This window comes from Streptomyces sp. NPDC001668 (assembly GCF_042893155.1).
In the GTDB taxonomy this organism is placed as follows: domain Bacteria; phylum Actinomycetota; class Actinomycetes; order Streptomycetales; family Streptomycetaceae; genus Streptomyces.
The window spans coordinates 383998-440526 of sequence record NZ_JBIAUQ010000003.1; the positions used below are offsets into that span (position 1 = coordinate 383998).

The following is a 56529-nucleotide window of genomic DNA, read 5'->3' on the forward strand; positions in this document are numbered from 1 at the left end:
GGAGTGGGACTGCACGTTGGCGTGTTCGGCGCCGAACAGCGTCTTCGCCCGCTCCACCGCGAGCCGCTCGGCGACGTCGACGATCTCGCAGCCGCCGTGGTGCCGGGCGCCGGGATAGCCCTCGGCGTACTTGTTGGCCAGCGCCGAGCCGAGCGCGGCCAGCACGGCCGGCGAGCAGAAGTTCTCGGCGGCGATGAGCTGGAGCGTCGACGACTGCCGGTCGAGCTCCCCGAGCAGGATCCCGGCCAGCTCGGGGTCCTGCCGCGCGAGGACGTCGGCGGTCTCAGGGGCATGGGTGACCGACATGGTGGGCTCCGGGGCGTCGACGATGACGTACACCCAATGTAGGCCCGGGGCCGGTGGGGCGCCCGGTCGTTACGCCCTTGCGGGTACACCGGCGCCCGCGGGTGACCACGCTGTCCGGACCCCGTTCGGCCCCCGCCCCGCCCCGCCCTGCCCGCGTCACGTGCGCGCGGGAACCCCCGTAAGCGCCGTCACCACCGGATCCAGCGCCTCGTTTATCTCGTCCCCGATCGAGCGGAAGAAGGGCAGGGGGGCGCCGTACGGGTCGAAGACCTCGTCGGCCTCGGCGGTCGGGGCCAGGAGCCACCCGCGTAGAGCCGCCGCGGCGCGGACCAGGGCGCGTGCGCGGATCACCAGGCCCTCCTCCAGGGGAGGCAGGGTCGCCGTGTCGATCGCCTTCACCAGGCGGGTGAACTCCTTCAGCGTGAAGGTGCGCAGGCCCGCCGAGTGGCCCATCGAGATGACCTGCTGGCGGTGGTCGCGGGTGGCGGTCAGGACCAGGTCCGCCATGATCACGTGTTCGTCCAGCAGCTCGCGCCCCGTGAAGCCGGAGGGGTCCGCGCCGAACTCGGCAAGGACGGTCTCCGCGTTGGCCTCCATGGGCGCGCCCTCGTGGCCCCAGGTCCCCGCGCTCTCCACGACCAGGCCGCCCCACAGCGGGTCGCCGAGCCGGTCCGCCAGGGCATGCCGGGTCAGCCGCTCGGTGATCGGCGAGCGGCAGACGTTGCCGGTGCTGACGTGGAGGATGCGGAAGCTGTCACGCGGGAGCCCTGTGAAGGTCCGCGTCTCTTCCCCGTCCCATATGCCACGCCCCGCGTCAGGGGCCGTCAATTCGCCACCTCGAGGTCGGGTACGACCTTCCTGAGCTCGTCCGCGGAGATCGCGCCCGCGCGCAGCAGCAGGGGCACCTCGCGGGTGACGTCGACGATCGAGGAGGGGACGTTGCCGGGGGTCGGGCCGCCGTCGAGGTAGACGGAGACCGAGTCGCCGAGCATCTCCTGCGCGGCGTCGCAGTTCTCCGGCGACGGGTGGCCGGTCAGGTTGGCGGAGGAGACCGCCATGGGACCGACCTCGGTCAGCAGCTCGATGGCGACGGGGTGCAGCGGCATCCGGACGGCCACCGTGCCCCTCGTGTCACCCAGGTCCCACTGGAGGGACGGCTGGTGCTTGGCGACGAGCGTGAGCGCGCCCGGCCAGAACGCGTCGACGAGCTCCCAGGCCAGTTCGGAGAAGTCGGTGACGAGACCGTGGAGGGTGTTCGGGGAGCCGATCAGCACGGGGGTGGGCATGTTGCGCCCCCGGCCCTTGGCCTCCAGGAGGTCATGGACGGCCTCGGAGGAGAACGCGTCGGCGCCGATGCCGTACACCGTGTCGGTCGGGAGGACCACGAGCTCGCCACGGCGGACGGCGGACGCGGCTTCGCGCAGACCGGTCGTGCGGTCGGTCGCGTCGTTGGTGTCGTATCGCCGTGCCATATCTAGCGGGCCTCCTCGTACACGTACTGCGGGATTGAAGTGGGGGGCGTGCTCACGGCATCGCTCTGCGGGCCGTGGCGAACCGGGGGCGGTTGTTGAGGTCGGGGTGGTCGGCCGCGTCGGCCCAGCCCCGCTCCTCGGTGAAGATCCACGGCACCTGGCCGCCCTGGGTGTCGGCGTGCTCGATGACGACGACGCCGCCGGGGCGCAGGAGCCGGTGTGCGGTGCGTTCCAGACCGCGGATGAGGTCGAGGCCGTCCTCGCCGGAGAACAGGGCGAGTTCGGGGTCGTAGTCCCGCGCCTCGGGGGCGACGTACTCCCACTCGGTGAGCGGGATGTAGGGCGGGTTGGAGATGACCAGGTCGACATGGCCGTCGAGGTCGGGGAAGGCGTCCAGGGCGTTGCCCTGGCGCAGGTCGACCCTGGACCCCTCGACGTTCTTACGGGTCCACCGGAGGGCTTCCTCGGACAGCTCCACGGCGTGCACGCGGGAGCGCGGGACCTCCTGGGCGAGGGCGAGCGCGATGGCGCCGGAGCCGGTGCACAGGTCGACGATGCACGGCTCGACGACGTCCATCGCGCGGACGGCGTCTATGGCCCAGCCGACCACGGACTCGGTCTCGGGACGCGGCACGAACACCCCGGGCCCCACCTGGAGTTCGAGGTAGCGGAAGTAGGCGAGGCCGGTGATGTGCTGGAGCGGTTCGCGCTGTTCACGGCGCGCGATGGTCTCCCAGTAGCGGGCGTCGAAGTCCGCGTCCTTCACGGAGTGCAGCTCGCCCCGCTTCACGCCGTGCACGAACGCGGCGAGCTCCTCCGCGTCGTTGCGCGGCGAGGGCACGCCGGCGTCGGCCAGCCGCTGGGTGGCCTGGGCCACCTCTGCGAGCAGCAGGTTCACGCAAGTCCTCCGTGTCGTACTCGGTCGTGCGTACGTACCTTAAGGGGGTGCCCCCGGGTCGGGCCCGGGTCACGGGCCGGGTGCACGCGGCTGCCGCGTCGTCGGCGGTCACCGACGCACCGCCGTGCGGCCGCGCCCACCGGTCCCCGCTCGGCTCAGCTAACCAGGCACCGCGTCCTTCCTCCGGTCCGACTCCACCGACGCCCCCTTGCGCGGCCTGCGCAGTCTTACGCGGCCGCCAGCTTCGCCGCCGAGTCCGCGTCGACGCAGGCCTGGATCACCGCGTCGAGGTCGCCGTCCAGGACCTGGTCCAGGTTGTACGACTTGAAGCCGACGCGGTGGTCCGAGATGCGGTTCTCCGGGTAGTTGTACGTCCGGATCTTCTCGGAGCGGTCGACGGTGCGGACCTGGCTGCGCCGGGCGTCGGCGGCATTGCGCTCCGCCTCCTCCTGCGCCGCCGCGAGCAGCCTGGAGCGCAGGATACGCAAGGCCTGCTCCTTGTTCTGCAGCTGGCTCTTCTCGTTCTGGCAGGAGGCGACGACTCCGGTGGGAATGTGCGTGATGCGCACCGCGGAGTCGGTCGTGTTGACGGACTGCCCGCCGGGCCCGGAGGAGCGGTAGACGTCGATGCGGAGGTCGTTGGGGTTGATCTCCACGTCGACCTCCTCCGCCTCGGGGGTGACCAGCACACCGGCCGCGGAGGTGTGGATGCGCCCCTGGGACTCGGTCGCGGGGACACGCTGCACGCGGTGCACACCGCCCTCGTACTTCAGGCGGGCCCAGACACCCTGGCCGGGCTCGGTGGCGCCGTTGCCGCCCTTGGTCTTCACGGCGACCTGGACGTCCTTGTAGCCGCCCAGCTCGGACTCGGTGGCGTCGATGATCTCGGTCTTCCAGCCGACGCGCTCGGCGTAGCGCAGGTACATGCGCAGCAGGTCACCGGCGAACAGGGCGGACTCGTCACCGCCGGCGCCCGCCTTGATCTCGAGGATGACGTCCTTGTCGTCGCTGGGGTCGCGCGGCACGAGGAGGAGGCGCAGCTTCTCCGTCAGCTCCTCGCGGGCCTTCTCCAGCTCCTTGACCTCGGCGGCGAACTCCGGGTCGTCGGCGCCCAGTTCGCGCGCGGTCTCGATGTCGTCGCCGGTCTGCTTCCAGGAGCGGTACGTGGCGACGATCGGGGTGAGCTCGGCGTAGCGCTTGTTCAGCTTGCGCGCGTTGGCCTGGTCGGAGTGGACCGACGGATCGGCGAGCTTCTTCTCCAGGTCGGCGTGCTCACCGACGAGTTCCTCGACGGCCTCGAACATCTCAGGGCTCCTGTACTGCGAATGAAAGGAAAAGGCGGGCGACCAAAAACGCCGGTCCCGGCGCACTCCGAGGAGTGCGGCGTGGACCGGCGCTGGTGGCTCGCTACTTCTTGGCAGCAGCCTTGCCGAAGCGGGCCTCGAAGCGGGCCACACGGCCACCGGTGTCGAGGATCTTCTGCTTGCCCGTGTAGAACGGGTGGCACTCGGAGCAGACCTCGGCACGGATGGTGCCGCTCTGGATCGTGCTACGGGTGGTGAACGACGCGCCACAGGTGCAGCTGACCTGCGTCTCGACGTACTCGGGGTGGATGTCGCGCTTCAAGGTGTCTCCTAGTTTCGGGAGGGCACCGGGTCGCCACCGCGGGCTGCGGGAGCGTGAACCGGGGCCGACGTACCAGTCTGCCAGGACTGGCCGCATCCCCCAAAACGAGGGGGGACCGCGATCTATTCCTCAGGAGCCTCAGGAGGTCACGACGCCCTTGGCCTGGCCCGTGGCGGTGCCTTCCGTGGCCGCCCTCGGGACCGGCCGGTCGTTCTCCAGGGCCGTCCAGATCTGCTTGGCCTTGGCCTTCTGCACGAGCACGCGGTTCGGGTTCGCCGGGTCGTACCGGACCGGCAGGGTGACCATCGTCATGTCCGACGGGCTGATGCCCTTGAGGCCGCTCGCGAAGGAGACCAGGGAGTTGACCGAGCCGAGGTCGGAGTCGGTGGTGACGGCCTTGGTGGCGGTGTCGGCGAGGTCGTACAGCTTCTTCGGGCTGGTCAGCACGCCGACGCTCTTGACCTGCTTGACCAGTGCCTTGATGAAGGCCTGCTGGAGCTGGATACGGCCGAGGTCGGAGCCGTCGCCCACGCCGTGCCGGGTACGGACGAGACCGAGGGCCTGGGCGCCGGTGAGCTCGTGCGTGCCGGCCTTGAGGTCCAGGTGGCTGTCGGTGTCCTTGATGGCCTTGGTCGTGGTGACCGTGACCCCGCCGAGTTCGTCGACCAGCTTCTCGAAGCCGCTGAAGTCGACCTCCAGGTAGTGGTCCATGCGGATCCCGCTCATGGACTCGACGGTCTTGACGGCGCAGGCCGCGCCGCCGGTCGTGTACGCGGAGTTGAACATGACGTCGGAGGCGGCGTCGTGCTCCTTGCCGTCGGTGTCGGTGCACTCCGGGCGGTCGATCAGGGTGTCACGCGGGACGGAGACCACGGTGGCCTTCTTGTGGCCCTTGTACACATGGATGATCATCGCGGTGTCGGAGCGGGCGCTGCCGTCGTCGGTGCCGCCGCCGAGCTCCTTGTTGGAGCCGGAGCGGGTGTCCGAACCCAGGACGAGGATGTTCTCGGAGCCGTTGTCGACCTTCTCGGGGCGCTCGCTGCCGAGGACCTGGTCGATGTCGACGCTCTTGATGTTGCCGTTGAGCTTGAAGTACACGTAGCCGGCGCCGGTGCCGCCCACCACGACGATCCCCGCGGCGACCCAGGCCGTGATCAGCAGGCCCTTGCGTCCCTTGCCGCGGGGCTTTCGGCGGCGTCCCTTGCCACCCGGACTCCCGGGTATCGGCGTGCTCTCGGCTGACATGTGCTCCTCGAATCTCGTCCGGTCGGTTACCCCCTGTTTTCAGGGTCAGACGTGGTCACAAAAAGACCCGTACCGCACCATCGTCGCTCCGCCTGGTCAGACGGCGAAACTCGAGAAAGGGTTGCACAACGCGCTGTGACCACCACGTGAAGCGGTGGTCACAGGACGTCACGGAAACCTCAGAGCGAGCCTTGCTCACCAGCGGTTTCAGCCAAAAATGTCGTACTGCTGGAAACCGGTACCCACACCGACCCTTGTGTCAAAGATCTCGCTGGTCGCCTTGCTGGTGCCCTTGTACAGGTAGAGCGTGCCGCCCGCGGTGCGGGCCAGCAGGTCGGCCCTGCCGTCGCCGGTGATGTCGCCGACGGCGGCGAAGGCGTTGTAGCCGCTCCAGTTCGTGCGCACCTTGACCCGGGCCGCGAAGACGCCGGTGCCGGACTTGCCGGTGCCCTTGTACAGGTAGAGGTCGCCGGTGCTCTTGTTGCGGGCGAGCACGTCCGCCCTGCCGTCGCCGGTGAGGTCGCCGTGGCCGAGCAGCTGGTTGTACTGGCTCCAGCCGCCGCCGACCCTGACCCGGGCCGCGAAACTGCCGTCGCCCTTGCCCGGGTAGATCCACAGGACGCCCGCGGAGTCGACGGAGAGCAGGTCGGGCTTGTAGTCGCCGGTGACGTCGCCGGGGGTGAGGATCCGGGTACGGGTCCGCCAGTCGGTGAAGACCTTCTTCGGGGCGGCCCAGGTGCCTGGGGTGGACAGACCGCGCAGCCAATAGACGTCACCGGTGGCGGAGACGCGGTAGATGAGGTCCTGGTAGCCGTCCCGGTCGAGGTCGGTCTGCCGGACGAGGTTCAGCCCGTTCGCATCACCCCAGGACCGCCGGGTGCCGAAGGTCGTGCCCTTGGAGTCCAGCGCGTAGCCCACCTTGTCGGAGGACTTGCGGACCCACAGGTCGGCCTTGTGGTCGAGGTTCAGGTTGCTGTCGTCGACGCGCGGGTAGGCGGCGCCGACGTACCTGCTGACCTTGGTGAAGACGCTGTAGGCGCCCTTGGCGACGCAGTCCGTGACGTTCCAGGAGACGACGCCGACGATCCGGCCGTTCACGACGAGCGGGCCGCCGGAGTCACCGCTGCAGATCGCGGTCGTACCGGAGTCCCGGCCGCTGGCGGGCGGGCCGGCGCAGACCATGTGCCCCTTGATGAACCAGGAGCCGTAGGCCGCGGCGCAGGTCGCGTCCGACTTGACGGGCAGCGTGGCCGTCTTCAGCGTCTGGGAGATGGCGTCGCTGGTGGAGCTGGTACGGCCCCAGCCGTAGACCTTGGCACTCTTGGCGCCGGTCGTCGAGGGGTCGTACGAGGCGGTGTCGGTCGACGTCGTCATGCGGATCGGGGTGGCCTTGACGGGCTTCGCCAGGGTCAGCACCGCGATGTCGTTGTCGATGGTGTCCTCGTTGTACAAGGGGTGGTACCACTGCCGCAGCACGGTCGTGGCGGTGCCGCCGTGCAGGTCACCGTCCTCGGAGAGCAGCTGGGTCGCCCCGGTCACCACGAGGCCGCCCTTGGCCCAGTTGGCGCCCTTCACGCAGTGCGCCGCGGTGAGGATCTTCGTCGGGGCGATGACGGCTCCGCCGCAGAAGAACCCGGTGTCGTCCTGGGTGTCCGTGGTGCCCTTGGTGTCGACGTACCAGAGCTGGGCCATCCACGGGGCGGAGCTGATGGTGGTCGTCGTTCCGCCGATGACCATGGGCGAGATGGTGGAGTCGACCGTGCCACCGCCCGTCGGCGTCCGGGTCACCGTGCGGGAGGTGTCCTCGGCCGCGACCGCCTCGGCGATCCGCTGCTTCAGCTCGGCCTGCGACGGCGTGGACGCGGCGGTGGACGCGGCCGGTGCCTGCGGTCCCGGCACGACGGTGGCGGCGTTCGCCGACGTGGCCAGCAGTGCCGCGGCCACGGCGACGGGCAGAGCGATCCGGACACGGCGTCTGAGACGCCCGGCGCCTCCGGACATGGATATGCCCATGCAAGTCCCCCCTAGGGATTCCATAGCTCAGAGATCGAAAATTCGACCGAAAGCGTGATCGTAAACCAAAGAGGGCCGCCCCCTGGTCCTCAGGGGGCGGCCCTCTTCGTGAACGCTTGACGTCAGTCGCCGTTGCCCGGCGTCGGCGTCGTCTTCTGGATCTGCATGAGGAACTCGGCGTTCGACTTCGTCTGCTTCATCTTGTCGAGGAGCAGCTCCACCGCCTGCTGCTGGTCGAGGGCGTGCAGCACCCGGCGCAGCTTCCAGACGATGGCCAGCTCGTCGGGGGCGAGCAGGATCTCTTCCTTACGGGTGCCGGACGCGTCGACGTCCACCGCCGGGAAGATCCGCTTGTCGGCGAGCTTGCGGTCGAGCTTGAGCTCGGCGTTGCCGGTGCCCTTGAACTCCTCGAAGATCACCTCGTCCATGCGGGACCCGGTGTCCACCAGGGCGGTGGCGAGGATGGTCAGCGAGCCGCCGTCCTCGATGTTGCGGGCCGCACCGAAGAAGCGCTTCGGCGGGTACAGGGCGGTCGAGTCGACACCACCGGACAGGATGCGGCCGGAGGCGGGCGCGGCGAGGTTGTACGCACGGCCCAGACGCGTGATCGAGTCGAGGAGTACGACCACGTCGTGGCCCAGCTCCACCAGACGCTTGGCGCGCTCGATGGCGAGTTCGGCGACCGTGGTGTGGTCCTCGGCGGGGCGGTCGAAGGTCGAGGAGATGACCTCGCCCTTGACCGACCGCTGCATGTCGGTGACCTCTTCCGGACGCTCGTCGACCAGCACGACCATCAGGTGGCACTCGGGGTTGTTGTGCGTGATCGCGTTGGCGATCGCCTGCATGATCATGGTCTTGCCGGTCTTCGGCGGGGCCACGATCAGACCGCGCTGGCCCTTACCGATCGGCGCGACGAGGTCGATGATGCGGGTGGTGAGGATGCCGGGGTCCGTCTCCAGGCGGAGGCGGTCCTGCGGGTACAGCGGGGTGAGCTTGTTGAACTCCGGGCGGCCACGGCCGTGTTCGGGCGCCATGCCGTTGACGGAGTCCAGGCGCACCAGCGCGTTGAACTTCTCGCGGCGCTCGCCGTCCTTGGGCTGACGGACCGCACCGGTGACGTGGTCGCCCTTGCGCAGGCCGTTCTTGCGGACCTGGGCGAGGGAGACGTACACGTCGTTCGGTCCGGGCAGGTAGCCCGACGTCCGGATGAAGGCGTAGTTGTCGAGGATGTCCAGGATGCCCGCGACCGGGATCAGGACGTCGTCCTCGTTGATCTGCGGCTCGCCCGCGCCACCGATCTCGTCACGGCCACGACGGCCCCGGCGGTCCCGGTAACGGCCCCGGCGACCGCGGCGGCCGCCCTCGAAGTCGTCGTCGTCCTGCGGGCCGTTGTCGCGCTGCTGACGGTCCTGACGGCCGCCGCCCTGCTGGCTCTGCTGCTGGCGCTGGCCGCCCTGGCCCTGCTGGTCGTCGCTCTTGCGCCGCTCGCCGCGGTCCCCGCGGTCGCCCCGCTCACCACGGTCACGGCCGCGGTCACGGCGGTCGCGGCGGCCACGGCCCTCGCCGTCACCGGCGTCGCCCTGCGGCTGCTGCTGCGTCTGCGCGGGCGTCTCGGCCCTGGGCTCGCTCTTGGCCTCGGCCACGATCGTCTCGGTGCCGCCCGCCGGGGCGCCGGCCTCGGCGGTGGCGCGGCGGCGACGGCGCTCGGCGGGAGCCTCGTCGGCTCCGCGCTCGGCGGCCGGCTGGCCGGGGATCTCGATCTGCTGCTGGGCCACGGCCTTCTCGGCGGGGGCCTCGCTGTTGGCCTCCGCCTTCTTCTCGGCGGTGTCGCCCGTACGGGCCTTGGAGGTGGCGCGGCGCTTCGGCTTGGTCTCGGCGGCGTCGCCGGCGGCCGAGGACGCGGCCTTGGGAGCCGCGGCGCCTCCCCCGGCCTGCGCCTCCTTGATGACCTCGATCAGCTGGCTCTTGCGCATCCGCGCGGTGCCCTTGATACCGAGGCCTGATGCGACCTGCTGCAGCTCGGCCAGCACCATGCCGTCGAGGCCGGTACCGCGGCGCCGCCGGGAGCCGGCACCGGTGGCAGGCGCGGAGGCGTCCGTGGAGGGCGCGGCAGCGGTCTCCTCGACACGTGCGCCCATCAGATCGGTGGTGTCGCTCACGAAGGGTCCTTCCCTGGAGCGGACGTCGGCCTGTCTGGCTCGGCGACCGTTTGTGCTGTCCGACGGCGGTCCCATCCTTGTGGACCGTGCCGGGGCGGTGGTCCGCCTGAACGGCGGAGGAATGTGGTGACGGCGCTTCCGAGAGCCGTGGCCGTGGCACTGAGTGTCCGTGTCACGTGGCTTGGTCACACCGGTTCCGGAGCGTGCCCGGCAAGTCGCTCAGTGCTCGCGTACGAGGTACTGCCCATGTACGTCGTACGGAACGCAGTGCGGCTTGGGAGGCTCCCGGAAGAATGTCTGTCCCGGACGGGGACGTGAAGCACCTCGCCATGGTGGGGTCGGGTGCAGACTTGAGATTAACACTACCGGATCCAACAAACATTCCCCCTCTCGAAATCCGGCACACGCCGGATCTCACATGTCACTGGCGGCCGCGAGCGGGAGCACACAGGCCCCCTGGGCGTCGAGTTCCAGCCGGTTGGCGGCCCAGCCCTCGCCCGCCAGATGGGCCACCTTGTCGGCGCTGTCCGTGTCGGCCAGCGCGAGCACGGTGGGCCCCGCGCCTGAGATGACTGCCGGGACTCCGTCGGCCCGCAGCCGCTCCACCAGTGCGGCGCTCTCCGGCATGGCGGGAGCGCGGTACTCCTGGTGGAGACGGTCCTCGGTGGCCGGCAGCAGCAGCTCGGGGCGCCTGGTGAGGGCCTCGACGAGCAGCGCGGCACGGCCGGCGTTGGCGGCGGCGTCGACGTGCGGCACGGTGCGCGGGAGCAGTCCGCGCGCGGTCTCGGTCAGGACCGGCTTCCCGGGCACGAAGACCACCGGAACGATGGAACGGGCGGGCTCCATCCTGATCGCCCGGGCGGCGCCGGCCTCCATCCAGGAGAGCGTGAAACCGCCGAGCAGACAGGCCGCCACATTGTCGGGGTGGCCCTCGATCTCGGTGGCGAGCTCCAGGAGCGCGGTGTCGTCGAGGCGGGCCTCGCCGCCTATGGTCACGGCACGCGCGGCGACGATCCCGGCGCAGATGGCGGCCGAGGAGGAGCCGAGGCCCCGGCCGTGCGGGATGCGGTTGGCGCAGACGATCTCCAGGCCGCGCGGCTGGCCGCCCAGCAGGTCGAAGGCGGTGCGCAGGGAGCGTACGAGCAGGTGGTTTTCGTCACGCGGGAGCGTTTCGCTCCCCTCCCCCGCGATGTCGATGTGCAGCCCGGAGTCGGCCACGCGGACGACGACGTCGTCGTAGAGCCCCAGCGAGAGGCCCAGGGCGTCGAAGCCCGGGCCGAGGTTGGCGCTGGTGGCGGGGACGCGCACCCGGACGGCGGCGGCGCGGAAGGCGGGACCGGCCATCTCTCGATGACTCTCCTTGAGCTGCGTGATTGTCGAATGACATTCGATGACATCCGATGACGTACGAAGACCCTGCCGGCCGCGGAGACGACGCGGCACCCCGCTGTACGCGAGGGCATATGCAGCGGGCGGGTTCGGTACAGCCTATCGAAGGAAGGTTCTGTGGCGACATAGGGCGCACAGGAGGCGCACGATGCGTGTCGTAAGCCCCCTGTGCACCCCTCTCGGGGAATCCCTGTCTCAGGCGAGTCCGAGGCGCTCGGCCGCCGTCGCCGCGTCGACCGGAACGGTGACCGGCTGCGGGGCGCCCGCGACGGCCCAGTCGGGGTCCTTCAGACCGTTACCGGTCACGGTGCAGACGATGCGCTGGCCGGGGTCGACCTTGCCCTGCTCGGCGGCCTTCAGCAGACCGGCCACGGAGGCGGCGGAGGCGGGCTCCACGAAGACACCCTCCTGGGCGGCCAACAGCCGGTAGGCGCGCAGGATCTCACGGTCCGTCACCTCGTCGATGAACCCGCCGGACTCCTCCTTCGCCGCGAGGGCGTACTGCCAGGAGGCGGGGTTGCCGATACGGATGGCGGTGGCGATGGTCGAGGGGTCCTTGACGACCTCGCCGCGCACGATCGGGGCGCTGCCGGAGGCCTGGAAGCCCCACATCCGGGGCGTCTTGGCGGCGATGCCGTCGGCGGCGTACTCCTTGTAGCCCTTCCAGTACGCCGTGATGTTGCCGGCGTTGCCGACCGGGAGGACGTGGATGTCGGGCGCGTCGCCGAGCATGTCGACGATCTCGAAGGCGGCGGTCTTCTGGCCCTCGATGCGTACCGGGTTGACCGAATTGACCAGCGCCACCGGGTAGTTGTCGCTCAGCGCGCGGGCCAGCGTGAGGCAGTCGTCGAAGTTCCCGTCGACCTGGAGGATCTTCGCGCCGTGGATGAGCGCCTGGCCCATCTTGCCGAGCGCGATCTTGCCCTGCGGGACGAGCACGGCGGACACCATGCCCGCGCGTACGGCGTAGGCGGCCGCGCTCGCCGAGGTGTTGCCGGTGGAGGCGCAGATGACCGCCTTCGCGCCCTCCTCCTTGGCCCGCGTGATGGCCATGGTCATGCCCCGGTCCTTGAAGGACCCGGTGGGGTTGGCGCCCTCCACCTTGAGGTGGACCTCGCACCCGGTGCGCTCGGAGAGCACCTGCGCGGGCACGAGGGGCGTGCCGCCCTCGCGGAGCGTCACGACCGGCGTGGTGTCGGAGACGGGCAGCCGGTCCCGGTACTCCTCGATGATTCCGCGCCACTGGTGGGTCATTGCTCGTTACTCTCCTTCAACCCGCATGATGCTGGCGACACCCCGCACGGTGTCGAGCTTGCGCAGCGCCTCGACGGTCCCGCCCAGGGCGGCGTCGGACGCGCGGTGCGTGACGACGACGAGAGACGCCTCGCCGTCCTTCCCCTGCTGCCGAACGGTATCGATGGACACCCCGTGCTCGGCGAACACGGTGGCCACCTGGGCGAGAACACCCGGTTTGTCCGCCACGTCCAGGCTGATGTGATACCGCGTGACGACCTCGCCCATGCCCGAGACGGTGAGGGCGGCGTACGCGGACTCACCGGGCCCGGTCGTGCCGTTCAGCCGGTTGCGGCAGACGGCGACGAGGTCGCCGAGGACGGCGGAGGCGGTGGGGGCGCCGCCCGCGCCCGGGCCGTAGAACATCAGCTGGCCCGAGGCGTCGGACTCGACGAACACGGCGTTGTAGGCGCCGCGCACGGAGGCCAGCGGGTGGCTGAGCGGGATCATCGCGGGGTGCACGCGCGCGGTGACGGACCGGCCGTCCTCGGCGCGCTCGCAGATGGCGAGCAGCTTGATGGTGCAGCCCATGTTCTTCGCGGAGGCGAAGTCGGCGGCCGTCACCTCGGTCATGCCCTCGCGGTAGACGTCGTCGAGGCGCACCCGCGTGTGGAAGGCGATCCCGGCGAGGATGGCGGCCTTGGCGGCGGCGTCGAACCCCTCGACGTCGGCGGTCGGGTCGGCCTCCGCGTACCCCAGGGCGGTGGCCTCGTCGAGGGCCTCCTGATAGCCCGCCCCCGTGCTGTCCATCTTGTCGAGGATGAAGTTGGTCGTGCCGTTGACGATCCCCAGCACCCGGTTGACCTTGTCACCGGCGAGGGACTCGCGCAGCGGACGGATCAGCGGGATGGCACCGGCGACGGCGGCCTCGTAGTAGAGGTCCTTGTCGGCCTTCAGGGCCGCCGCGTGCAGTGCGGCCCCGTCCTGGGCGAGCAGCGCCTTGTTCGCGGAGACGACGGACGCCCCGTGCTCGAAGGCGGTGGTGATGAGGGAACGGGCGGGCTCGATCCCCCCGATGACCTCCACGACCACGTCGATGTCCCCGCGTTTGACGAGGGCGGTAGCGTCGGTGGTGACGAGCTCCTGCGGGATGCCCTCGCGGACCTTGGAGGGACGGCGTACCGCGACCCCCGCGAGCTCCACGGGGGCCCCGATGCGGGCGGCGAGGTCGTCAGCGTGCGTCGTCATGATGCGCGCCACCTCTGAGCCGACCACTCCACAGCCCAGCAGCGCCACCTTCAGCGGACGCGTACGCATCATCCGACCTCGTTTCCTCATACCGTCTACGGTGCAACCAGTCTCACTCACCGGACGGGAGTTTCTGCCCCTCGTCCGGATGATGAGACATCTATTTCATTTGTACGGGGGTGCAAGACCGAAGATCTTCCACCCCTGGTGTTTTCAGCCGACGTCGAGCCGCAGCAGGTCCTCCTCGGTCTCGCGGCGGACGATGACGCGGGACTCTCCGTCGCCGACGGCGACGACCGGCGGGCGCAGCACGTGGTTGTAGTTGCTCGCCATGGACCGGCAGTAGGCGCCCGTCGCCGGTACGGCGATGAGGTCACCCGGTGCCAGGTCGGCCGGCAGGAACGCGTCCTTGACCACGATGTCCCCGCTCTCGCAGTGCTTGCCGACGACCCGCGCGAGCATGGGCTCGGCGTCGCTGGTCCTGGACACGAGGGCGACGGTGTACTCGGCGTCGTACAGCGCGGTGCGGATGTTGTCCGACATCCCGCCGTCGACGGAGACATAGGTGCGCAGCCCGTCGAGGGGCTTGACGGTGCCGACCTCGTAGAGCGTGAACGCGGTCGGGCCGACGATGGCGCGCCCGGGCTCGACGGAGATACGGGGGGTCCGCAGCCTGGCGGCCTCGCACTCCCGCGTCACGATCTCGGTGAGCGCCTTGGCGATCTCGTGCGGCTCGCGCGGGTCGTCGTCGCTGGTGTACGCGATCCCGAGGCCGCCGCCGAGGTCGATCTCGGGAAGCTCGACACCGTGCTCGTCACGGACGTCCTTGAGCAGCCCGACCACCCGGTGTGCCGCGACCTCGAAGCCCGACATGTCGAAGATCTGCGACCCGATGTGGGAGTGGATCCCGATGAGTTCGAGCCCGTCGAGCTTCAGCGCCCGCCGCACGGCCTCGGCGGCCTGTCCGCCGGCCAGCGGAATGCCGAACTTCTGGTCCTCGTGGGCGGTGGCGATGAACTCGTGCGTGTGTGCCTCCACACCGACGGTGATACGGATCTGGACCCGCTGCCGCTTGCCCAGTTCCTGCGCGATGTGGGCGACGCGGACGATCTCCTGGAAGGAGTCGAGGACGATACGCCCGACGCCGTTCTCGACCGCCCTCCTGATCTCGTCCGTGGACTTGTTGTTGCCGTGGAAGGCGATGCGGTCGGCGGGCATGCCGGCGGAGAGCGCGGTGGCCAGCTCGCCGCCGGAGCAGACGTCGAGGTTGAGCCCCTCCTCGTGCAGCCACCGCACGACGGCCCGGGAGAGGAACGCCTTGCCGGCGTAGAACACGTCGGCGTCGGCCCCGAAGGCACTGCGCCACGCGCGCGCCCGTTCCCGGAAGTCGGCTTCGTCGAGGATGTAGGCGGGGGTGCCGTGCTGTTCGGCGAGTTGCGTGGCGGTGATACCGCCCACGGTGAGGACGCCGTCCTCGTTGCGGGTGACCGTCTGGGCCCAGACCTTGGGGTCGAGGGTGTTGAGGTCGGCGGGCGGGGCGGAGTAGTGCCCCTCGGGAAGGACGTCGGCGTGACGGGGCCCGGCGGGGTGTGCGGAACGGCTCATCTTCTTGACTGGCTCTCTGTTCGCTGTCTCAGAGGTGTTCGGGTGCGTCGATGCCGAGCAGGGACAGGCCACCGGCAAGCACCGCCCCGGCGGCTTCGGCGAGCGCGAGCCGGGCACGGTGGGCGGCCGAGGGTTTCTCCGCCCCACGCGGAAGCACGGCCGCGAGCAGGGGCAGAACGGCATCGGCGACGGTGACGAGATGCCGGGCCAGACGGTCGGGAGCGTGGTGCGCGGCGGCGGCCTGGAGGATGCGGGGGTGGTCGGCGAGGGCGGTGCGCAGGGGGGAGGTGCCGTGTCGGTTGATGTCCCCGTTGATGTCCCCCGGCTCGGCGTGGAAGCCCAGGTCGGCGGCGTTGCGGGTGAGGGCCCGGGTGCGGGCGTGGGCGTAACGGATCCGGAAGAGAGGGTTGCTCTCCCGCTGGACCAGGTGATCGGCGGTGATGCGGGGCCGGTCGTGGGGCGCGGGGTGCAGGAGCGCCCAGCGGGCGGCGTCCCGGCCGAGGAGGGTGGGGTCGGCGGGGGGCGCCGGTGCGGGTCGGACGTTGACCGCGAGAGCTGCGGGCGCGGGCGCCTCGGGGGTGCCGTACGCGTCGACTTCGGCGCCCAGGATGTCCGTCCAGGCCGGCTCCGGGCGGGCGACGCAGCTGGTGCGGACCAGGGCACCCTGGGAACGGAGGACGCGGGCGACGGCGTCCATCACGACGACGGCGCGGACCTCGTGGGGTGCGTGCAGCTGCACGAGCTGCCCGGTGGGCCGGTCGGCATGACCGTAGCTCTGACCGCGCCGCAGGATCTCCCGCACGAGGGCGTCTCCGCTCCCCCGCAGGCTGATGTTGAGGAACCCGGGTCCGGTGACCACGACCTCGCGGATGCCGTCGCTCTGCGCGAGGCGACGGCGGAGGATCTCGGCGACCCGCGACGGCGGCTGCCCGGCGGGCCGGGCGAGCTGGAGGGCGACGTTGCTGGCGTAGTCCCCGCAACCGCCGGGCCCCGGGGGCGCGACATCGGCCCGCCCCGGCACGACCACGTCCAGCTCCCCGTCCTCGACAGCACGACGCACCGCGCGCAGCACGGTACGGGAGAGCTCGACGGGGGTCACGGGACAAGCGTATGGGAGGAGGGGGGTGGGTAGGCGAGCGGGTTTGGGAGCGGTCCGGCATGTGGGACGACGAGCGGGTTTGGGAGCGGTCCGGCATGTGGGACGGCTGGTGAGCGGAGCGGCGGGGGACTGTGCGAGCCCCACCCGCTGTCGTCGGGGAGCGTCAGGCCGACCCGGTGTTCGCGGAGAGATGCGAGCCCAGCCCGGTGTTCGTGGGGAGCGGTGGCTCAGCCGCCGGCTCGACCGGCCCGCTCGGCTTCGCCGCCCCCGAGGACACCCCCGCCCCCAGAGGGCCGCCCCCCTCCCCCGGATGCCCGGCATGTCCCGCATGGCTCCGCTCCCCGCTCTGCCTCCCGCTCTGCTCCATCAACTGCCGTACGAGTCGCACGAGTTCGGCGGGTTCGAAGGGCTTGGCGAGGAAGGCGTCGACGCCGGCATCGAGACCGCTGTCGACCTCGTGCTGCGTACAGGCACTGACGATGGCGAGGGGGAGGTGGGCGGTCCGGGGGTCGGAACGCAGCTGTGCGGCGGTCCGCAGCCCGTCCAGCCGGGGCATGACCACGTCGAGGGTCACGACATCGGGCCGCACCTGATGAACGACATCCAGACACTCGACACCATCGGCCGCGGTCACGACCTCGAGACCCTCCAGCTCGAGATTGACCCTGATCAACTGCCGGATGACCTTGTTGTCGTCCACAACAAGCACCCGACCCGACGCGCCTGGCACAACTCGAGAGTAGGTGCGGACCGGCCACCGCGTCCGGGTTTTCCCCACTTCCACCCCACGGCCGCGAAACCCGTTCCTGATCACCCCGAGCGAGCTGGTAGTGTTCTACCCGTCGCCAGGAGCCACCAACTCCACCCCGACACGCCCCCGTAGCTCAGGGGATAGAGCAACGGCCTCCGGAGCCGTGTGCGCAGGTTCGAATCCTGCCGGGGGCACTTCGCCTCAACCAGCATCGTGATGCGGTTGACCAGCGCAGATGCCACGCACAAAGGGCGGGAACCAGTCTCACTGGGTCCCGCTCTTTGTCGTTGCTGCGCGCTGATCGCGATAGACCTGCGATAGAGCACAGGCCGAAGCGCCCAGCGCCGAGTAGGGATCAGCAGGCGGAGCGATTTAGCGTGCTGCGTGCCGCGTACGGCACGAACTCAAGGCGTACCGCGTCGGTGCGCGGAATGACCAGCGCCACGCCTGCGTCTCGCGTCCAGCTCTGCGGCAATAGCACGTACTGGTTGGAGGACTGAATGACCAGGTTCAGCCCTTCATATCGGTATGGGTAAGCGGACTTGGTGCTGTCGCAACGCAGTTCGCGCACGCCAGGTACGTCGACTCCGAGACTCCGCTCGCTGCGCAGCACGGCTGTGGTGGACGTGGACAGCTGGGATACCAGGTCTTGGGCTCGGCCCCGGCCCACGGCGGCGGCGTAATCGCTTGCGGCCCAGATAAGACTCAGGCCGACGAGTACGAAGCTGACAGCCCATTCAGCCACACCGGCCCACTCGGGACGAGCCGCAGCTTGACGAAGGTGCTGTGGGGGCGCGGATCGAACCGCTGCTGCCTGATCGAGCGCCGAAGCGGGGCGGGCGTTGGCGGGATCACCGGCAGGTGATCGATGCGATCGCGTGGAAGTACCGCACCGGCTCGCCGTGGATGGACCTGCCCGAGAAGTTCGGCTCGTGGAAGGGCATCCACAACCGCCTGAGGAAGTGGACGGCCGACGGCACCTGGGAGAAGGTCTTCACCGCCCTGCTGACCCAGGCCGACGCCGAAGGCGATCTCGACTGGGTCGTCGCGGTCGACTCCACCATCGTCCGCGCCCATCAGCACGCCGCCGGGGCCCGTCAAAAGGGGCCCCGGCCGGCGAGCCGAACGACCATGCCCTCGGACGCTCACGCGGCGGACTGACCACCAAGATCCACCTGGCCTCTGACGGCCGTTGCCGTCCCCCGGCCTTCCACATCACACCGGGCCAGGCGGGCGACGCGCCCGCGTTCACCCGCGTTCAGCCAGGTCATGGCACGCTTACGAGTGCCCCGACCGATTGGACGACCAAGGGTCACCCCGGAGGCGGTCCTGGCCGACAAGGGGTATTCCTCCCGCGCCATTCGCACCCACTTGCGCCGTCGGGGCATCAAGGCGGTCATCCCTCAGCCTGCCGACCAGATCGCCAAGCGCAAACACCGCGGCCGATTCGGCGGCAGGCCGCCAGCCTTCGACAGGACCGCCTACCGGCAGCGCAACACCGTCGAGCGGTGCAGCAACAAACTCAAGCAGTGGCGTGGCCTCGCCACTCGATACGACAAGACCGCCACCGTCTACCTGGCCGCACTGCACATCGCGGGCATCTTCATCTGGACCCGCTCGGTGATCCAGAAGAAACGCCCTAGCACGTCCGCCGGAGGGCTAGTGGCCGTGCGGCGATGTGCTTACATCTGCGAAGGTCTTCCAGAGGGTGGCGAGCGCGAGCAGCTGTGCCAGGAAGAACGCGATCGTGGCGAAGCGCATCTGGTAGACGTAAGCGACGAGACTCGCGTTGGTCGGCCAGTAGCGGCGCTCGTTCTGGAAGGTCTGCAGATCCATCATCAGGCCCGTGCACGTCGTCACCGAGCCGAATGCGGCGATCTCGCCGATCACCTGGGGCACGCTCCCGCCGATGGCTTGGAGGATGAGGAAATCGGCCGTTGCCGGGATGGCGAACGCGAGCGTGACGAAGAGTGCCTTCGTCGGCCCGTGACGGCCCGGCAGATCACGCCACAGCGCTCCGAGGAAGAATCCCCCGACGAGCCATGCGACCTGCCACCAAAGGATCTCGAGCACGATCCAGACGAACCCTGCTGGATCCTGCGCGTTCAGCATCCAGGAGTGGCCCTTTACGGCCTCGGCCCAGTACAGCAGGCCAGTCGCGGGCAGGCCGAGGAGACACGCGTTGACGGCCCCCCTGCGAGCATTGCCCCACCACGTGGGCATCGGCCCAAAGGCGAGGGGAAGATCGGCGGGTCTCACTCCTTCCGGCAACGCCTGGTCCATTCGGTCGATCTCGGCCTCGATCGACTGCCGCTCGGCGGAACGCTCCCCCAGGTTCGACGTACTGAGCTGACTCAGGCGGGTCTGGCGCTCCCTGAACCGGCGCGCCAGGCGCAGCACGTCGGCCCTGTCGGTCAGCGAGATCGTCCTTCCCAGCGGTGCGTTGTCGGCGAAGGGCTGCTCCAGTACGGAGAAGTGTGAGCCCAGGACGAGTACTCCCCAGGCCGTGCACAGGCACAGCATCAGGGTGAGCGCGTATGCGGAGAAGCCGAAGTAGTTCGCGTCGGGTGCGAAGGTGATGGCGAAGAGGGCCACGAGCAGGCACTTCTCCGCAGGCGTGGGTGTGAACGCCCCCTGCTCGTGCTGTTCGGCCCGGCAGACCCGCAGGACGCCCAGCACGGGCAGCGGCGCCAGGACGCTGACGATGAACAGCAGCGGATCCAGAACGTATGCCGGGAACTGCAACCACCATGAATCGAGCGCTTCCTCCCACACGTATTGAAAATCAGGCGAACTTGGGTCGCCGAGCCAGCTGATTCGCTCCCAGGAGCGGTCAAAGGCGAGGTAGGCCCACAGGACGGTCGCCGCCGCTGCTGCAAGGGCGGCGGCGACCATCATGCGAGTCGGGATCCGATTCTCTCTGATCAGCAGCATCCGCTGCCCTGCTGCGATCACGCCGATCCAGCACACTGCCGTCAGTGCGGTGCAGGCCACGGCTGCAACGGTCCAGCCCGGAGTGGACAACACCCGGTCGGCTGTGGGGAGCAGGGTGAAGTCAAAAATTTCCGACACCACGTACCAGCCGAGTACGCCCAGGACGACTGCGCCCACACTGAAGAGGAGGCGCTTCGACCGGCTGCCGAACAGACACAGCGCAGGCCCGAGGAACGCCAGGACGAACACCGCGACCGTCGGTTCGTAGTCCCAGTGCCAGCCCTCCAGATGCTGGAGCCACCGGTAGACGTTGTCGTTCATATAGCCGAGCACGCCCAGGAACATCAAAAGGAGCGCCCACCACCGCAGGTAGTGCAGTGCTCTCGACTCTTCCGGCGTCGTCGTATCGGCGAGACTGCGCCTCAGCCGGCGACCCGCGACGAGCAACAACGCACCTGAGGCGACGTACCAGAACGCTTCCGATGCGCTATAGGTGCCCCACGTCTCCCAGACCTGCCAGGGTTCTTCCGTCGAGGTCGTGATGAAGTCCCAATACTGCACCGTGGGTGGGCGGAAAGTGACCGTGGGATTCTGGTTGGGCGCTTTGTGCCGCCAGTTCAGTCTCGTTCCACCTTCGCCGAAGGTCGGCCGAGGCGTGGCCTTCAGGGCGCCCCGTCCGCCCAGGTCGACCTGCACCCTGTCCCAATCGGCGCCCTTCAGGGCCTGAGAAGGACGCAACGCGATGCGCCAGTTCTCCTTCGACACCGTCAGCACCCAGGGGCCGACAGCGTCGGAGCTGGACTGGACCCACGTGGCAGCCTCGTAGTGAACCTTGACCCGCTGGCCGTCGGCCTTCACCGTCACCGGCTTGAACCGCCACTCGTAATCACGGAAGTCGTACTGATATTGCCGGGGTGGGGGTTTGCCCACCAGGCACGCCAGCGCAGACCGATAGGCCGGCGAATGGGCGTCCAGGAGCAGGTCGGAGGCGTGAGTCCAACCGGCGGGCACGCTGATGTCCATGGTGCTCGTAACCATGCTGAAGTCGTTGCCGCGGTGTTTGAACTCAGCCAGTGCCGTGACCTCAGCCGTCTCGAGCTGGCCGGGTCGGCAGCCCGCCGGGGCGTCCTCGGCGGCCTCGGCTCTTCCCATCGCGGGCAGAGCGAGGCAGAGAAGCAGCACAAGCACACACAGACGGCAGGGTGCGGACAAGCCGGGACGGATCACCATCCGAGGATCCCCCGGCCGACCTCGCGCGATGCCGTGCGATGCGCCGACGCGCACGCAGTTCCACCCCAGCGGCCGAGGAGAGGAGGCGCGCCGCCCGGGTCCGGCAGACGCCCTCCCGGTCAACGTCGGTGGGAACGCCGCAGCGCGATTAGATCCCGGTCGTCATCGTCGAGGAAGAAGAACTGCTTCAACTCCGGGCGCGTGGGCACCTCGGTGAACGTCCCGTACTCCTCGGCCTGCTCATCAGTCAGAAACTCCACCGGCACGAAACGGACCGTAGCCAGCACCGACGACCGTCCAGCGATCTTTCCGTGAACCCCAGCGGGCCCTCCGGCGGACGTGCTAGGGCGTCTCTTCTGGATCACCGAGCGGACCAGATGAAGATGCCCGCGATGTGCAGTGCGGCCAGGTAGACGGTGGCGGTCGTGTCGTATCGAGTGGCGAGGCCACGCCACTGCTTGAGTTTGTTGCTGCACCGCTCGACGGTGTTGCGCTGCCGGTAGGCGGTCCTGTCGAAGGCTGGCGGCCTGCCGCCGAATCGGCCGCGGTGTTTGCGCTTGGCGATCTGGTCGGCAGGCTGAGGGATGACCGCCTTGATGCCCCGACGGCGCAAGTGGGTGCGAATGGCGCGGGAGGAATACGCCTTGTCGGCCAGGACCGCCTCCGGGGTGACCCTTGGTCGTCCAATCGGTCGGGGCACTCGTAAGCGTGCCATGACCTGGCTGAACGCGGGTGAACGCGGGCGCGTCGCCCGCCTGGCCCGGTGTGATGTGGAAGGCCGGGGGACGGCAACGGCCGTCAGAGGCCAGGTGGATCTTGGTGGTCAGTCCGCCGCGTGAGCGTCCGAGAGCATGGTCGTTCGGCTCGCCGGCCGGGGCCCCTTCACGCTGGAGAGACACGGTCGTGCCATACATGATGAGGACTGACTTGCGATCTGTCAGTCCATCAGCCCCATGGAGCCAGGGTTCGACAATTCAAACATCTACTTTTGCCAGCCATGCACCAAGCTGCTCACCCCCGACTGGGAACGAACAAGCCTCAATGTGCATGCGGGGGCGGTTCATGTCGATTCTTATGCTTCTTTTTGAGCCTCTGGTTAGTCCAGTGTTGATCGATCCTCCGACCTTCCTCGTCCAGATCCCAGGACACATGATGCTTATCGTCATAGTACTGAGTGGCTCCCCCTTTGCCGTCCTGAAAACTGTATTCCCCACGGGCCCCGGCAGGAGGTTTAGAGCTGACCGATTGATCGAAAAGAATCCCTCTTTCTTGCCCCTCTCCTTTCAGAGATTGCAGACGATTGTCAAAAGCTTTCTTCGCCTCCTGGAACTCTGCCCTCGCACGCTCGAACGGAGCGCGCAAGTGCTGATAGTTGGCGTCTGCGGACTGAAATGAATCTCGATCAGTCTTGTAAGTTTCGTTAGCCTCATCGAAAAATGATTTCGCTTCTTCGAATAGTTCTCTGGCGTCACGATTCTGTTGGACCAGACGTCTGCGTTCTTCGGTGGACTCGTGCGCCTCTTCTTTATATTCATGCCCTTTGACAGAGTACGCCTTCGCAGCTGCACCGTCACGAGCCTCGTAGGCCGCAGAGGCTTGCTGGAATGCAGCCTGCATATTCCGGAAAGCTGATTCCTGGCGCGCGTCGAGCTGTTCAATCAGCGGACTATTATACGATCTGGTGGCCTGATATTGATCCCATAGCCGCTGCTTCTCGTCGAAGGCGCGCTGCTTCTCGTCGTAGGAGCGGTTCATTACTTCTCGTGCGCCCCTACGTATTCCTTGAGCGTGTGTCATCGCCCGCCAAGCATCTTGCTGACGATGAAAAGCATCGTCCCTGGCGCGCCCAAGGCGATCAAGTTCAGAGTCTCGCATCCTGCTCACCAAGCTCTCAGCCACAGACGAGCCTGCTTTTCGAGCCTACGCTCGAAGAGCGCAAGCTGGCGCAGTGAGTGGACAGTGCCCTCCCTCCCAGGCGTCGGCGCTTCACCTTCCAGCCGCCACCGATGCTGGGGCACCAGGGGCGGCATCTGGCCGCACACAGCCTGAGGAGCGGTGCACGCCTCCTGCAGACCTATCGAGATGGCGCCGGCGCGAGCCTGGTGAGCAGCGTGCGCACGATATGCGATAGAAGTCATGACACCGCACCTCGCTCGTGCGGATACGCCCAGTTCAGAGCAGGTTATGAACCTGCTCAACACATGCTCTCCGGAGCCGTGTGCGCAGGTTCGAATCCTGCCGGGGGCACTCGCCGGTCAGAACCCCAGAAGCGTGTTCTGACCAGGGCGGATGCCGACAGAAGAGGGCGGGAGTCAGTCGCTGACTCCCGCCCTTTCTCGCTGTCTCTCACTGGTTGTGCGTGAGGATCGTTGATCGCGTGGTCTGCCCGTGCGTTCAGCGACGGACGCGGTAGCGGATGTGGGTGGCCTGCGGTGTGTCGAGCACCTGGGCGATCTCCAACTCGATCTCTGACGGCAGCACGTCGAACAGGCGACGGCCGCGCCCGAGAAGCACCGGGATCTGATGGATCTGCACCTCATCCAGCACCCCGGCCTCGAGCGCCCGCTGCCCGGTGTACGCGCCACGCACCTGCACGTCTTTGCCTCCGGCTGCGGCCTTGGCCTGTGCCATCGCGCTCTCGATCCCATCGGTCACGTACGTCACCAGTGGATAGCCCCAGCGGGCGGCCGGGCCGGGCGGGCGGTGGCTGGGCACAAAGATCGGGAGACCGCCGTGATCACCGCCCCAGTGATCCATGAGCTCGGCAGTCCGCCGTCCCGCGAGCACCGCCCCGGCCGCATTCCATTCGTCCTGGAATTGCGCGGCCGGCCCGGACGGCCGGCCGGATTCCCCGTCAGCGTCGGCCCACTTGTGCAGCCGCTCGCCGTCGTCGCCGCCGAGGAAATCGTCGGTGTCGGCGACGTACCCGTCGACTGACACCGACATGTCGAGCACTGATCTGGACACTTCGGCCTCCTGCGGTCTTCGACCGGACTGGTCTCACGCAGGTAGACCTGGCGTGGCGGCCTTACTCATCGGCCGGACAGACGGTCTTCACCACAGGCGCCCGCCCGCGCCGTTCGCTAGTCGGCCGTGACGCCCCAGTAGCCGATCTGCTCAGGGCGGCCGTCACGGTAGAGCACCGTGCAGTTTCCTTGGGCACGGCCCGGGAACTCCAGCCGCTCGGTATCGAGGGCGTCGCGCCACTCCTCGTAGGTGGGTCGGCCGTGGGGAGCCCACGCGCGCACTTCACCGTCAGTCAGCGGCCGCATGAACGGACCGTCGTCGGTGTCCGTGGCGTCGATCATGAGGGGGAAGTCCAGCACAGTGCACGTGCCGCCAGTGAAGATGTACTCCTGCCACGCCGGATCGCGCCACAGTTCTTCGACGGATCGGGCCAGGAAGCCGTGGTTGTCCTGTGCCAGGGTCTCTTCCTGGGCCTGCTGGAATGCGACCGTCAGGTCCTGCTGATACGGGCCCGCGTGACTCCATGCGTTGCCGCCCATCGCCGTCCCTCCCCGTCTGAACTGCTCGAACGCAACCGCAGGGTAGAAGACGGCGCCGACTGTCTCGAAGACCGGTATGACCTTGTGACAAGATCGCGGGATGCTGCGACTCACCGATTTCATTGTCGACTGCCCGGACACGATGAAGCTGGCGGCCTTCTACTCCGAGGTGACGGGCCGTCCGATCAAGGAAGGCAGCTCCGAGGACTGGGCCGGCATCCGGTTCGGCGAGATCGAGCTGGCGTTCATCCGGGTGGACGACTACCGCGCCCCGCAGTGGCCCGACACCGAGCATCCCAAGCAGTTCCACCTCGACTTCGAAGTGGACGAGATCGAGTCCGAGCAGCGCCGCGTCCTCGCCCTCGGCGCCACTCTGAGGCAGGACTTCATCGGCCCCGACGGCTACGGCTGGCAGGTCTACACCGACCCGGTCGGCCACCCCTTCTGCCTGTGCCGCAACAAGGGCGTCATCTGGACCGACCAGGGCCCGATCTGGCCCAAGCGTGACTAGTCGGGCGGGGGCATGACGTGTCGGATGCGTGCGCTTTGATGTGCAGGTGACTGTTCATGATGTCGCTCGACGTCTGCCTGAGCCAAGGGTTCTGCGTGAGCACTGCCGTTCCATGGCCGCGCTCGAGGCAGTCCTGAGTCCCGAGACCGCAGCTACTACCGTGCACCGGACTACGACTATCCCCTCGCCCTCGGGAAACTGGGCGACGGGCGCGACGTCGTCGTGCACTGCCCCGAGTCGTACAACGTGCTCCAGATCGAGGACGCGGCCGACGGCGAGCGGCTGACCGTCGGCGGACGCGAGCCGGAGGACGTCTTTCATTCCAGGCTCAGCCTGAGCCCCGACGGGCGCTTCCTGCTCTCGGTCGGCTGGATCTGGCAGCCTTTCGGGATCGCCCTGGTCTACGACACCGCGCTCGCGCCGGCCGACGCGAACAGCCTCGACGGCGAGGGCCTGCTGCCGGCCATGGCCGTCATGGGCGGTGAGGTCACGGCCGGCTGCTGGCTCGACGGTGACCGGCTGGTCCTGGCGACGGGTTCGGAGGAGTGGTACGACGACGAGGAGCTCGCACTCCCGCCGCGCCACCTCGGTGTGTGGTCCATGTCCGGGGGCCACTGGCTCCACCGCAGCCCCGTCCCCGATGCCGACCCGGGCGTGCTGCTCCTGGCCCGCGGCGATCAGGTCCTGTCCCTGCACGGCCACCCGCGGCTGCTGGACGCGGCCACCGGGCGCGTCGTCGCGGAGTGGCCCGAGGTCGGCGTACCCGTCAAGCCCACATGCTTCGGTCATCGCCGCGTGCCGACTCCCGTTGCCGCCCTCCATCCCGACGGCACCCGCCTGGCCGTCGCGCAGGCGGAGAGCATCGCTCTGATCGAGCTGCCGTGAACTCCGGTCGCCCGTTGGTTTCCCGCACAGATGTCCATGGTTTGGTCCGCCCGGAAGTGGTCAGGCGACCGGGATGCCTGAGCGGGACGCGTTCTTCGACAATGCAAAGTATCTGGCGATCGTGCTGGTCGCGGTCGGGCATGCGTGGGAGCCCCTGCGGGACGGGAGCCGGGGGGTGTCCGCGCTGTATCTGGTCGTGTACGCCTTCCACATGCCGGCGTTCATCGTCGTGTCGGGGTACTTCTCGCGGAACTTCGACGCCGGCCCTGAGCGGGTGCGGCGGCTGGTGACCGGGCTCGTCGTGCCGTATGTCGTGTTCGAGACGGCGTACACGTTCTTCACACGGTGGACCGATCAAGAACCGGACCGGGCCGTGAGTCTGCTGGATCCGCTCTATCTGACGTGGTTCCTGGTGGCGTTGTTCGTGTGGCGGTTGAGCACTCCGCTGTGGAGGCGGGTGAGGCAGCCGGTGCCGGTCGCGCTCGGTGTGGCGATGCTCGCCTCGCTCACCCCCTCCATCGGTGACGACCTCGACCTTCAGCGGGTTCTGCAGTTCCTGCCGTACTTCGTGCTGGGGCTCTGCCTTCGGCCGGAGCACTTCCGGCTGGTTCGCCGGCGGGCCGTGCGGGTGGCGGCCCTGCCGGTGTTCGCGTTCGCGCTCCTCCTCGCCTACTGGGCCGTGCCGCGGATGAGCGGGGCCTGGTTCTACCACCGGGACAGCGCGCAGGAGTTGGGGGCGCCCGCCTGGGCGGGGCCGGTGATGACGCTGGTCGCCTTCGGGTGTTCGCTGGTCCTGGTGGCGTGTTTCCTCGCCCTGGTGCCCGGACGGCGGACCTGGTTCACCGTGCTGGGCGCGGGGACGCTCTACGGCTATCTGCTGCACGGGTTCCTCGTCCAGGGCGCCCGGTTCTGGGGCTGGTACGGGCCCGCCTGGGTCCACGGGCCGCTCGGGGTGGGCGTGGTCGCCCTCGTCGCCGCCGCCGTCGTGTCGGCGCTGTGCGCCCCGCCCGTCCGGCGCGCCCTGCGGTGCGTCGTGGAGCCGGAGATGCGGTGGGCCTTCCGGCAGCGGGAGGCGGTGCCGGTTCAGGCGGGGCGCGTCTGACGGGCGCGTCGGGCGTACGCCGGGGTGGCGGGGCGGCGTCCCCCGCCACCCCGCGGCGGCTGCTGACCGTTCCGGCTCCGCCCTACTTCGACGCCCCCTTGGCCACCGACGGCACCGGGCTCGGCACCGTGGTCGGCTCCGCGGGGGCGGGGCTCGGCGCGTGTCCTGGAACGGAGGGCACCGGACTCGGCGCCGTCCCCGGGACCGAGGGCACCGGACTCGGCGCCGTCCCCGGCACGGAGGGCACCGGACTCGGCGCGGACGCCCCCTTTGACGGCACAGGTGACGGCACCGGTGACGGCACCGCCGAAGGCGCCCCGGACGGCACAAGCGACGGCACGGCCGACGGCACAGGCGACGGCGCCGTAGAAGGTACGGAAGTCGCCGCGGGCCTCGGCGTGGCCGAGCCCGTCGCCGCGCCCGCGACGGCCGCCCAGCCCGCCACGGCCACGGCGCTTCCCGCGAGGACGCCGATCAGCAGACGGCGGGTGGGTCGGATGCCATGACGGTTAGTCAAGACTGCTCCTTGGTAGTCGGGTTGGTTGCGTGAGAGGAGTACGGGGCACCGGCCGGGGCGGGTTGCACGCGGCGGGCGGAAACTTTTCTTCCGGGGGCGTGCAACCTCCCGGAGCGTCGCGCCGTACCTCTGAAGGACAGGTGTGATCGGTTCGGCGGAGGGTCGGGGCGGGTGCGGGAAGCAGTCCGGGAGCGGGAGTTCCGGGAGTTCGCCGAGGCCCGGCAGGGGCAGCTCAGACGCAGCGCGTATCTGCTGTGCGGGGACTGGCACCAGGCGCAGGACCTCACCCAGACGACGTTGATGAAGCTCTACGCCTCCTGGGGACGGGTCCGGCGCGACGGCAACGTCGAGGCCTACGCCCGTACGATCCTCACCCGCGTCTTCATCGACCAGTACCGCAAACGGGGTTGGCGGGAGGAGCCGACGGAGGAGGTGCCGGAGCCGATGTCCGCCGAGCCGCCGGTCACGCCCGAGCTGCGGCTGGTGATGCAGGCCGCGCTGATGGAACTGCCGCCCCGCTACCGGGCGGTGCTGGTACTGCGGTTCTGGGAGGACTGGAGCGTGGAGCAGACCGCCGAGGCGCTGCGCGTGACGCCGGGCACGGTCAAGAGCCAGAGCGCCCGCGGGCTGGTCCGGCTGCGGGGGCTCGTCGAGGGCCTGGCCGGCGAGACGAGCGGGAGGTGAGGTGGGAGGTGAGGAGGGAGATGTACGACAGCCACGACGAAGGTGACCGTCTGCGGGGTGCCTTCGAGGCCGTCCTCGACGGCTCGCGGGAGCCGGTCCTGCCCAGTGTCACCGATGCGGCGGTCGCGGGCGGGCGACGGATACGGCGGCGTCGTACGGCGGTCTCGGGTGCCGTGGGGGCGTTGGTCGCCGCTGTTCTCGCCGCCGGGGTCGTGGCCGCGCTGCCCGGTGCGGAACCCGGCCGCTCCTCGGTGCCGCTGGCCCCGGCGAGCAGTCCCCCGGCAGCCACCCCCGGCAGCCCGGACCCGGGGCGGCCGTCGGCGGTGCCTTCCCCACCGGAGGCCGTGCCGACGCCGGTGGGGACCGTTCCGTCGGGGACCGCGGCCGGTACCGCTCCCCGGCCGTCGCTGGCGCCTTGAGGGCCACAAGGGGCGTGCGGCCCGGAAGGGTGCGGGAGGCCGTGTGACAAGATGCTTCGGTCATGCCCCACCAGAAAGGGACGATTCCCATGTCCAGGGTCGAGCTGACCACTAATTTCGGCCGTATCGTCCTCGAGCTCGCCGACGCCGAGGCGCCCAAGACCGTCGAGAACTTCCTGAAGTACGTCGGCAACGGGCACTACGACGGCACGATCTTCCACCGGGTGATCGACGGCTTCATGGTCCAGGGCGGTGGCTTCACCCCGGACATGGTGCAGAAGCCCACGCTCGCGCCGGTCCCGAACGAGGCCGACAACGGTCTGAAGAACACCGCGTACACCGTGGCGATGGCGCGCACCAGCGACCCGCACTCGGCGACCGCGCAGTTCTTCATCAACGTCTCGGACAACGAGTTCCTCAACTTCACGGCCAAGAGCCCGAACGGGTGGGGCTACACCGTGTTCGGCAAGGTCGCCGAGGGCCAGGACGTCGTGGACCAGATCAAGGGCGTGCGGACCGGCAGCAGCCGCGGTCACGGTGACGTGCCGACGCAGCCGGTGATCATCGAGTCCGCGAAGGTCGTCGGCTGACCTCACCGGACGCCGGACGTGACCTGCGCGGTGCCCACGGCGGTGCGCGGGTCACGCGGACCGTTTGCGGGCGGTCGTCTTCTTGGCCGGGGTCTTCTTCGCGGCCGTCGTCTTCTTGGCGGACGCGGTCTTCTTCGTCCCCTGTGACGACCTCTGCGACGCCCCCTGGGCCGACTTCGCCGTGGTCTTCTTCGCGGCCGCCGTCTTCTTCGCGGTGGCGCTCTTGGCCGTCGACTTCTTCCCGCCGGTCTGCTTCGGCGCCGCTCGGGCCGACTTGCGCTGCGGCAGCTCTCTGACCTCCGCGGCCGGCTCCTCGCCCCGCGACTCCTTCGCCTCCCGCACGCTCTTCTCCAGCGCGGCCATCAGATCGAGGACCTTGCCGGCGCGGGCCTGCTCCGGGGCCTCCGGGGGTGCCTCGCCCGCGGCCTTCGCGGCGACGACCTCCTCCAGGGCCTCTCGGTACTCGTCGTGCAGTTCGTCGAGGTCGATCTCGCCGAGGGTGTCCATCAGGGCGTCGGCGAGGTCGAGTTCCTTGTCGCTGATGGTGACCTTGGTGTCGGGGGCGAGGCCCTCGGGCGCGCGGACCTCGTCCGGCCACAGCAGCCCGTGCAGGGCGATGGCGTCCTCGACCACGCGGAGCATGCCGAGGCGTTCGCGGCCGCGCAGCGCGTACTTGGCGATGGCCACCTTGTTGCTGCGCTTCAGCGCCTCCCTGAGCAGGGTGTACGGCTTGGCCGCGGGGGCGCCGCCCGCCTGGAGGTAGTACGACGCGTCCATCTGGAGGGGGTCGATCCGGTCGGCCGGCACGAAGGCGACGATCTCGATCGTCTTGGCCGTCGGGAGCGGCAGGTGGGACAGGTCCTCGTCCGTGATCGGGATGATGGTGCCGTCCGCGTCCTCGTACCCCTTGCCGATCTCCGACTGGCTGATCTCGCGGTCCTCCAGTTCGCAGACCTTGCGGTAGCGGACCCGGCCGCCGTCCTCGGTGTGGATCTGGCGGAAGGAGATCGAGTGGCTCTCGGTGGCGTTGACCAGCTTGATGGGGATGCTGACCAGACCGAAGGAGATGGCGCCGTTCCATATGGATCTCACCAGCAGCACCCTTTCTGGGGTATTACACCGTTTTGCCAGGTATGCGTGAGATTCTCATCGTATGACGCCGATCACTGAGGTGGAGGGGCGGCGGCTCGCGCTCAGCAATCTGGAGAAGGTGCTGTATCCGGCCACCGGCTTCACCAAGGGCGAGCTGCTGCACTACTACGCCACGACGGCCGAGGTGCTGCTCCCCCATCTGCGTGACCGTCCCGTCTCCTTCCTGCGCTATCCGGACGGTCCCGACGGTCAGGTGTTCTTCGCCAAGAACGTTCCGCCGGGTACGCCCGACTGGGTCACCACCGCCGAGGTGCCCCGCTCGGAGGGGCCGGCCCGGATGGTGCTCGTTCAGGACCTCGCGAGTCTGATGTGGGCCGCCAACCTGGTCACCGAGTTCCACACCCACCAGTGGCCCATCGGCACGCCCGACGAGGCCGACCGCCTGGTCCTCGACCTCGATCCGGGCCCGCCCGCGACGATCGTCGAGTGCTGCGAGGTCGCGCTCTGGCTCAGGGAACGGCTGGCGGCGGACGGCATCCCGGCGTACCCGAAGACCGCGGGGTCGAAGGGGCTGCATCTGCTGGCGGCCGTGCGGGGGGCGTCGCCGGATCAGGTGTCGGAGTACGCGAAGCAGCTGGCCGTGGAGGCGGAGCGGGCGATGCCGCGGCTGGCGCTGCACCGGATGACGCGGAACCTGCGGCCCGGGAAGGTCTTCGTCGACTGGAGCCAGAACGCTGCGCGCAAGACCACGGCGACGCCGTACACGTTGCGGGCGCGGGAGCGGCCGCTGGTGTCGGCGCCGGTGACGTGGAGCGAGGTCGAGGCGTGCGGGGCGCCTGGGCAGCTGGCCTTCGAGGCCGGGGACATGGGGGGTCGGCTCCAGGACTACGGTGATCTGCTCGCTCCGCTGTTGGATGGTGGGCGGGCGTCTCGGTTGCCGTAGGGGCGCGCGAGGGGGGTGCCGGGTCGGGTCGCGGGGCGGCTGCGGGGCGGTGGGGGCTGGTCGCGCAGTTCCCCGCGCCCCTGGGTGGGTGCGGTGGGCGGTGTTGAGACCTCGGGCAGGTCGTCGGGTGGCCGCGGGGCGGTGGGGGCCGGTCGCGCAGTTCCCCGCGCCCCTGGGTCGGTGCGGTGGGCGGTGTTGAGACCTCGGGCAGGTCGTCGGGTGGCCGCGGGGCGGTGGGGGCCGGTCGCGCCGTTCCCCGCGCCCCTGGGTCGGTGCGGTGGGCGCTGTTCAGACCTTGTCGTCGCCCCGGGCCCACACAGTCAGACCCTGCCCCAGGTATGGCGGTCCCGGGCCATCGCGTGCAGGGCCTCCACGTCTGCCGGTTTGAGGATGCCGCCCAGGCGGGCCAGGGCTTCGAGGTCCGTGTCGGTGAGGACGCGGACGCCACGGGGCGGGGCGGTGACCGTGACGGTTGCGGGGGCTACGAGGGCGAGGACCGGGTGGACCTCGGCCGTCAGGGCGTAGGAGGCGCGGTCGGCGTCGGCGCGCACGCGGCGCAGCAGCGGCTGGGCTTCGCGGCGGCCGAAGGCGACCGTCGGGTCGGTGACCGTGACCCGCTGTCTGCGGGCGTACAGCGCGTGCACGGCGAACAGTCCGCCGGGGCCGATCACCAGATGGTGGACGCGGTCGCCGCCGGGCAGCGGGACGGAGTGCAGGGTGTGCCAGCCCGCGCCGTCGAGACGGTCGAGGGCCTCGCCAACGGTCTGCTCGGCCTCCAGCGCGCGGCGACGGGGGTCACGGCGGAGCCGGTGGGCGGGCCCGGGGTCCCGGTCCAGGGCGACCTGGAGGGCCTCGCCCGGCCGGTTGGGCGCGAGGTCGTCGTCGGGGGCGAGGGAGAGCCGGGCCAGTTCGGCGGGCGTCGGCACCGGGGGCGGGCCCACGGCCACCGGGCCGGTCAGGAAGGGCCCGAGGGCGTCGAGCACGTCTTCTCTGCGGTCCTCGCTCAGCAGGTTGATCCGGGCCGCCTCACGGTCGTACCAGGCGATGTTCCTGCCGTCCGTGAGGCAGACGTACAGCCGTTCCTGACCATGGCGCCAGGTCGGTACGACGCGCAGTCCGCTCATGCACCATCACCCCATGGACCATGGGAACAGGCGGGGTGCTGCGCAGGCAAGAAGCCGGTTACCTTTGGGGTGAGTTGCAGTGACTTGCAGCGAGTTGCAGGGCTTGGGGAGGCGCTGTTGCGGACCCGCAGGAAGCAACCCGACGTACCGGCTCCGGACAGACCGTGGGACGAGATCGTGCCCGGGCTGTGGATGGGCGGCCATGAGTTCCAGGGCCTTTCCGGGCAACGGGAGTTCGCCGTCGTACGGGACGAGTTCGAGCTCGTGCAGACGCTGCTGCGGCTGCCGGGCCACGGCCCCGATCCCGGCGTCGAGCACCATGTGTGGCCGATTCCGGACGGCCCGCTGGACGGGACCCAGCTCGCGGGCGTGATCCGCCTGGCGCAGGCCGCGAGCGACGCACTGGACGAGGGCCGCAAGGTCCTCGTCCGCTGTTACCACGGCTACAACCGCTCGGGCCTGGTCGTGGCGCACGCCCTCGTCCGCCGGGGGCACACGGCCGACGCGGCGATCCGGCTGATCCGCGGCCGGCGCTCGCCGTGGGCGCTGCACAACGAGCTGTTCGTCGAGTATCTCCGGGCCGGACTGCCGACGGCCCGGCTGCTGGAGGAGCTGACCGAGTAGGCCCCCCGGGCCCACCGGACGGCAAAAAGGACGTCCGTACGAATAATGTGTACGGGGCCGACGCACCCCGACCGGCCCCGACCCCAGGAGCACAGAGCACAGTGCCACCCGCCCGCCGCGCCCCCCGTACGACCCGCGCCGTCGCCGCCGCCGCCGTCGCCCTGCTGTGCGGGGCCGCGGCGGGCTGCGGTGACGCGGGGGACCTGGTGGGCGCCGGCTCGACTCCGACCGCGATCAGCCCCGACCGGCTGTGGCCGCAGCTGACGCCCGCCTCCAGCCCGGCCTACGAGATCGGCGAGGTGGACTCGGAGGTGGTGGCAGGCGTGTCCGTACCCGGCGACGACATCCGCGGGGTGGATCCGGTCGCGCTCGTCCGCGCCGAGATCAAGGACGATCCCGGCAGCTACGCCGACGGCGGGTACGTCGGTACCGCCCGCCGGATGGCGGACTGCGGGAAGAAGGGCGCGGCCGGAAAGGGGTGTCCCGTCCTGCAGCCGTACTACCGCGACCTGACCGGTGACGGGCGCAAGGACCTGACGCTGGGGTTCCGGCAGCTGCCCGGCAGCGTCACCGCCGTGCGGGTGTACACCGTGGAGAAGCACCGGCTGGTGCGGGTGATGCACTGGGAGGACGCGCTCAGCGGGGTCGAGCTGGCCGGGCGGTCCGTGATCATCCGTTCGCCGTCGGAGGTGGCCGGATACGAGTACCGGCTCCAGTGGACCTGGGACCCGCGGCAGAAGTCGATGCTCCTGACCCATGACGAGATGCTGCCCACCGGCAGCCGTGCCCTCGGCAACGCGCGGAGCCCGGACCGGAACCCGGTGCAGAGCCCGGCACCCAGCCCCTCCGCGAGCGTGCGATGAGGCTCGCGCTGCCCCGCTGGTCCGGCACTCTGGCCGTCAAGGCGGCCGTGTTCATCACCGTGATGTGCTGCGCCCTGGCCGCGCTGCTCGGTGTCCTCGTGCATGTCTCGGTGACGAACCAGACCGTCGGCGAGGCCCGCCACCTGGCGCTGAGCCGGCTGAAGGAGGCGACCGAGGCGTACGAGGCCGGGGACACGCTGAGGTGGGACGCGGGCGTGGATCCGCCGGGCCTGCCGGTGCCGCTGCGGACGCTGGCGGTCGCCGGGGACCGCGGCACGATGGTCGGCATGCACCGCGGGCGCCCCACGATGTGGGCGGCCGGGCCGGTGGACGGGAACCGGGCGCTGGCCGTGGAGGTCGACTACGCGCAGGGCGCGCGGACGATCGCGGGCCTCGACCGGGCGATCCTGTGGTCGTCGTTGCCGGCGATCACGGCGACGCTGCTGGTGGGGGCGTTCGCGGTCACCCGGGTGACGAAGCGGCTGCACACGACCGCTCGGGTGGCCCGGCGGATCAGCGCGGGCGACCTGGACGCGCGCGTCGGCGATCCCCGTACGAAGGATCCGTCGCGGCCGCAGGACGAGGTGGCCGCGGTGGCGGCCGCGCTGGACACCATGGCGGGGTCGTTGCAGGGGAAGCTGCTGAGCGAGCAGCGGTTCACCGCCGATGTGGCCCATGAGCTGCGCACTCCGCTGACGGGGCTGCACGCGGCCGCCGAGCTGTTGCCGCCGGGCCGGCCGACGGAGCTGGTACGGGACCGGGTGGGGGCGTTGCGGACGCTGACGGAGGATCTGCTGGAGATCTCCCGGCTGGACACGGGGCGGGAGACGGTCGAGCTGGACACGGAGTGTCTGGCCGCGGTGGCCGAACGGGTGGTGCGGGCGTCCGGCACCGACACGGAGCTCGTCGTCGTGCGGGATCTCGCGGTGGAGACGGACCGGCGGCGGCTGGAGCGGGTGCTGGGGAACCTGGTGGCCAACGCGCACCGGCACGGGCGGGGTCCGGTGTCCGTGACGGTCGACGGGGCGGTGGTGACCGTCCGGGACCACGGGGACGGGTTTCCGGAGTATCTCGTCGCGCACGGGCCGCAGCGGTTCCGCACGGAGGGCGGGGCCCGGGGGCACGGTCTCGGGCTGACCATCGCCGTGGGGCAGGCGGAGGTGCTGGGGGCCCGGCTGGCGTTTTCGAACGCGGTGGACGGTGGGGCGGTCGCGACGCTGGTGTTGCGGTGACCGTCCGACCACCGGCCGGCGGGTTCACCTATGGCCCAGTGCGAAAGGCGACCCCCGTACAGGCGTCCTAACGTGGCGAATAGTCAGGTTTGCACCCCTCTCACGGAGGTCTCCCATGTCCCTGCGCTCCCGTTTCTGCATAGCCGTGACCGCCGGCGCCCTCACTGTCACCGCCTTCGCCGGGCCCGCAGTCGCCGGTGACGACCCGGGCGACTCCCGCAGCGACTTCGGGCAGAGCCAGAACCACAACGCGCGCCTGTACAAGGGCGTCGTGACGGCGAGTTCGCTGGCGCTGCGCAGTGCGCCCAACCGGGGCGGGCAGATCATCCGGTGGGCGGGCAGGGGCGAGATCGTCACGATCTTCTGCAAGACCAACGGCCAGAACATCCAGGGCAACCGCCAGTGGTACCTCCTCACGGACGGCACCTGGGCCTGGGGTGCGGCCAGGTACATCAGGACCATCGGGACCGCGCCACGCTGGTGCTGACATCCCGCGCGGGCTAGGCAGACATCACGCCCTATTTGGGTAAGTTCCGGACATGACCAAGGCCGGAACCGTCGTCGCCCCCGCGGACGCCCCCGCTCCCGCGGCACGCCTGCCCAGGCACCGTGGCATCGAACTGGCCCTCCTCGTCCTGGCCGTCCTGCTGTGTGTGTACGGCTACTGCGCTGTCGGCCTCGCCAAGCACGGCACCGTCCCGCCCGGCGCCGCCGGTTACGGCGCCGGGCTCGGCGTGCTCGCGCTGGTCGCCCATCTGGCGGTGCGTCTGAGGGCGCCGTACGCCGATCCGCTCCTGCTGCCGATCGGGGTGCTGCTCAACGGCCTGGGCCTGGTGCTGATCTACCGGCTCGACCTGGAGACCCCGGGCGACCGCGCGGCCCCCACCCAGCTCGTGTGGTCCACGGTCGGGGTGGCCCTGTTCATCGTGGTCGTGCTGATACTGCGCGACCACCGCGTGCTCCAGCGGTACGCCTACGTCTGTGTCGCCGCCGCGCTCGTCCTGCTGATCCTCCCGATCCTGTTCCCCTCGGTGAACGGCGCCCGCATCTGGATCCGGATCGCCGGGTTCTCCATCCAGCCGGGCGAGTTCGCCAAGGTGCTGCTCGCGGTGTTCTTCGCCGCGTACCTGGCCGCCAACCGCAACGCGCTCGCGTTCGCGGGCCGGCGGTTCTGGGGTCTGCAACTGCCCACCGGGCGGGTCCTCGGTCCGCTCCTGGCCATCTGGCTGATCAGCGTCGGGGTGCTGGTCCTGGAGCGGGACCTCGGCACCTCGCTGCTGTTCTTCGGCCTGTTCGTCGTCCTCCTCTACGTCGCCACCGGGCTCACCGGCTGGATCGCGCTGGGCCTGCTGCTGGCCGCCGTCGGCGCCTACGCCGTGGGCTGGCTGGAACCGCATGTGCACAGCAGGGTGGAGGACTGGCTGCACCCGTTCGCGTCGATCGAGGCGGGCCAGGGCCCCAACCAGCTCGCGCAGTCCCTGTTCGCCTTCGCGGCGGGCGGGGTCCTCGGCACCGGGCTCGGGCTCGGGCACTCCGTCCTGATCGGCTTCGCCGCCAAGTCGGACTTCATCCTGGCGACGGCCGGCGAGGAGCTGGGCCTCGCCGGCCTGTCCGCGATCTTCCTGCTGTACGGCCTTCTCGTGGAGCGCGGCTACCGGGCGGGCCTCGCCCTGCGCGACCCGTTCGGGCGGCTGCTGGCGACCGGCCTCGCCTCGATCGTGGCGCTCCAGGTGTTCGTGATCGCGGGCGGGGTCGGCGGACTGATCCCGCTCACCGGCATGGCGATGCCGTTCCTCGCGCAGGGCGGCTCGTCGGTCGTCACCAACTGGGCGATCGTCGCCCTGCTGATCCGGGTGAGCGACTCCGCCCGCGAACCGGAGGTCTCCTGATGGAGCAGGCCCCCCTCATGACCCGTTACATCCGGCACGCCGCCTGGTTCTGCGCCCTGCTGCTCATGGCGCTCCTCGTCAACGCCATCCGCGTCCAGGTCGTCCAGGCCCGCACCCACGAGGAGAACCCGGCCAACCGCCGCGAGACCATCGCCCGCTACGGCCGCGAGCGCGGCGACATCCTGGTCGGCGGGGAGCCGGTCACCGGATCCCGGGACACCGGGGAGCAGCTGCGCTACGAACGGACGTACACGGAGGGGCCGTTGTACGCGCCGGTGACCGGCTTCGCCTCCCAGGAGTACGGCACGGCCTTCCTCGAGCACACCGAGGACGCGGTCTTGTCGGGCTCGGACCCGCTGCTGACGCCGTTCCCGCTGTGGAACGACTTCACGAGGAGGCGCAGCCCGGGCGGAGACGTCGTCACGACGCTCGACAGGGCAGCGCAGAAGGCGGCCTTCCACGGGCTCGCCGGGCGCAAGGGCGCGGTGGCCGCGGTGGAACCGGCTACGGGACGGATCCTCGCCCTGGTGTCCTCGCCGTCGTACGACCCGGGAGCACTGTCCGGCAACGACGCCGGAGTGAACCGGTCCTGGGCGCGGCTCAACGGCGACCCGGACAAGCCGATGCTCAACCGGGCGGTACGGCAGACCTATCCGCCGGGTTCGACGTTCAAGGTGGTCACCGCGGCGGCCGCGCTGGACGCCGGTGTGATCACGGACGTGGACGCGCCGACCGACTCGCCGGCGCCGTACACCCTGCCGGGGACCCGGACCGCGCTGACCAACGAGTCGGACGGCTGCGAGGACCTGTCCCTGCGGGAGGCCTTCCGCTGGTCGTGCAACACGGTGTTCGCGAAGCTGGGGGTGGACGTGGGGGTGGGTGACATGACGGCGACCGCGCACGCCTTCGGCTTCAACGACTACGCGCTGCGGATCCCGTTCTCGGTGGCCCGGTCCACCTTCGACCCGACCGTCGACAAGGCGCAGCTGGCCCTGTCGTCGATCGGTCAGTACAACACCCGGGCGACCCCGCTCCAGATGGCCATGGTCTCGGCGGCCGTGGCCAACGGCGGGCAGGTCCGCACGCCCTATCTGGTGGAGCGGACGACCACGGACGGCGGTGCCACGGTGGCCACGGCGGCCACCGCGGGCTCGCGTCCGGTGCGGCAGGCGATGCATCCGGCGACGGCCGCGCAGTTGAAGGAGCTCATGACCCAGGTGGTCACCGAGGGCACCGGCACCAACGCCGCCATCCCCGGTGCCGTCGTGGGCGGCAAGACCGGCACCGCCCAGCACGGCGTCGGCAACGCCGGGACGCCCTACGCCTGGTTCGTGGCGTGGGCGCAGGGCGAACGGGACGTGGAGCCCAAGGTCGCGGTGGCCGTGGTGGTGGAGGACGCCTCGGCGGTCCGGGGAGAGATCACCGGGGGCGGGGTGGCGGCGCCGATCGCGCGGGCGGTGATGGAGGCGGTGCTCAACTCCAGGAAGTGAGACGGGGGTTGAGGGCGAACGAGGTGCCGACCTAACGTTCGGTCCATGACTGACGCCATCGCGTACCACCTCGCCCAGGTGAACATCGGCCGTCTCAAAGCCCCGCTGGACTCCGCGCAGTTGAAGGGCTTCGTCGACAACCTCGATCCCGTGAACGCCGACGCGGACGCCGCCGACGGATTCGTCTGGCGGCTGGAGGGCGATTCCGGCGACGCCACGGACATCGCCGTCTTCGGCGACGAGTGGCTGATCATCAACATGTCGGTGTGGCGGGACGCCGACGCGCTCACCGCGTACATGTACCAGGGCCGGCACCGCGAGATGCTCGCCCGCCGCAGGGAGTTCTTCGAGCGGGTCCAGGAGGCGATGGTGGCCCTGTGGTGGGTCCCGGCCGGCCACCGCCCCACGGTCGCCGAGGCGGAGTCCCGGCTGCTGCACCTGCGCACGAACGGGCCGACGCCGTACGCGTTCACGCTCCGGACCCCGCATCCGCCGCAGGGCGCGGCCCCGGCCACCGCCCTGGAACTCCCGGACGATCTGGGGTGCCCGGCCTAGGGTGCTTCTTCTGCCCCGTCATCCATCGAGCACGGGAAGCCGGTTCCGTGAAGGGTGCCCACTGGCTCCGCGTCCGCCGGCACCCCACGGCCTGATCCGAACGGCGGGGCCCAGGCCGTCAGCCGATCGGCTTGCGCATCTCCGAATGGACCTGGGCCGCCGTCGCCGCCGCCTTGTCCAGGTCGATCTCGGACGGGTCCGTGGTCGCCGTGGCCGTCACCAGTTCGGCCACGGCCGCGCCCGTGTTGCCGTCGCCCCAGGCGCAGACCGGGACCGTCAGCTCCGTACCGCCCTGATCCTTCGTGAGGACCTCGCAGGTGACGGTGGTCCCGTCGGCGCCGTCGGGGTGGAAGTCCTGCGCCGGTACGGCGATCTGGGAGCCCTCGCCCTCCGCCGCGCCGTTCAGCAGGCTCTCCCGCACCTTGTCGGGGTTCTTGAACCGCCCGTACATGCCCGAGACCACGAGCGTGCCCTTCGTCTCGTCACCGCCCAGGCTGTACTGCGCGACGGCGGCCTTCAGGTCCTTGTAACCCGAGGCTCCGACCGCCTGGTCCTCGATCGTCCGGGCGCCCTCGGAGTCGGAGAGGTCCTGGGCGAGTTCGTAGCGGCCGTCCAGCAGCGTCCTGGGCAGGTCGAGGGTGTACTCGGCATCGGGGTAGCCGGCACCGCTCGCCTCCTCCACCCCGCGCATGACCGAACCCGCCACCCCCAGGGCGACGAGTCCGCCCACGACGGCGAGGACCACCACGAGCGGACGCCTCTTCGAGGGCGGGGCGACAGGGGGAGGAGCACCCCAGCCGTACGGCTGCTGCTGCGGGGGGTACGGGTTGCCGTACGGCTGCTGCTGCGGCGGTACCGGCGGTGGGCCGTACGGCTGCTGCTGCGGGTAGGGCTGTGGCTGTGGCTGTGGCTGTGGCTGTGGCTGTGGCTGTGGCTGAGCGTACGGCCCGGAAGCGTAAGGCCCCTGCGGAGGCTGCTGGTTGTAGGGGTTCGGCTGGCCGTACGGGCTCTGAGGCGTGGACACGTCAGTACGTTACTCCACGTGAGCGGCCCCCTCCTCGATGGCCTCCGCGACCTCCGCCACCCGCTCCCGCTCCTCCGCCGCGAACCGCTCCGCGTCCAGCTTCTCGGCGATCTCCTCGTCCTGGGCCATGAGCAGGTCGAGGTTGGAGTCGCCCATCTCGAAGACGCCCATGTCGACGTAGGCCTGCTGGAGGCGTTTGCCCCACAGGCCGATGTCCTTGACGCAGGGGACGATCCGGGAGAACAGCAACTGGCGGAAGAGGGCGAGGAATTCGGACCGCTCGGCGTACTCCTCGGCCTCCGCCTTGGGGATGCCGAAGTTCTCCAGGACCTCGACCCCGCGCAGCCGGTCGCGCATCAGATGGCAGCCCTCGATGACGAACTCCTCGCGTTCGCGCAGTTCGGCGTCGGAGAGCTGCCGGTAGTAGTCGCGCAGTGCCATCCGCCCGAAGGCCACGTGCCGGGCCTCGTCCTGCATGACGTAGGCGAGGATCTGCTTGGGGAGCGGCTTGTCGGTGGTGTCGCGGATCATGCCGAACGCCGCCAGCGCGAGGCCCTCGATGAGGACCTGCATGCCGAGGTAGGGCATGTCCCAGCGCGAGTCGCTGAGCGTGTCGCCCAGCAGGGACTGGAGGTTGTCGTTGATCGGGTACAGCATCCCGATCTTCTCGTGCAGGAAACGGCCGTAGATCTCCGCGTGCCGGGCCTCGTCCATCACCTGGGTCGCCGAGTAGAGCTTGGCGTCGAGGTCGGGCACGGACTCCACGATCCGCGCGGCGCACACCATCGCGCCCTGCTCACCGTGCAGGAACTGGCTGAACTGCCAGGAGGCGAGGTGCTTGCGGAGCTCGCCCTTGTCCTTGTCGGAGAACTTCGCCCAGTACTTGGTGCCGTAGACGGAGATGGCCTCGTCGGGGGTGCCGAGGGGGTCGTACGGATCGACCTCCAGGCTCCAGTCGATGCGCTTCTGCCCGTCCCACTGCTTGTCCTTGCCCTTCTGGTACAGGGCGAGCAGGCAGTCGCGGCCGTCGTCGTATTCCCAGCTGAAACGGGCCTTGCCCGTCGCCGGTACCTGCCAGTGGGGGTCCCCGGGATCCGTGGTGTACAGGTCGAAAGTCGGCATGTCCCGCAGGCTGCCCCTTTGTAGACGCCGGGTCAACAAGTCGTGCGTGAGGGATTGACGGGCTTGCTGACAGGCAGTCTCATAAGAGCCATGACGAGTCTGACAGAAGTCGACGCGCTCGCGGGGCTGCGTGACGCGCTCGGTCTGCTCAAGGACCGGGAGCAGGTCGCCGAGCGGCTGCTCGACTCCTCCAGGAAGCACTCCTTCGACCCGGACGAGGAACTGGACTGGGACGCGCCCTTCGAGGAGGGCAAGTGGTTCTGGCCGCCGGAACTGGTCTCGCTCTACGACACCCCGATGTGGAAGCGGATGAGCGAGGAACAGCGGATCCTGCTCTCCCGGCACGAGGCCGCGGCGCTGGCCTCGCTGGGGATCTGGTTCGAGATCATCCTCATGCAGCTGCTGTGCCGTCACATCTACGACAAGGCGGCCACGAGCGCCCATGTGCGGTACGCGCTCACCGAGATCGAGGACGAGTGCCGGCACTCGAAGATGTTCGCGCGGCTGATCACCCGGGGCGACACGCCCTGGTATCCGGTCAGCCGGGCCCACCAGCAGCTCGGGCGGCTGTTCAAGACGATCTCCACGACTCCGGGATCCTTCACGGCGACGCTGCTGGGTGAGGAGATCCTCGACTGGATGCAGCGGCTGACGTTCCCGGACGAGCGGGTGCAGCCACTGATCCGGGGGGTGACGCGGATCCATGTCGTCGAGGAGGCGCGGCACGTCCGCTACGCCCGCGAGGAGCTGCGGCGGCAGATGGTCTCCGCTCCGCGGTGGTCGCAGGAGTTCACACGGGTCACCTCCGGTGAGTTCGCGCGGGTGTTCTCCGTGGCGTTCGTGAATCCCGAGGTGTACACGAACGTCGGCCTGGACCAGCGGGAGGCGTTGGCGCAGGTGAAGGCGAGTGGGCATCGGCGGGAGGTCATGCAGACCGGCGCGAAGAGGCTGACCGACTTCCTGGACGACATCGGGGTGCTGCGGGGTGTCGGGCGACGGCTGTGGAGGTCGTCGGGGCTGCTTGCTTGATGTCGGCTGCGGGCCGGTGGGGGCTGGTCGCGCAGTTCCCCGCGCCCCTGAGTGGGTGCAGTCGGAGCATGCCCAGCTGTACCCACCTAGGGGCGACTACGCTTCGAGGCATGACCCCATCCGCGCCCGCCTACCGCAGACTCGGCGTCGAGGAGCGACGCAGTCAGCTTCTCGAGGCCGCCCTCGGGCTCTTCGCGCACCGCGCACCCGAGGACGTCTCCCTCGACGACGTGGCGGAAGCGGCCGGAGTCTCCCGTCCCCTCGTCTACCGGTACTTCCCCGGCGGCAAGCAGCAGCTCTACGAGGCCGCGCTCCGGTCCGCCGCCGACGAGCTGGAGCAGTGCTTCGACGAGCCCCTGGACGGCCCCCTCCTGATCCGCCTCTCCCGCGCCCTGGACCGCTACCTCGCCTTCGTCGACGAGCACGACGCCGGTTTCAGCGCCCTGCTCCAGGGCGGCAGTGTCGTCGGGACGTCCCGGACCACCGCCATCGTCGACGGCGTACGGCGGGCCGCCGCCGAGCACATCCTGAACCACCTCGGCGTCAGCGAACCCGGCCTGCGGCTGCGCATGACCGTACGGATGTGGATCACCGCGGTGGAGGCGGCCTCCCTGATCTGGCTCGACGAGGGCAAGCAGCCCCCGGTCGAGGAGCTGCGGGACTGGCTGGTCGAGCAGTTCGCCGCCGTGCTCTCGGTGACCGCGAACCGCGACCCGCAGACCGCCGCGCTGGTCACGGCCCTCGCGGCGGATGTCTGACACTGGAGCCGTGAAGAGCGAAGACACCCCCTTCGAGGGCGGCTCCATGGACGGCCGGGTGCTGCCCGTGCTGCTGGGGCCGACCGGACATCCGCCGAAGACGTACCGCATCCCCGTCCCCGACGCGGCCGGCGGCCCGCCCACCGTGCTGGTGTACCGCCGTGTGCCGAGGGGCCACACCAAGCTGGGGATCCAGAAGGGGTGGAAGTACGAGTACGACCCCGAGGGGAAGGCGGGCGACCGGCTGAAGTGGCCGTGGTCCAGGCCCGACGGGCCGGCTGACACCGACGGGTGACGAGGTTGGGCCGATCCGCCCACCCGGCGCGCGAGGACGCCGGCGCCGCCTGATGCTCGCCGTGCGGAACAGAGGGGCTGCTCCGCACGGGAGGTGATGACGTGTCAGGAAGGCTTCTGCGTCTGGTGTGTACGGCGGCGGTGGCGGCCGGCACCGCCCTCGCACCGCTGCCGGCCGAGGCCGTACCGGAACCGCAGCCGCGGGAGCGCTCCGTCGCCGATCTGCTGACGGACCTTCAGAGGCTGTACCGGGAGGCCGAGGCGGCCACCGAGACCTACAACGCCACCGAGGAGAAGCTGAGGGAGAAGCGGGCCGAGGTGAACCGCCTCGACACCGCGCTGTCCCGGGCCCGGCTCTCCCTGCACGACAGCCGGGGTGCCGCGGGACGGCTGGCCCGGCAGCAGTACCAGAGCAGCAGCACCGACATCTCGCCGTACGTGCGCCTGCTGCTCGCCCGCGACCCCCAGCACGCTCTCGAACAGGGCCATGTCATCGGCCAGTTGGCGCGGGAGCGGGCCCAGCGGGTGGGCCGGCTGACCGGCGCCGAGCAGCGTGCCGACGAACTCGCCCGCACGGCGCGCAAGGCACTCGACGACCAGCTCACGCTCGCCGCCCGGCAGAAGAGGGACCGGGACGCCGTACGGAAGAAGCTCGCCGGCGTGGAGGAGCTCCTCGCCTCGCTCACCCCCGAACAGCTCACCAGGCTGGCCGAGTTCGAGGAGAAGGGTGTCGAGAAAGCGCAGCAGGAGCTGACCACCTCGGGAGCCCTCGGCGAGGCCGAGCGGAAACCGTCCGGGAAGGGCGAGACGGCCCTGCGGTACGCCCGGCGGCAGCTGGGGAAGCCGTACGAGTGGGGCGCGGAGGGGCCGAAGACATACGACTGCTCGGGTCTGGCGTCCAGGGCGTGGGCGTACGCCGGCACTCCGATCCCCAGGACCAGCCAGGAGCAGTGGGCGCGGCTCCCGAGGATCCCCCTCAAGCGGCTGCGCCCCGGTGACCTGGTGATCTACTTCCCCGAGGCCACGCATGTGGCGATCTACGTGGGCCGGGGCCAGGTGATCGAGGCCCCGAGAACGGGCGAGAGGATCAGGATCTCCCCGATCGCGGCCCACCCGGTCCTCGGAGCCGTGCGTCCGGATCAGCCGCCCGCCACCGACGCCACGTAAGCCGCCGCCTTGTCCGGCTCGTAGAAGTAGTCCTCGAAGTCGGCGGGGTTGTCGAAGCCGTTGGCGAAGCGGTCCGCGACCGGCTGCAACTGGCCTGCCGCGCCGATGAGGTCGAGGATGTGCTCCGGCGGGGGCGCCAGCATCGCGTTGGTCCACTTGGTGACGTGCTGGGCGGTGGCCCAGTACCGCTCGAACGTCGCCCGCATCCACTCCCCGTCGAACTCCTTCTCGCCGTGTTCGAGGATCGACGCGAGATAGGAGGCCGCGCACTTGGACGCCGAGTTGGAGCCCTGCCCGGTGATCGGGTCGTTGGCGACGACGACGTCGGCCACGCCCAGGACCAGTCCCCCACCGGGCAGGCGGCCTATCGGATTGCGCACGGTGGGCGCGTAGCGGCCGGCCAGCGTGCCGCCGGCGTCGGTGAGTTCGACGTTCGTGGCGCGCGCGTACTCCCAGGGCAGGAACGTCTCCATGAGTTCCAGGGTCAGGGAGAGGTGCTGCGCCGGGTCCTTCACGCCGTTGAAGACGTCGAGCGGGCCGCCGGGTATGCCCTCCCAGAAGAGGATGTCGGCGCGCCCTGAGGTGGTGAGCGTCGGCATGACGAACAGTTCGCCGACCCCGGGGACGAGGTTGCAGCGGACGGCCTCGGTGTCGGGGTGCTCGGGGCGGGGGCCCAGACCGTGGACGTAGGAGACGGCGAGCGCGCGCTGCGGCTCGCTGTAGGGGGAGCGCTGCGGGTCGCGGGCGAACATCGACACCAGCTCGCCCTTGCCCGCCGAGACCAGCACGAGGTCGTACGTACGGGAGAAGTAGTCGAGGTCGCCGACGGCCGCGCCGTGGATGACGAGCTGGCCGCCGCGCTGGGCGAAGGTCTCCATCCAGCCGGCCATCTTCACGCGCTGGTCGACCGACTGCGCGTACCCGTCGAGGGTGCCCAGCCAGTCGATCGCGCGCTGCGAGGGCCCGGGGTCGAACGAGCCGGGGGCCGCCACCGAGACGCCGAGCCCCTCGATCTTCGGGGCCTGGGACTCCCAGAAGTTCAGCTGGAGATCGCGCTCGTGCTGGAGTGCCGTGTGGAACATGCACTGCGTCGACATGACCCGGCCGCTGCGGATCTCGTCCGCCGTCCGGTTGGACATCAGGGTGACCTCGTACCCGTGCGACTGGAGGCCGAGGGCGAGCTGGAGTCCGGACTGGCCGGCTCCGACGACGAGTATCTTCCGCATGCGGGTGATGGCTCCTAACCAGGGCTACTCGGGGGTGACGTCCAGTGCGTGGCCGACGAGGGACAGGAGGGTCTCGATGACCGAGATCTTCCGCCGCGCGTCCATGATCATGACAGGTATGTGCGCGGGGATCGTCAACGCCTCCCGCACGTCCTCCGGTTCGAAGCGCTCACTGCCGTCGAAGTGGTTGACCGCCACGACGTAGGGCATCCCGCAGCCGTCGAAGTAGTCCAGCGCCGGGAAGCAGTCCTTCAGGCGCCTGGTGTCCGCGAGGACCACCGCGCCGATCGCGCCGCGCACCAGGTCGTCCCACATGAACCAGAACCGCTCCTGACCCGGGGTGCCGAAGAGGTAGAGGACCAGGTCGTCGTCGAGGGTGATGCGGCCGTAGTCCATGGCCACGGTGGTGGAGACCTTCTCCGGGGTGCCGGTGAGGTCGTCGACCTGCTCGCTGGCCTCGGTCATCAGCGCCTCCGTCTGGAGGGGCTCGATCTCCGAGACGGTGCCGACGAGCGTGGTCTTGCCGACGCCGAAGCCGCCGGCCACGACTATCTTCGTGGCGATGGGGGCCCGTGTACGGTCCGTCTGCCAGGACTTGAGGTTGTCGTCGGTGTCCTCGAACGCGAGGTCCCTAAAGGCGACGGAGTCCACTCAGCACCCTTTCCAGCAGAGCGCGGTCGGGACGGCCCGTACCGTGACCGGTCCCGGTGCCGTACACACGGATCTTTCCCTGGTCCGCGAGGTCGCTGAGGAGCACCCGGACCACGCCGAGCGGCATCTTCAGCAGCGCGGCGATCTCGGCCACCGTCCGCATGCGGCGGCACAGTTCGACGATGGCCCGCAGCTCCGGCATGACCGTCGAGCGCAGGGAGCCGTTGGTCAGCTCCCTGCGCTCCTCGGGCGCTTCGAGGGCCGCGACGAACGTCTCCACGAGGAGGACGTGGCCGAAGCGGGTGCGGCCGCCGGTCAGCGAGTACGGCCGTACCCGGGCGGCCTTGCGGTCGCCGCCGCGGACCGGGAGCTCGGGCCTGTTCGTCATCGGGCGCTCCCTGCCGCGTCGTGCTCCAGCGACTGGCGTAGCTCGCTGCGGAGTTCGGGGGTCAGGACGTGTCCCGCGCGGCCGACGAACAGCGCCATGTGGTACGCCACCACGCTCATGTCGCAGTCCGCGGAGCCGTGCACCCCGAGCAGCGAGCCGTCGCTGATCGACATCACGAACAGGCTGCCGTCGTCCATCGCGATCATGGTGTGCTTCGTGGTGCCGAAGTCCATGAGCTTCGCGGCGCCGAGGGTGAGGCTGCCGATACCGGAGACGATGGTCGCGAGGTCGGCGGAGGAGCCGCGCGGTCCTGCGGGCTTCCCGCCGCGGGCCTCGCGCGCCTCCGCGTTCCGCTCCGCGTCGGAGGAGAGCAGGAGCAGGCCGTCGGAGGAGACGACGGCGACGGACTGGACGCCGGGGACCTCCTCGACGAGGTTGGTCAGCAGGAAGTGGAGATTGCGGGCTTCACGACTGAGACCGAAGGTACTGGGCGCGGTCAACTGCTTGCCTCCTCGGCTGTGCCCCCCGTGGCTTCTTCGGATGCGGTGCGTTGTTCTGCGGCCGGCAGCTTGGTCTCGCCGGTCTGTTCCTGGATCTCCGCCTCCACGTCGCGGTAGCCGGCCTCCGCCCCCCGGCGGAAGCCGCCGAGCCTGCGGCGCAGGGCGTCGGCGTCCACGGACGCGTTGCGCTGCCGCGGGGCCGGGGCGGTGGGTGCGGTGATCTTGGGGGTGCGCTTGGGGAGGCCCTTGTCGGTGAGGGTCTCCTCCTCGTCGGCGCGGGTGTGTTCCGTCTCGGCCTCGCCGTCGGCGGCGGGTTCGGGTGCCGCGGGTTCGGGTGCCGACGGCTCCTGCGGTGCCGGGTCCGGCTGCACCGCGTCCGGCTCTCCCTGGGCCGGTATCGGGGCCAGGAGTTCCATGGTCGTCTCGGCGGGAGTCTCCGCGGTGGGCTCCGCGGTGGGCTCGGCGGTGGGCTCGGCGGTGGGCTCCGCCTCCGCGTGGCGTACGGCGTTCTCGGCCAGGGTCACCAGGGGGTCGCCGCCCTGCGAACGGCCGCTCAGGACATTGGAGTTGACCTCCGCGTCCGCGCCGGGCAGGGAGAAGGACCGGGTCTCGCCGGTGACCGGGCCGGTGCCGGCGGCCGGTACGGCGGACGTGGGCGCGGCGGTGAGCAGGGTCTTCGGGAGGACCACCACGGCGGCCACACCCCCCTGCTTCTGCTCGCGCAGCTGCACGCGCACGCCGTGCCGGTGGGCGAGGCGGGCCACGACGTACAGGCCGAGGCCCAGACCCTCGTCGCCCTCGTCGTACGACTCGTAGGCGGCCTCGGGATCGAAGTCGGCGAGGCGGGAGTTGAGGGTGGTCATCCGCTCGGCGGTCATGCCGATGCCCTCGTCCTGGACGGAGAGCATGACCTCGCCGCTCTCCAGCAGCCAGCCGGAGACCTCGACCGGGAGGTCGGGCGGGGAGAACGAGCTGGCGTTCTCCATCAGTTCGGCCAGCAGGTGGGAGAGGTCGTCGGCGGCGAAGCCCGCCACATGGGCGTGCGGCGGGAGGGCGGCGATGCGGACGCGCTCGTAGCGCTCGATCTCGCTGACGGCGGCGCGGACGACGTCGACGAGCGGGACGGGTCCGGCGCTCTGCTGCACGTGTTCGGTGCCGGCCAGGACGAGGAGGTTCTCGCTGTGGCGGCGCATGACCGTGGCGAAGTGGTCGAGCTTGAAGAGGGTCGCCAGACGCTCCGGATCCTGCTCGCGCTCCTCCAGGTTCTCGATGACGGCGAGTTGCCGCTCGACCAGGCCGAGGGTGCGCAGTGCGAGGTTGACGAAGGTGGCGCCGATGGTGGTGCGCAGCCGCTCCGACTGGGCGGTGGAGTCGGCGAGTTCGCTCTTGAGCTGCTCGCGGGCGTCCGCCATCTTCTGGCGCTGGCCGACCAGGTGTTTGCGGTCGGCCTCCAGGGTGGTGATCCGCTCGGCGAGTGCGACGGCGTGCGCGTGCAGGGCGTTGACGGAGCGGACGACCTGGGCGAACTCGTCGTTGCGGCCGGTGAAGGTGACCGCTTCCTCGGTGGTGGGGTCCTCGGCGCCGGCGAGCCGGGCGGAACCGCGGCGCAGCACGGACAGGGGCCGGGTGAAGGTGCGGGCCATGGCGGTGCTGATGCCGACGGCCAGCAGCATCAGGGCGCCGAGGATCGCGACCCGCAGCTCCAGGGCGGTGACGTCGTCGTCGCGCAGCTGGGCGAGTTCCTTGACCCGGCGGTCGAAGAGCGCTGACTCGGCACCGCGCATGAGGTCGACACGGGCGGAGAGGGCGGCGTCGAGCTTGCCGGCGCTGGTGTTCAGTTCGGCGTCGGTGAGGGTGGGCTGGTCGGTGAGGGTGGCGAGGTACTTGTCGGCGGAGTTGACCTCGGGGCCGGTGACGGTGGAGTCGTAGCTCGCCTTGGCGGCGGCGGGCGCGGACTCCTGGAAGTCGGCGAGAGCCGCGTCGGAGCGCAGCCGGGCCTGCTGGGCGGCGGCGCTGAGCGCGTCGCGCTGCGCGCCGTCGGCCTTCGAGGAGACCTTCCTGGTGCTCGTCAGGCCGGTGATCGGGTTGTAGTCGGTCTCGGTCGACGTCGGCACGCTGAGCGCCGCGAGCAGCAGTCCTCGGGTGGCGGCGGCCTGCTGGACGGCGGAGTCGAGCTCGGCGAGGGAGTAGGCCCCGGAGCCGGCGCGGGCCGGCATTCTCTCGGCCAGTTCCTCGGCGAGCCGGTGCAGCTCGGTGATGGCGGCGGAGTAGGCGTTGTGCGCCTGGAGCGCGGTGCTCTTGCCGGTGAGCGCGGAGCGCCGTGCGGCCGCGATGTCGTCGAGGGTGGTGCGCAGGGCCGTGGACAGGTCGCTGTCGGCGCGCAGTTCCTGGACCTGGCGGTCGACGCGGGCGCTCGACTGCTCGCCGGGCGCCTTCGACTTGAGGCGGCCGGCCGCGATGTAGGGGGTGACCTCGTCGCGTTCGTCGGCGAGCGCGTGGGCGAGGTCGAGGGCGTCCTGGGTCTGCTCGGCGAGCGTCACCAGGTCCTGGGAGTCGTGGAGGTTCCCGGAGGCGGTGACCAGGGAGGGGGCGCCGGCCCCGGCGATCGCGGCGGCCACGACGGCGACGGCGAGAATCAGCCGGGTGCGGACGTGGGTGGGGCGGCCCTTGCCGACAGGGGTCTCGGGGGCGCCGGGCGTGGGCTCCGCGCCGCTGCCGGAGGCCGTCTGCTTGCCTGTGCGACGAGGCCGCGTCTTCTGCACCGCTGCTCGCATTCCTGAACTCGTGATACCCATGGGCCCGGGGTGACGCTCCGTCAACTGGTGTGCACACCGGGGTACGATTCCCGACCCTCCCAGCGCCGGTGGGCGGTGGTCGCGCATCGCCTGAGCCGCCACCCGAAGGAGTGAACCCCGGAGGGGAGTTGGCGGGCAAGTTCCTGCGGCACGCGCACGGGCCGTGCGCGGAGGGCCGGTTGGACGCCGGCGAGGACCGATGGCAGTATTCGCCACCGCGCTTGCGCGGAGTGAGCCATTCCCTCCCAAACCTGGCGCCTGACCTGCGCGACTGCGGCAATTCCGAGACTGTTGGCGGTCTTTGACGAAGCTTGTGGAGGGCTCGTGCAGACTGGCCGAATGCGTACGGAACTTGTCTCGGATCCGGGTGATGCCGGGCGGCCCAACGAGGACTTCGCGAGCGTCGCGCTCCCCGCTTCCGGAGAGGGCGGCGTACTGGTCGCCCTCGACGGGGTGACTCCGCCGCAGGGTCCGACGGGCTGTCTGCATTCCGTCCCCTGGTTCACGGCGCGGCTCGGCGGGGCGCTGACCGAACTGGCCGTTTCGCTCATGGATGTTCCACCGGCCGAGGTGCTGTCCCGGGCGATCGCGCGCACAGCGGAGACACATGGTGAAGGTTGTGACCTTTCTCACCCGCGCACACCGCAGGCGACGGTGGTGATGGCGCGGTGGACTCCGGAGAGGGTCGAGTACCTGGTCCTGTCGGACTCGGCACTGCTGGTGGAGGGGCCCGACGGGGTGGTCACGCCGGTGCTGGACGACCGGTTGTCCCGTCTTCCGCGCGCCTCCCTGGCCACGGACGCGCTGATCGACGTCCACCTGCGCAACAAGGAGGGCGGCTTCTTCACGGCGGCGGCGGATCCGGCGGTGGCGGGGCGCGCGGTGACGGGGGTGCTGCCCAGGTCGTCGGTGCGCACCCTGCTGGCCCTGACGGACGGGGCGGCCCGCTGGGTGGAGAAGTTCCACGAGGGCGACTGGGGCGACTGCCTCACCCTCGTCCGCAAGGAGGGGGCCCGGGCCCTGGTGAACCGCGTCCGGGACCTGGAACGCGCGGACGCGCGCACCCGCACGTATCTGCGGCGCAGCAAGACCCACGACGACGCGACGGTGGTGTACGCGGAGCTGTAGGCCGGCCGCCGGCCGAACGGTGCGGGTCCTGACCACGCCGGTCCGCCTGCCCGCCCTGCTCGCCCTGCCCGCCCTGCTCGCCCGGACGGCCGGTTCCGGTCGACGGGCACCGAGCGGGGCACGCGCGCGACACGATCGGCGGAACGGCACGGCAGTCCTGACCGTCCCGGTCCGTGTCCGCCTGCGCGTCCGGACGGTCGGGCCGGTGCGCCGTCGGCGGGCGCCCACTCTGCGGAGCTGTCGCGGGCGACGAACGCAAGGCGGGTCCACGGCCGCCCCGGCACACCAGGCGGGTTTCGGCGCAGCGGCGCGGCGGTGCAGGAACCCGACCGCGCCGGTCCGCGGTCCGGGGCGGTGGCCGCGCACGGTCGCGAGCGCCGGGTGGGCCACGGTCACGGAACTCGCCACCCACCGCACCGGGCCCCGTCCACGGCCGACGAGGCCGACGAGAACACCACGCGCGCCTCCACGCCCTCGACGGTCCCGGAGGCTCCGCGCAACCCTCCGCGACCGGGTTACTTCTCCATGCCCCGGTTCAGCTGGTGCAGCAGTCGGGCCAGTTCCGTGACCTCTCGGGAGTCCCAGTGGGCCAGGCGGCCGGCGTAGCGGGCGCGGCGGGCGTCGCGGACGCGTTGGACGCGGGAGCGGCCCTCCTCCGTGAGGTCGACCAGCCAGGCACGGCCGTCCGCCGGGTCGGGTTCGCGGGCGACCAGGCCCAGGTCCTCCAGGGCGCGCAGCTGACGGGACATCGTGGCCTTGCCGACGCCGATGTAGGCGGCCAGTTCCGTGGCGCGCTGGCGGCCGCATTCATCCAGACGGACGAGCAGTCCGTATGCCGCCGACTCCAGGTCGGGATGGACCTCGCGGGCCATCTCCCCCTGGTTGGCCCGGGCGCGGCGCAGCAGGACGGTCAACTCGCGTTCGAGCGCGAGGAATCCGGGCTGGTCCACACCGTTCGGTGCCACCTCGGGCCCGCCCCGGCCCCCACCGCCGTTTCCGTCTTCGTGCACGTCAGTCCCTGCCTCGAATTTCCCGGTCGTGAAAGTTTCCGCCAAATTGCGCCATCGCCGCAGCTCCGTAAGTATTTCGCAGGGCTAGACCAACGGCAGCCTCCGGTCCCTCTTCCCGCCCCTCGTCCGCGTACGTAGCGTCTTGACCGAGCAGCGGCTGGCATGCGCACGCCAGCCCGGCACGGTCTTCCCCTGTTCCCCCCACCGAGCATCACCGAGCCTTCGGAGGCACGCCATGCCCGTGCACAGACCCGGCCAGATACGTCCCCGGCGCCTCTTCCTCGCCGGACTCCTGCTCACCGCCCTCTCCCTGCTCCCCACGGCCCCCGCCTCGGCCGCCGAAGCCCCTGGCACCCCCGAGGCCGCCGCCACCCCGGCCCGCGGCTCCGCCCAGATGGGTATGGGCGTCGTAGCGCATGACGGCCAGGGGGGCCTGCCCACCGGCACCCGTGCCGCCCAGACGGAGGGCGTCGACGTGGCCAGCTACCAGGGCAACGTCTCCTGGTCCACCCTCTGGAGCAGCGGGGTGCGCTGGGCGTACACCAAGGCGAGCGAGGGGACGTACTACACGAATCCCTACTTCAACCAGCAGTACAGCGGCTCCTACGACGTCGGCATGATCCGCGGCGCCTACCACTTCGCCACCCCGGACACCACGAGCGGTGCGACGCAGGCCAATTACTTCGTCGACCACGGCGGCGGCTGGTCCAAGGACGGCAGGACCCTGCCCGGCACCCTCGACATCGAGTGGAACCCGTACGGCGACGCCTGTTTCAACAAGTCGCAGAGCGGGATGGTCACCTGGATCCGTGACTTCCTGAACCAGTACAAGGCGCGGACCGGCCGGAACGCGGTCATCTACACCGCCACCAGCTGGTGGACCCAGTGCACCGGCAACTACAGCGGCTTCTCCGCCAACCCCCTGTGGATCGCCCGGTACGCCTCGACGGCGGGCACCCTCCCGGCCGGCTGGAGCACGTACACCATGTGGCAGTACACCTCGTCCGGGCCGACGGTCGGCGACCACGACCGCTTCAACGGCGCCCTCGACCGGGTGCAGGCGCTCGCCAACGGCTGACCCGCCCGCCGCGGACACGGCGAAGGCCCGGGCCTCCCTCACGAGAACCCGGGCCTTCACCTCATCCGGCAGCGCCCGTCACGCCGCCACCGGAACCTCCGGCGCGGCCTCGTTCGTCGCCGGGGCCAGCGCCAGCTCCAGGACCTGGCGGACGTCGGTGACGGCGTGGACGTCGAGCTTGTCCAGCACCTCCGCCGGGACGTCGTCCAGGTCGGCCTCGTTGCGCTTCGGGATGATGACCGTCGTCACCCCGGCGCGGTGCGCGGCGAGCAGCTTCTGCTTCACGCCGCCGATCGGGAGGACCCGGCCGGTCAGCGAGACCTCGCCGGTCATCGCCACGTCCGTGCGGACCAGGCGGCCGGAGAGCAGGGAGGCCAGCGCCGTCGTCATGGTGACGCCCGCGCTCGGTCCGTCCTTCGGGACCGCGCCCGCCGGGAAGTGGATGTGCACACCCCGGTCCTTGAGGTCGCCGACCGGCAGTTCGAGCTCCGCGCCGCGCGAGCGGAGGAAGCTGAGCGCGATCTGCGCGCTCTCCTTCATCACGTCACCCAGCTGGCCGGTCAGCGTCAGACCCGCCGCGCCCGTCTCCGGGTCGGCCAGCGACGCCTCGACGTAGAGCACGTCCCCGCCCGCTCCGGTGACCGCGAGTCCGGTCGCGACACCGGGGACCGCCGTACGGCGCTCCGCCGGGTCCTGGGCCGACTCGGGCACGTGGTGCGGCCGGCCGATCAGATCGCGCAGTTCCCCGTCCGTGACGGTGAACGGCAGCTCCCGCTCGCCCAGTTCGTGCTGCGCCGCGACCTTGCGGAGCAGCCGGGCGATCGAGCGCTCCAGGGTGCGCACGCCCGCCTCGCGGGTGTACTCGCCGGCGAGCTTGCGCAGCGCGCTCTCGTCGATGACGACCTCGTCCTTCGCGAGCCCCGCCCGCTCCAGCTGGCGCGGGAGCAGGTGGTCACGGGCGATGACGATCTTCTCGTCCTCGGTGTAGCCGTCCAGGCGGACCAGCTCCATACGGTCGAGCAGGGCCTCCGGGATGGCCTCCAGGACGTTGGCCGTCGCGAGGAACACCACGTCGGACAGGTCGAGTTCGACCTCCAGGTAGTGGTCGCGGAAGGTGTGGTTCTGCGCCGGGTCCAGGACCTCCAGGAGGGCCGCCGCGGGGTCGCCGCGGAAGTCGGAGCCCACCTTGTCGATCTCGTCGAGCAGGACGACCGGGTTCATCGAACCGGCCTCCTTGACGGCCCGCACGATCCGGCCGGGCAGCGCGCCGACGTACGTCCGCCGGTGGCCGCGGATCTCCGCCTCGTCCCGGACGCCGCCGAGGGCGACGCGGACGAACTTGCGGCCCATGGCGTGCGCGACGGACTCGCCGAGCGAGGTCTTGCCGACGCCGGGCGGGCCCACGAGGGCGAGCACGGCACCGCCGCGCCGACCACCCACGACCCCGAGGCCCCGCTCGCTACGGCGCTTGCGCACCGCCAGGTACTCGGTGATCCGCTCCTTCACGTCCTCCAGGCCCGCGTGCTCGGCGTCGAGGATCTGCTTGGCGCCCTGGATGTCGTAGGAGTCCTCGGTCCGCTCGTTCCACGGCAGTTCGAGGACGGTGTCCAGCCAGGTGCGGATCCAGGAGCCCTCCGGGGACTGGTCGCTGGACCGCTCCAGCTTGTCGACCTCCTTGAGGGCGGCCTCCCGCACCTTCTCGGGCAGGTCGGCGGCCTCCACGCGGGCGCGGTAGTCGTCGGACTCCTCGCCCTCCTGCTCGCCGTTGAGCTCGCGCAGTTCCTTGCGTACGGCTTCCAGCTGACGGCGCAGCAGGAACTCGCGCTGCTGCTTGTCGACGCCCTCCTGGACGTCCTTGGCGATGGTCTCGGCGACGTCCTGCTCGGCGAGGTGGTCGCGCAATTGCTGGGTGGCGAGCTTGAGACGGGCGACCGGGTCGGCGGTCTCCAGCAGCTCGACCTTCTGCTCGGTGGTCAGGAACGGCGAGTAACCGGAGTTGTCGGCGAGGGCGGACACGTCGTCGATGGCCTGCACCCGGTCCACGACCTGCCAGGCGCCGCGCTTGCGCAGCCAGGCGGTGGCGAGGGCCTTGTACTCCTTGACCAGTTCGGTGACGTGACCGGGCAGCGGGTCGGGGACGGTCTGGTCGACCGTCGTCCCCTCGACCCACAGGGCGGCGCCCGGGCCGGTGGTCCCCGCACCGATCTTCACCCTGCCCCGGCCGCGGATCAGCGCGCCCGGGTCGCCGTCGGCCAGCCGGCCGACCTGCTCGACGGTGCCGAGCACACCGGTGCTCGCGTAGGTGCCGTCGATGCGTGGCACCAGCAGGACCTTCGGCTTTCCCGGTTCCGAGCGGGCGGCGGCCTGGGCGGCCTCCACCGCGGCGCGGACGTCGGCGTCGTTCAGGTCCAGCGGGACCACCATTCCGGGCAGCACGACCTCGTCGTCGAGCGGCAGCACAGGCAGAGTGAGCGGTGTGGACGTCGAAGCCATGATCTCCCCTTCGGCAGTCAAGTTGAGCTATGCCGACTCAATGCATGCGCCGCTTCGAATGTTCCCCACCCGAGCGGCTGTTCGCTGTCGGCGATCACAGCTGCCGGAATGGCCGGTTCCGGCCCTATCGTCATCGCGTAATAGACACATACTGCAAGCGGTCATTACAGGGGATGTCATGGGCGGAGTCGTACAGGCGTGGGTGACCGGCTGGGTGGTGTCGCGCGGGGCGGCGGCGCCGGAGCGGGAGCCCTGGGGATTCACCGTCGACGTGGGGCAGGTGGCGCACGTGTCGCGGCACGTCTTCGACGCGCTGGGCGACGACGTGGACGAGGAGACCGTGCGCAAGGTGGCGGACGGGGTGACGGGGGCCGGGGTCTGGCTCAAGGTGTTCCATGACCCGGAGGTGGTCGGGGGCTGGCTGGGCGGGGGCTGGTGGGTGGACCCCGAGCCGGGCTACCTGATGACGGTCCCGTTCACCGCGCCGGCGGAACGGACCGGCCCCCCTCCCGGATACCGGCTGCGCACCTGGTCCGTCGGCGGAGTCACGCGCGTGCTCGTCGCCGCGCCCGACGGTTCCCTCGCGGCTCGCGGCCAGGTCGCCCCGACCGGCGCCACCGCCGTCTTCGACC

At 70.3% G+C, this 56529-nt stretch carries 53 protein-coding genes, 1 tRNA gene and 3 pseudogenes (2 of these 57 cut by a window edge); 24 read left to right on the forward strand and 33 right to left on the reverse strand.

Going from position 1 to position 56529, the window contains the following annotated elements; translation table 11 throughout:
* The 15 genes from glyA to ACFYZ8_RS11455 all read right to left on the reverse strand — a co-directional run.
* On the reverse strand, positions 1 to 306 hold the 5' portion of the coding sequence (gene glyA / locus ACFYZ8_RS11385; protein WP_359033596.1) for a serine hydroxymethyltransferase. 936 nt of this gene lie to the left of the window's left edge; 306 of the gene's 1242 nt are visible here — the first part of the coding sequence; its start codon is at positions 304 to 306; the stop codon falls past the left edge of the window.
* Between the two features lie 156 nt (positions 307 to 462).
* A complete protein-coding gene (locus ACFYZ8_RS11390; RefSeq protein ID WP_359033598.1) occupies positions 463 to 1134 on the reverse strand; it encodes a protein-tyrosine-phosphatase in 672 nt (223 codons plus the stop codon).
* Positions 1131 to 1778, reverse strand: a complete 648-nt coding sequence (locus tag ACFYZ8_RS11395) for an L-threonylcarbamoyladenylate synthase (protein ID WP_037721443.1) — start codon at positions 1776 to 1778, stop codon at positions 1131 to 1133. Before ACFYZ8_RS11395 ends, ACFYZ8_RS11390 begins: the two co-directional genes overlap by 4 nt.
* 52 nt (positions 1779 to 1830) lie before the next feature.
* Entirely contained in the window at positions 1831 to 2676 is an 846-nt protein-coding gene (prmC, locus tag ACFYZ8_RS11400) for a peptide chain release factor N(5)-glutamine methyltransferase (protein ID WP_031040661.1), read from the reverse strand.
* A 227-nt stretch (positions 2677 to 2903) separates the two neighbouring features.
* Entirely contained in the window at positions 2904 to 3980 is a 1077-nt protein-coding gene (prfA, locus tag ACFYZ8_RS11405; protein WP_359033601.1) for a peptide chain release factor 1, read from the reverse strand.
* A 103-nt stretch (positions 3981 to 4083) separates the two neighbouring features.
* Positions 4084 to 4302, reverse strand: coding sequence for a 50S ribosomal protein L31 (gene rpmE / locus ACFYZ8_RS11410; RefSeq protein WP_037721438.1), 219 nt, complete (start codon positions 4300 to 4302; stop codon positions 4084 to 4086).
* A 138-nt stretch (positions 4303 to 4440) separates the two neighbouring features.
* On the reverse strand, positions 4441 to 5547 hold the full coding sequence (locus ACFYZ8_RS11415; RefSeq protein WP_388534483.1) for an LCP family protein: 1107 nt from the start codon (positions 5545 to 5547) through the stop codon (positions 4441 to 4443).
* Between the two features lie 207 nt (positions 5548 to 5754).
* Positions 5755 to 7548, reverse strand: a complete 1794-nt coding sequence (locus tag ACFYZ8_RS11420) for a trypsin-like serine protease (RefSeq protein ID WP_388535064.1) — start codon at positions 7546 to 7548, stop codon at positions 5755 to 5757.
* 134 nt (positions 7549 to 7682) lie between these two features.
* Entirely contained in the window at positions 7683 to 9719 is a 2037-nt protein-coding gene (gene rho / locus ACFYZ8_RS11425; RefSeq protein ID WP_388534486.1) for a transcription termination factor Rho, read from the reverse strand.
* Between the two features lie 414 nt (positions 9720 to 10133).
* On the reverse strand, positions 10134 to 11063 hold the full coding sequence (gene thrB, locus ACFYZ8_RS11430) for a homoserine kinase (protein WP_359033608.1): 930 nt from the start codon (positions 11061 to 11063) through the stop codon (positions 10134 to 10136).
* Positions 11064 to 11303: 240 nt separating this feature from the next.
* Positions 11304 to 12362 (reverse strand): threonine synthase, encoded by a 1059-nt coding sequence (gene thrC, locus ACFYZ8_RS11435; protein WP_359033610.1) that lies wholly within the window; start codon positions 12360 to 12362, stop codon positions 11304 to 11306.
* A 6-nt stretch (positions 12363 to 12368) separates the two neighbouring features.
* Entirely contained in the window at positions 12369 to 13661 is a 1293-nt protein-coding gene (locus ACFYZ8_RS11440) for a homoserine dehydrogenase (protein ID WP_359033612.1), read from the reverse strand.
* 141 nt (positions 13662 to 13802) lie between these two features.
* The gene (lysA, locus tag ACFYZ8_RS11445) at positions 13803 to 15194 is read right to left on the reverse strand and encodes a diaminopimelate decarboxylase (RefSeq protein ID WP_359033615.1); all 1392 of its coding nucleotides are present in this window, start codon (positions 15192 to 15194) and stop codon (positions 13803 to 13805) included.
* 28 nt (positions 15195 to 15222) lie between these two features.
* A complete protein-coding gene (gene nrtL, locus ACFYZ8_RS11450) occupies positions 15223 to 16293 on the reverse strand; it encodes an ArgS-related anticodon-binding protein NrtL (RefSeq protein ID WP_388534490.1) in 1071 nt (356 codons plus the stop codon).
* Between the two features lie 163 nt (positions 16294 to 16456).
* Positions 16457 to 16993 (reverse strand): response regulator, encoded by a 537-nt coding sequence (locus ACFYZ8_RS11455; protein WP_388534493.1) that lies wholly within the window; start codon positions 16991 to 16993, stop codon positions 16457 to 16459.
* A gap of 173 nt (positions 16994 to 17166) precedes the next feature.
* On the opposite strand from ACFYZ8_RS11455, the gene ACFYZ8_RS11460 reads away from it, so the two are divergent.
* A tRNA-Arg gene (locus ACFYZ8_RS11460) sits at positions 17167 to 17238 on the forward strand.
* A 161-nt stretch (positions 17239 to 17399) separates the two neighbouring features.
* Here the strand turns inward: ACFYZ8_RS11460 and ACFYZ8_RS11465 are convergent.
* Positions 17400 to 17789, reverse strand: coding sequence for a hypothetical protein (locus tag ACFYZ8_RS11465; protein ID WP_388534495.1), 390 nt, complete (start codon positions 17787 to 17789; stop codon positions 17400 to 17402).
* A 41-nt stretch (positions 17790 to 17830) separates the two neighbouring features.
* On the opposite strand from ACFYZ8_RS11465, the pseudogene ACFYZ8_RS11470 reads away from it, so the two are divergent.
* Positions 17831 to 18661, forward strand: a pseudogene (locus ACFYZ8_RS11470) (IS5 family transposase); the annotation flags it as partial.
* Positions 18662 to 18703: 42 nt separating this feature from the next.
* Here ACFYZ8_RS11470 and ACFYZ8_RS11475 read toward each other — a convergent pair.
* The 6 genes and pseudogenes from ACFYZ8_RS11475 to ACFYZ8_RS11500 all read right to left on the reverse strand — a co-directional run bounded on the left by ACFYZ8_RS11475 (position 18704) and on the right by ACFYZ8_RS11500 (position 24828).
* On the reverse strand, positions 18704 to 21166 hold the full coding sequence (locus ACFYZ8_RS11475; protein ID WP_388534498.1) for a DUF6185 family protein: 2463 nt from the start codon (positions 21164 to 21166) through the stop codon (positions 18704 to 18706).
* Between the two features lie 173 nt (positions 21167 to 21339).
* Positions 21340 to 21474, reverse strand: a pseudogene (locus tag ACFYZ8_RS11480) (DUF4158 domain-containing protein); the annotation flags it as partial.
* 95 nt (positions 21475 to 21569) lie between these two features.
* Positions 21570 to 22056: pseudogene (locus ACFYZ8_RS11485) on the reverse strand (IS5 family transposase); the annotation flags it as partial.
* Between the two features lie 190 nt (positions 22057 to 22246).
* A complete protein-coding gene (locus ACFYZ8_RS11490) occupies positions 22247 to 22963 on the reverse strand; it encodes a DUF1771 domain-containing protein (protein ID WP_388534501.1) in 717 nt (238 codons plus the stop codon).
* Between the two features lie 639 nt (positions 22964 to 23602).
* Positions 23603 to 24175, reverse strand: coding sequence for a dihydrofolate reductase family protein (locus tag ACFYZ8_RS11495; RefSeq protein ID WP_359033621.1), 573 nt, complete (start codon positions 24173 to 24175; stop codon positions 23603 to 23605).
* A gap of 116 nt (positions 24176 to 24291) precedes the next feature.
* Positions 24292 to 24828, reverse strand: coding sequence for a hypothetical protein (locus ACFYZ8_RS11500; RefSeq protein WP_388534504.1), 537 nt, complete (start codon positions 24826 to 24828; stop codon positions 24292 to 24294).
* Here ACFYZ8_RS11500 and ACFYZ8_RS11505 point away from each other — a divergent pair.
* The 7 genes from ACFYZ8_RS11505 to ACFYZ8_RS11535 all read left to right on the forward strand — a co-directional run bounded on the left by ACFYZ8_RS11505 (position 24815) and on the right by ACFYZ8_RS11535 (position 29422).
* The gene (locus ACFYZ8_RS11505) at positions 24815 to 25225 is read left to right on the forward strand and encodes a VOC family protein (protein WP_359033625.1); all 411 of its coding nucleotides are present in this window, start codon (positions 24815 to 24817) and stop codon (positions 25223 to 25225) included. The two genes, ACFYZ8_RS11500 and ACFYZ8_RS11505, sit on opposite strands and share 14 nt — an antisense overlap.
* A 222-nt stretch (positions 25226 to 25447) precedes the next feature.
* A complete protein-coding gene (locus ACFYZ8_RS11510; RefSeq protein WP_388534507.1) occupies positions 25448 to 26110 on the forward strand; it encodes a hypothetical protein in 663 nt (220 codons plus the stop codon).
* Positions 26111 to 26183: 73 nt separating this feature from the next.
* Positions 26184 to 27212 (forward strand): acyltransferase family protein, encoded by a 1029-nt coding sequence (locus ACFYZ8_RS11515; RefSeq protein ID WP_388534509.1) that lies wholly within the window; start codon positions 26184 to 26186, stop codon positions 27210 to 27212.
* Positions 27213 to 27310: 98 nt separating this feature from the next.
* Positions 27311 to 27718 (forward strand): hypothetical protein, encoded by a 408-nt coding sequence (locus ACFYZ8_RS11520; RefSeq protein WP_388534512.1) that lies wholly within the window; start codon positions 27311 to 27313, stop codon positions 27716 to 27718.
* Positions 27719 to 27900: 182 nt separating this feature from the next.
* Positions 27901 to 28413 carry a SigE family RNA polymerase sigma factor gene (locus tag ACFYZ8_RS11525; RefSeq protein ID WP_388534514.1) on the forward strand — a complete coding sequence of 171 codons (513 nt, stop codon included), beginning with the start codon at positions 27901 to 27903 and terminating at the stop codon, positions 28411 to 28413.
* A gap of 20 nt (positions 28414 to 28433) precedes the next feature.
* Positions 28434 to 28832, forward strand: coding sequence for a hypothetical protein (locus ACFYZ8_RS11530; protein ID WP_359033635.1), 399 nt, complete (start codon positions 28434 to 28436; stop codon positions 28830 to 28832).
* Between the two features lie 89 nt (positions 28833 to 28921).
* Positions 28922 to 29422, forward strand: a complete 501-nt coding sequence (locus ACFYZ8_RS11535; protein WP_388534517.1) for a peptidylprolyl isomerase — start codon at positions 28922 to 28924, stop codon at positions 29420 to 29422.
* Between the two features lie 51 nt (positions 29423 to 29473).
* Here ACFYZ8_RS11535 and ACFYZ8_RS11540 read toward each other — a convergent pair whose 3' ends face one another.
* Positions 29474 to 30514 carry a Ku protein gene (locus ACFYZ8_RS11540; RefSeq protein ID WP_359033637.1) on the reverse strand — a complete coding sequence of 347 codons (1041 nt, stop codon included), beginning with the start codon at positions 30512 to 30514 and terminating at the stop codon, positions 29474 to 29476.
* A gap of 61 nt (positions 30515 to 30575) precedes the next feature.
* On the opposite strand from ACFYZ8_RS11540, the gene ligD reads away from it, so the two are divergent.
* The gene (gene ligD, locus ACFYZ8_RS11545; RefSeq protein ID WP_388534520.1) at positions 30576 to 31457 is read left to right on the forward strand and encodes a non-homologous end-joining DNA ligase; all 882 of its coding nucleotides are present in this window, start codon (positions 30576 to 30578) and stop codon (positions 31455 to 31457) included.
* A gap of 320 nt (positions 31458 to 31777) precedes the next feature.
* Here ligD and ACFYZ8_RS11550 read toward each other — a convergent pair whose 3' ends face one another.
* Positions 31778 to 32581 (reverse strand): nuclease-related domain-containing protein, encoded by an 804-nt coding sequence (locus tag ACFYZ8_RS11550; protein WP_388534523.1) that lies wholly within the window; start codon positions 32579 to 32581, stop codon positions 31778 to 31780.
* Between the two features lie 117 nt (positions 32582 to 32698).
* Between ACFYZ8_RS11550 and ACFYZ8_RS11555 the strand changes: the two genes are divergently transcribed.
* The 7 genes from ACFYZ8_RS11555 (at position 32699) to ACFYZ8_RS11585 (ending at position 39234) form a co-directional block, all read left to right on the forward strand.
* A complete protein-coding gene (locus ACFYZ8_RS11555) occupies positions 32699 to 33205 on the forward strand; it encodes a dual specificity protein phosphatase family protein (protein WP_359033643.1) in 507 nt (168 codons plus the stop codon).
* A 101-nt stretch (positions 33206 to 33306) separates the two neighbouring features.
* Entirely contained in the window at positions 33307 to 34068 is a 762-nt protein-coding gene (locus ACFYZ8_RS11560; protein ID WP_388534526.1) for a hypothetical protein, read from the forward strand.
* Positions 34065 to 35300: an ATP-binding protein gene (locus ACFYZ8_RS11565; protein ID WP_388534529.1), complete on the forward strand. Its 1236-nt coding sequence runs from the start codon at positions 34065 to 34067 to the stop codon at positions 35298 to 35300. Before ACFYZ8_RS11560 ends, ACFYZ8_RS11565 begins: the two co-directional genes overlap by 4 nt.
* Before the next feature lie 115 nt (positions 35301 to 35415).
* Positions 35416 to 35787, forward strand: a complete 372-nt coding sequence (locus ACFYZ8_RS11570) for an SH3 domain-containing protein (protein ID WP_388534532.1) — start codon at positions 35416 to 35418, stop codon at positions 35785 to 35787.
* A 52-nt stretch (positions 35788 to 35839) separates the two neighbouring features.
* Positions 35840 to 37189 carry an FtsW/RodA/SpoVE family cell cycle protein gene (locus ACFYZ8_RS11575; RefSeq protein ID WP_388534535.1) on the forward strand — a complete coding sequence of 450 codons (1350 nt, stop codon included), beginning with the start codon at positions 35840 to 35842 and terminating at the stop codon, positions 37187 to 37189.
* A gap of 17 nt (positions 37190 to 37206) precedes the next feature.
* Positions 37207 to 38679, forward strand: a complete 1473-nt coding sequence (locus tag ACFYZ8_RS11580) for a penicillin-binding transpeptidase domain-containing protein (protein WP_388534538.1) — start codon at positions 37207 to 37209, stop codon at positions 38677 to 38679.
* Between the two features lie 45 nt (positions 38680 to 38724).
* Positions 38725 to 39234, forward strand: a complete 510-nt coding sequence (locus tag ACFYZ8_RS11585) for a DUF3291 domain-containing protein (protein WP_359033655.1) — start codon at positions 38725 to 38727, stop codon at positions 39232 to 39234.
* A gap of 118 nt (positions 39235 to 39352) precedes the next feature.
* Here the strand turns inward: ACFYZ8_RS11585 and ACFYZ8_RS11590 are convergent, their stop codons facing one another.
* Entirely contained in the window at positions 39353 to 40258 is a 906-nt protein-coding gene (locus tag ACFYZ8_RS11590) for a hypothetical protein (RefSeq protein ID WP_388534541.1), read from the reverse strand.
* A 9-nt stretch (positions 40259 to 40267) separates the two neighbouring features.
* Positions 40268 to 41380 (reverse strand): ferritin-like domain-containing protein, encoded by a 1113-nt coding sequence (locus ACFYZ8_RS11595; RefSeq protein WP_388534543.1) that lies wholly within the window; start codon positions 41378 to 41380, stop codon positions 40268 to 40270.
* Positions 41381 to 41470: 90 nt separating this feature from the next.
* Here ACFYZ8_RS11595 and ACFYZ8_RS11600 point away from each other — a divergent pair, with 90 nt between their 5' ends.
* The 4 genes from ACFYZ8_RS11600 to ACFYZ8_RS11615 all read left to right on the forward strand — a co-directional run bounded on the left by ACFYZ8_RS11600 (position 41471) and on the right by ACFYZ8_RS11615 (position 44628).
* Entirely contained in the window at positions 41471 to 42409 is a 939-nt protein-coding gene (locus ACFYZ8_RS11600) for a diiron oxygenase (RefSeq protein ID WP_388534546.1), read from the forward strand.
* Between the two features lie 110 nt (positions 42410 to 42519).
* Complete coding sequence (locus ACFYZ8_RS11605; protein WP_359033661.1) at positions 42520 to 43167, forward strand: TetR/AcrR family transcriptional regulator; 648 nt, start codon at positions 42520 to 42522, stop codon at positions 43165 to 43167.
* Positions 43160 to 43462 carry a hypothetical protein gene (locus ACFYZ8_RS11610; RefSeq protein WP_388534549.1) on the forward strand — a complete coding sequence of 101 codons (303 nt, stop codon included), beginning with the start codon at positions 43160 to 43162 and terminating at the stop codon, positions 43460 to 43462. Before ACFYZ8_RS11605 ends, ACFYZ8_RS11610 begins: the two co-directional genes overlap by 8 nt.
* A gap of 101 nt (positions 43463 to 43563) precedes the next feature.
* Complete coding sequence (locus ACFYZ8_RS11615; protein WP_388534552.1) at positions 43564 to 44628, forward strand: NlpC/P60 family protein; 1065 nt, start codon at positions 43564 to 43566, stop codon at positions 44626 to 44628.
* Here ACFYZ8_RS11615 and ACFYZ8_RS11620 read toward each other — a convergent pair.
* Genes ACFYZ8_RS11620 through ACFYZ8_RS11640 form a run of 5 tightly spaced genes read right to left on the reverse strand, consistent with a single transcriptional unit; the run spans position 44601 to position 50155 of the window.
* Positions 44601 to 45854 (reverse strand): styrene monooxygenase/indole monooxygenase family protein, encoded by a 1254-nt coding sequence (locus ACFYZ8_RS11620; RefSeq protein ID WP_359033667.1) that lies wholly within the window; start codon positions 45852 to 45854, stop codon positions 44601 to 44603. The genes ACFYZ8_RS11615 and ACFYZ8_RS11620 overlap by 28 nt on opposite strands.
* Before the next feature lie 24 nt (positions 45855 to 45878).
* Positions 45879 to 46505, reverse strand: coding sequence for an ATP/GTP-binding protein (locus ACFYZ8_RS11625; protein ID WP_359033669.1), 627 nt, complete (start codon positions 46503 to 46505; stop codon positions 45879 to 45881).
* Positions 46486 to 46893: a DUF742 domain-containing protein gene (locus ACFYZ8_RS11630; protein ID WP_388534555.1), complete on the reverse strand. Its 408-nt coding sequence runs from the start codon at positions 46891 to 46893 to the stop codon at positions 46486 to 46488. Before ACFYZ8_RS11630 ends, ACFYZ8_RS11625 begins: the two co-directional genes overlap by 20 nt.
* Positions 46890 to 47393 (reverse strand): roadblock/LC7 domain-containing protein, encoded by a 504-nt coding sequence (locus ACFYZ8_RS11635; protein WP_359033673.1) that lies wholly within the window; start codon positions 47391 to 47393, stop codon positions 46890 to 46892. The genes ACFYZ8_RS11630 and ACFYZ8_RS11635 overlap by 4 nt, the downstream gene beginning before the upstream one ends.
* On the reverse strand, positions 47390 to 50155 hold the full coding sequence (locus tag ACFYZ8_RS11640; protein WP_388534558.1) for a nitrate- and nitrite sensing domain-containing protein: 2766 nt from the start codon (positions 50153 to 50155) through the stop codon (positions 47390 to 47392). Before ACFYZ8_RS11640 ends, ACFYZ8_RS11635 begins: the two co-directional genes overlap by 4 nt.
* A 372-nt stretch (positions 50156 to 50527) precedes the next feature.
* On the opposite strand from ACFYZ8_RS11640, the gene ACFYZ8_RS11645 reads away from it, so the two are divergent.
* A complete protein-coding gene (locus ACFYZ8_RS11645) occupies positions 50528 to 51316 on the forward strand; it encodes a protein phosphatase 2C domain-containing protein (protein WP_388534561.1) in 789 nt (262 codons plus the stop codon).
* 515 nt (positions 51317 to 51831) lie between these two features.
* Here ACFYZ8_RS11645 and ACFYZ8_RS11650 read toward each other — a convergent pair.
* A complete protein-coding gene (locus ACFYZ8_RS11650) occupies positions 51832 to 52326 on the reverse strand; it encodes a MarR family transcriptional regulator (RefSeq protein ID WP_359033679.1) in 495 nt (164 codons plus the stop codon).
* 235 nt (positions 52327 to 52561) lie between these two features.
* Here ACFYZ8_RS11650 and ACFYZ8_RS11655 point away from each other — a divergent pair, with 235 nt between their 5' ends.
* The gene (locus ACFYZ8_RS11655; RefSeq protein WP_388534564.1) at positions 52562 to 53404 is read left to right on the forward strand and encodes a lysozyme; all 843 of its coding nucleotides are present in this window, start codon (positions 52562 to 52564) and stop codon (positions 53402 to 53404) included.
* Positions 53405 to 53482: 78 nt separating this feature from the next.
* Here ACFYZ8_RS11655 and lon read toward each other — a convergent pair whose 3' ends face one another.
* Positions 53483 to 55897 (reverse strand): endopeptidase La, encoded by a 2415-nt coding sequence (lon, locus tag ACFYZ8_RS11660; RefSeq protein WP_388534567.1) that lies wholly within the window; start codon positions 55895 to 55897, stop codon positions 53483 to 53485.
* Between the two features lie 178 nt (positions 55898 to 56075).
* Here lon and ACFYZ8_RS11665 point away from each other — a divergent pair, with 178 nt between their 5' ends.
* Positions 56076 to 56529: the 5' portion of a GNAT family N-acetyltransferase gene (locus ACFYZ8_RS11665; protein WP_359033685.1), read on the forward strand. The gene runs 203 nt beyond the window's last position; the window shows 454 of its 657 coding nt (coding positions 1-454); it begins with the start codon at positions 56076 to 56078; its stop codon lies off the right edge, out of view.

Bases quoted from the DNA above. Each gene is read 5' to 3' on its own strand.
- ACFYZ8_RS11515 (WP_388534509.1), top strand. From the start codon at position 26,184: ATGCCTGAGCGGGACGCGTTCTTCGACAATGCAAAGTATCTGGCGATC.
- ligD (WP_388534520.1), top strand. From the start codon at position 30,576: ATGACGCCGATCACTGAGGTGGAGGGGCGGCGGCTCGCGCTCAGCAAT.
- ACFYZ8_RS11565 (WP_388534529.1), top strand. From the start codon at position 34,065: ATGAGGCTCGCGCTGCCCCGCTGGTCCGGCACTCTGGCCGTCAAGGCG.
- ACFYZ8_RS11585 (WP_359033655.1), top strand. From the start codon at position 38,725: ATGACTGACGCCATCGCGTACCACCTCGCCCAGGTGAACATCGGCCGT.
- ACFYZ8_RS11530 (WP_359033635.1), top strand. From the start codon at position 28,434: ATGTACGACAGCCACGACGAAGGTGACCGTCTGCGGGGTGCCTTCGAG.
- ACFYZ8_RS11620 (WP_359033667.1), bottom strand. From the start codon at position 45,854: ATGCGGAAGATACTCGTCGTCGGAGCCGGCCAGTCCGGACTCCAGCTC.
- lon (WP_388534567.1), bottom strand. From the start codon at position 55,897: ATGGCTTCGACGTCCACACCGCTCACTCTGCCTGTGCTGCCGCTCGAC.
- lysA (WP_359033615.1), bottom strand. From the start codon at position 15,194: ATGAGCCGTTCCGCACACCCCGCCGGGCCCCGTCACGCCGACGTCCTT.
- ACFYZ8_RS11610 (WP_388534549.1), top strand. From the start codon at position 43,160: ATGTCTGACACTGGAGCCGTGAAGAGCGAAGACACCCCCTTCGAGGGC.
- prfA (WP_359033601.1), bottom strand. From the start codon at position 3,980: ATGTTCGAGGCCGTCGAGGAACTCGTCGGTGAGCACGCCGACCTGGAG.
- ACFYZ8_RS11395 (WP_037721443.1), bottom strand. From the start codon at position 1,778: ATGGCACGGCGATACGACACCAACGACGCGACCGACCGCACGACCGGT.
- ACFYZ8_RS11655 (WP_388534564.1), top strand. From the start codon at position 52,562: ATGCCCGTGCACAGACCCGGCCAGATACGTCCCCGGCGCCTCTTCCTC.
- ACFYZ8_RS11630 (WP_388534555.1), bottom strand. From the start codon at position 46,893: ATGACGAACAGGCCCGAGCTCCCGGTCCGCGGCGGCGACCGCAAGGCC.
- ACFYZ8_RS11595 (WP_388534543.1), bottom strand. From the start codon at position 41,380: ATGCCGACTTTCGACCTGTACACCACGGATCCCGGGGACCCCCACTGG.
- ACFYZ8_RS11535 (WP_388534517.1), top strand. From the start codon at position 28,922: ATGTCCAGGGTCGAGCTGACCACTAATTTCGGCCGTATCGTCCTCGAG.
- ACFYZ8_RS11415 (WP_388534483.1), bottom strand. From the start codon at position 5,547: ATGTCAGCCGAGAGCACGCCGATACCCGGGAGTCCGGGTGGCAAGGGA.
- thrC (WP_359033610.1), bottom strand. From the start codon at position 12,362: ATGACCCACCAGTGGCGCGGAATCATCGAGGAGTACCGGGACCGGCTG.
- ACFYZ8_RS11605 (WP_359033661.1), top strand. From the start codon at position 42,520: ATGACCCCATCCGCGCCCGCCTACCGCAGACTCGGCGTCGAGGAGCGA.
- ACFYZ8_RS11490 (WP_388534501.1), bottom strand. From the start codon at position 22,963: ATGAACCGCTCCTACGACGAGAAGCAGCGCGCCTTCGACGAGAAGCAG.
- ACFYZ8_RS11575 (WP_388534535.1), top strand. From the start codon at position 35,840: ATGACCAAGGCCGGAACCGTCGTCGCCCCCGCGGACGCCCCCGCTCCC.
- ACFYZ8_RS11420 (WP_388535064.1), bottom strand. From the start codon at position 7,548: ATGTCCGGAGGCGCCGGGCGTCTCAGACGCCGTGTCCGGATCGCTCTG.
- ACFYZ8_RS11570 (WP_388534532.1), top strand. From the start codon at position 35,416: ATGTCCCTGCGCTCCCGTTTCTGCATAGCCGTGACCGCCGGCGCCCTC.
- ACFYZ8_RS11550 (WP_388534523.1), bottom strand. From the start codon at position 32,581: ATGAGCGGACTGCGCGTCGTACCGACCTGGCGCCATGGTCAGGAACGG.
- thrB (WP_359033608.1), bottom strand. From the start codon at position 11,063: ATGGCCGGTCCCGCCTTCCGCGCCGCCGCCGTCCGGGTGCGCGTCCCC.
- ACFYZ8_RS11645 (WP_388534561.1), top strand. From the start codon at position 50,528: ATGCGTACGGAACTTGTCTCGGATCCGGGTGATGCCGGGCGGCCCAAC.
- ACFYZ8_RS11505 (WP_359033625.1), top strand. From the start codon at position 24,815: ATGCTGCGACTCACCGATTTCATTGTCGACTGCCCGGACACGATGAAG.
- ACFYZ8_RS11580 (WP_388534538.1), top strand. From the start codon at position 37,207: ATGACCCGTTACATCCGGCACGCCGCCTGGTTCTGCGCCCTGCTGCTC.
- ACFYZ8_RS11600 (WP_388534546.1), top strand. From the start codon at position 41,471: ATGACGAGTCTGACAGAAGTCGACGCGCTCGCGGGGCTGCGTGACGCG.
- ACFYZ8_RS11440 (WP_359033612.1), bottom strand. From the start codon at position 13,661: ATGATGCGTACGCGTCCGCTGAAGGTGGCGCTGCTGGGCTGTGGAGTG.